This window comes from Streptosporangium sp. NPDC002607 (genome assembly GCF_053592655.1).
Map to the genome: position 1 here is coordinate 1 of NZ_JBSFWD010000017.1, position 57,671 is coordinate 57,671.

Here is a 57,671-nt window from a genome sequence, read left to right on the forward strand (position 1 = left end):
CCTCCTCCCAACCCCCGCCCCCCCCCCCCCCTTCTCCCCTCCGCCCACCCCCCGCGGGGGGGGGCGTTGCCCCGCCCCCACACCCCCCCCCACCGGCGGGGCTACGGGGACGCTCTCAGTGCCGGTGGTTGTGACCGGCGTGGTCGTGGCCCGCGTGGTCGTCCTCGTCCTCGTCCTCATCCGAGGGGCCGTCGGAGGGCTCGACGCCCAGCACGGCCTCGCGGGGCTCGATCTGCTCGACGTGCTCGATCAATCCCAGGACGTGGTCCGGCTCGATCAGCCACTGCAGCGCCGTGGCGCCGGTCTCGTCGGCCGAGACCAGTTCGGCCTGCTCCTTGCGCTCGTCGTCGTCCAGGTCGGCGTCAGGGTGGTTGATCTCCTTCAACGCGGCGGCCTGCAGGGAGGCGATGTCCTGCACCTCCACAGTCAGCTCAACAGTCAGACGCAGATAGCGTTCGGTGCCCGATTCATCACTCATGGTGGAAATCCTAGTGCCTGGTGAGGGTCGGACAGGGCCTGGGACCTGCCCGTTGGATCTTTTGCCCGCTGCTCCGCGCCGTAAGATCCGCGGGACGCGGCTAGGGGAGCTTCCACTCCACGGGGGTCGCGCCCTGCTGCTGGAGAAGCTCGTTCGTCTTGCTGAACGGGCGGGAGCCGAAGAAGCCGCTGCGGGCCGACAGGGGGCTGGGGTGGGCCGACTCGATGGCCGGGATGTTGCCGAGCATCGGGCGCAGGTTGCGGGCGTCGCGCCCCCACAGGATCGCCACCATCGGCTGCTCGCGTGCGACGAGGGCCTTGATGGCCTGCTCGGTGACCTCCTCCCAGCCCTTGCCCCGGTGCGAGGCGGGCTTGCCCGGCATGACGGTGAGCACCCGGTTGAGCAGCAGCACGCCCTGCTCGGTCCATGGGGTCAGGTCGCCGTTGCTCGGCATCGGCAGCCCGAGATCCTCGGTGAGCTCCTTGTAGATGTTGCGCAGGCTGGCCGGGATCGGGCGTACGTCTGCGGCGACGGAGAAGCTCAGACCGATGGGGTGACCCGGCGTGGGATACGGATCCTGCCCCACGATCAGCACCTTGACCTGGTCAAAGGGCTGCTGGAAGGCGCGGAGCACGTTGGCCCCGGACGGAAGGTACTGCCTGCCCTCCGCCACTTCCCTCCGGAGGAACTCGCCCATCTCGGCGATCTTCTCGGCAGCCGGTTCCAGGGCCTTGGCCCACCCGGCTTCCACGACTTCATTCAAGGGACGTGCGGCCATGTGCAGGACCCTATCGATGTTTTAGGCCCGGTACGGCGTGTGCCGGAAATCAGCGCGCGCCGCACCGGGCCTGCCCCTGGCTCTACTTCACCGAGCCGGCCATCATCCCTTGGACGAAATACCTCTGGAAGGCGAAAAAGAGGATCAATGGGATGATCAGCGACAGGAAAGCACCTGGCGCAAGAATGTCCACGTTGGTCCCGAATTGCCGCATCTGGGATTGCAGGGCCTTGGTCATCGGCTGGTTCTCGGTGTTGGCGAAGACCAGGGCGACGAGCAGGTCGTTCCAGACCCAGAGGAACTGGAAGATGCCGAGCGAGGCGACCGCGGGCTTGGCCAGCGGGAACACCACGGTCGAGAAGATCTTCCACTCGCCGGCACCGTCCATGCGCGCCGCCTCGAGCAGCGAGCGGGGGATGCCCGCGAAGAAGTTGCGGAGCAGGAAGATGGCGAACGGAAGCCCGAAGGCGACGTGGAAGAGGACCACGCCCGCGATGGAGCCGAAGATGCCGACCGTGCCGTAGAGCTTCGCGATCGGGATCAGCGCGATCTGGATCGGCACCACCAGCAGGCCGACCACCACGAGGAAGAGCACGTCCCTGCCGGGGAACTCCATCCAGGCGAACGCGTACGCCGCCATGGCCGCGATGCCGATCACCAGGAGCGTCGCGGGCACCGTGATGAACACGGTGTTCCAGAACGACGCGGTGAACCCGCTCGCCAGCAGGTCGGAGTAGCTCTTGAGGGTGAACTCGGCGGGTTTGACAAGGGCGGTCCACCAGCCGGTGGAGTTGTTGGCCGTCTCCTCGCGGAGCGAGACCACGAACAGCCCGAGGGTCGGGACCAGCCAGAAGATGCCGATCAGCACCAGCACCGCCTGGACCAGGCCGCCGCCGATCCGGTCGACGACGCGGCCCGCCGCGCTGCGCGGTGGAGCGCCGAGGGTGGAGGTGGTCACTGGTTGTCCCTCCTGAACCGGCGGATGTTGAGAATCATGAAGGGCAGCACGAGGATCAGCAGGAAGATGGAGAGCGCGCTGCCCAGCCCCTGGTTGCCTCCGCCGCCGAAGGAGACGCGCCACATCTCCAGCGCGATCACGTTGGCCTGCGGCTGCACCGATCCCGGCGCGATGACGAAGACCAGGTCGAAGACCTTCAACGTGTTGATGATCATCGTGACGAACACGACGAGCAGCACCGGGGCGAGCAGCGGGACGGTGATCCTGCGGAACACCTGCCACTCGGTGGCGCCGTCGATGCGGGCCGCCTCGAGCGCGTCGCGCGGGATGGCCGACAGGCCCGCCGCGATCAGCACCATGGAGAACCCGGCCCACACCCAGACGAACGCCCCGATGATCGCCGGGGTGATCAGGGTCGGTCCCAGCCAGGAGATCCCGTTGAAGGCCGCCTGGAAGTTCGACTGCGGCAGCCGCACCTGGTAGTCGCCGGGAGCGAGGCCGGTGAAGCGGAAGGTGCCGTCGGCCTCGGTGCGGGCGGTGGCCTTGACGGCGCCGTCCCGCACCGCCTCCACGGTCACCCCGACCAGCCCCTTCTCCGTCGGATCCACCTGGTTGACCGCTCCGCCGCCGCCCTGGGCGAAGTCCACCCACACCGTCCCGGCCAGCTCGCCGGGACCCGGCTGGGCCGCCTTCGCCGGTGCGGCCGAGGCGAGGGAGTCCGGCTTCACGCCGACCAGCGGGACGAGCACCGCCTGCCCGGGGGCGGCGGGCCCCCTGCTCACCACCGCGCCCTGCTGGGCGATGACCGGTGCCTGGTCGTTCTCCCTGGGACGGGCGTCGGGATAGCCCTGGTCGGAGCCGAAGAGGCCGGTCACCGAGGTGATCACGGCGTTGGCCACGCCCCGGTCGGGGTCCTGCTCGTACACCAGGCGGAAGATGACGCCGGAGGCCATCAGGGAGACGGCCATCGGCATGAACACGATCAGTTTGAAAGCCGTGGCCCAGCGGATCCGCTCGGTGAGCACCGCGAAGATCAAGCCCATCACGGTGACCAGGAGCGGGGCCACCACCACCCAGATCAGGTTGTTCCTGATCGTGACCAGGGTGGCGGAGTCGCTGAAGATCGTGGCGTAGTTCTCCGCGCCGACGAAACCGTCGCCGTTGGCGTCATAGAGGCTGCGGAAGATCGAGTAGATGATCGGGTAGATCACCATCACGCCGAGCAGGAGCGCCCCCGGCAGCAGGAACCAGATCGCCATGCTCGGCGGCGGTCCCAGCCGGGTGGCCCTCTTCGCCTCCATCGGCGCGGTGCCCCCGGCGGGGGCGGCGGCTGGGGAGGTGCGGACCTCGGTGCCGGCGTCGGGCGCCGGTCGCCGGGTGTCGTCAGGTCCGGGGGAGGACCCGCCGGCGGTGTCGCCGTGCGGGCCCTGCGGGCCGTCTAACCGGTCGGTCACGGCCTGTCTCCCTTACTTCCAGGCTTTCTTGGCCTCGGCCTCGAGCTTGGCCTGGATGCCCTTGACGTCCGAGGGGTCGCGGACGAAGTCCTGCAGGAGCTTCCACTGGCCCTTGCCGTCCGTGCCGCCGAAGGCGCTCGGCGCCAGGTCGGACATGTCGTAGCGGACCGCGTCGCCGGCGGAGATGATCGTCTGGGCGAGCTGCTTGGTCAGCTCGGCGGGGTAGTTGTCGGGCGAGACGTTGCGGTTGGGGGAGAGGTAGCCGGGGAGCTTCGCCCAGATCTCGCCGCCCTCGACGGAGGCGAGGAACTCCAGCAGGGCCATCGCGCCCTCGGAGTCCTTCATCACCACCGCGATGTCGCCGCCCAGCACGACCGGCTCGGTGTCACCGGCCTTCGGGAACGGGAAGTACTTGGCCTCCTCGCCCAGCTTGGCGCCCGACTCCTCGGCGGTGGTGCCCACGAAGTCGGCCTCGATGACCATGGCGGACTTGTCCTGGCCGTAGACCTGGGTCACGCAGGTCGGGAAGTCGGTCTGCAGGGCGCCGGAGGAGCCGCCGAGCAGGAACTCCTTCTTGCCGACGAGCTGCCCGATCTTCTCCAGCGCGCCGGTCACGCTGGGGTCGGTCCACGGGATCTCGTGGTTGGAGAGCTTGGTGTAGTTCTCCGGGCCCGCGCTGGACAGGTAGACGTTCTCGAACAGGTCGGTCAGCGTCCAGCCGGAGGCGCCGCAGAGGGAGAACGGCGGGGTGCCGGAGTCGGCGATCGTCTGGGCGGTCTTGATCAGATCGTCCCAGGTGGCCGGAGGCTGCGCCCCCGCGTCCTGGAACGCCTGGTCGCGGTACCAGATGAGCGACTTGTGGGCCGCCTTCACCAGCACGCCGTAGGACTGGCCGCCCGCGGAGCCGAGCTCCTTCCAGTACGGGGTGTAGTTGTCGTCGATCTGCTTCAGGACCCCGGCGGTGAGCGGCTTGAGCGCCTTCTGGTCCGCGTACTGCTTGACCAGGCCCGGCTGGGGCAGGATCGCGACGTCCGGCGGGTTGCCGCCCTGGATGCGGGGACCGAGGTAGGCGCCGGTGTCCTCGCCGGTGGAGGCATAGATGACCTTGGCGCCGGTCTTCGCCTCGAACGCCTTGAGCACTTGCTCGAAGTTGGCCTGTTCGGGGCCGGTCCACTTGGCGGCGACCTCGATGGACACCCCGTCGAGGGTCTTGGCGGCGGGCGCGGACGAGCCACCGCTCCCGGCCGGTGCCGGAGTGGCCGACCCGCCGCCGCACGCGGCGAGTGCCAGGGCGAGTCCCGCCGTGGTCACCGCTGCAATGGTTCTGCGCATGCTGAACAGACCTCCTGAGATGTCAAGGTTTTGGAACAGGGGGATGTGAGGACGTACAAGCAGCCGAGATGGGGATGACGGCTCCCGCCAGGGGGTACCCCGGCGTCAACGAGCCCGAATGATCTCGTCGAGCTGGTCTCTCATGGAGGCGACAACGTCGTCGCCGGCCTCCTCGAAGGGTGGGGTGAGCGCATTGGAGACCGCGCTGGCGATCACCAGGCTCACCTGGTTGTAGTTGGCACCCGCCGGTCTGGGCCGGGCGGAGAGGATGCTCTGCTTGAGGACCGGCAGGTAGGGGAAACGCTTGATCAGGGCGGGGTCGTCGTACAGTTCGGCCCACACGGGCGGGAACGAGCCGTTGGTGAGCACCTTTCGCTGGTTCTCCAGGCCGGTGAAGTAGCGGATGAAGTCGGTGGCCGACTTCTGCCGCTTGGAGAAGGCGCTCACCGCGAGGTTGTAGCCGCCGAGCGAGCCGGTGCCGGGGCCGTCGAGGCCGGGCAGCCGGGTCACCCCGAACTTGCCGGCGACCGCCGAGGTGGTGGCCGGTCCGTAGGCGTGCGGCCAGTTGCGGGCGAAGGCCAGCCGGCCCTCCTCGAAGGCGAGCTGTGCCTCGTCCTCCTTGAAGGAGAGCGACTCCTGCGGGATCCAGCCCTCCCGGAACCCGTCCACCAGGAAGTTCAGGCCGGCCTTCGCCCTGGCCACGTCCATGGTCACCTTGGTGCCGTCCTGGCTGAGGATCTGCCCGCCCGCCGACTGCACGGCCTCGGTGAAGTTGACGGTCAGGCCCTCGTAGGCCAGGAACTGGCCGGCGTAGCCGCCGATGCCGTACCTCTCGTGCAGAGTGCGTGCCTGCGTGCGGAGTTCCTCCCAGGTCTTCGGCGGTTTGAAACCCTGCTTGGCCAGCAGGTCCTTGCGGTAGTAGAGCAGCCCGGCGTTGCTGGTGTACGGCACGGCCCAGAGCTTGTCCCGGTAGACCGCCGTGTCGACGACCGGTGGCAGGAACCGGTCGAGCGGGAACATCGAGCGCTCCAGCGGCAGGATCCAGCCGGCGTCGGCGAACTCCGCGGTCCAGATCACGTCCAGCCCGATCACGTCGTATCGGTCGCTTTTGGCCTGGAGGTTGGCGACCATCTGCGCCCGCTGCTCGTCGGCCGCCTCGGGGAGTTCGAGCAGGGTCGCCCGCTCCTCGGGGTGGGTCTGGTTCCAGCGATCGAGCAGCGGCTGCAGGTAGGCGGTCGCGGGGCGCCCGATCACCAGGGTGAACGGGCCGGTCCCGCCGAACCGTTCGCCCTCCCGCTCTCCGGCCGCCGAGCAGCCGGCGACGAGAAGCACGATGAGCACGACGGGGATGAGTCGACGCACCGTGGCCTCCCGGTTTCCGGCTGATTACATACATGTTAGGTAGATGCATGTTATGCATGGCGATAACATCGTCGTCAACGGATAAACCCGTAACGCTCACGTAACGAGCTCTCCGAGGAGGTGGGGCGTGCGGCTGATGCTGCTGGCGCTCCTCGCGAAGGAACCTGCCCACGGCTACGAGCTCAAACAGGCGCTTGAGCAGATCTTCGGGAGCGCCTACCCCTCACCGAACATCGGGCAGATCTACGTCACGCTCGGCCGCCTGGAGAAGGACGGTCTGGTGCGCGCGGTGGACGTCGCGCAGTCCAACCGGCCGAACAAGAAGGTCTACCACCTGACGGCCGCGGGCCGCGACATCCTCGACACCTGGGTGGACGAGCCCACCGAGGGGCCCAGGGTCAGGGACGAGTTCTTCATGAAGCTCGTGCTGGCCCCGATGACCGGCATCGCCGACAGGATGGCGATGATCAACCGCCAGCGCCGGCACTACCTCGGGCTCATGCGCGACCTCAACGAACTCGTGGAGCGGACCGATCCGGGCAATCGTGTCGCGCTCCTGCTGGTCGAGGGGGCCATGCTGCACCTCCAGGCCGACCTTGAGTGGCTCGAACGCTGCCAGGAGGAGTTGAGTTGACGTCCCCCGTGGTCGACACAGTCAATCTTGTCAAGATCTACCAGGACGGCGGGGTGCCGGTGCCCGCCGTGCGGGGGGTCGACCTGCGGGTGAACGCGGGGGAGTTCGTGGCGGTCATGGGGCCGTCGGGGTCGGGCAAGTCCACGCTGGTCCACATGATCGGTGGTCTGGAGGCCAGGACCAGCGGCGAGATCTGGCTCGACGGGCAGCGGGCCGACACGCTGAACGAGAGCGCCTGGGCGCTGCTCCGCCGCCGGAAGATCGGCTTCGTCTTCCAGTTCTTCAATCTCGTCGCCAACATGACCGTGGCCGACAACGTCGAGCTGCCCGCGCTGCTGGCCGGGGTCGGCGCGCGCGAGGCCCGCCTGCGCCGCGAGTACCTGCTCGGCGAGCTCGGCTTGACCGCGCGTGCCGACGCCGCGCCCGCCCAGCTGGCCGGGGGCGAGCAGCAGCGGGTCGCGCTGGCCCGCGCGCTGGCCAACAAGCCGAGCCTGCTGCTCGCGGACGAGCCCACCGGCAATCTCGACAGCCGCAACACCCGCGACGTCCTGCGCCTGCTCGGCGAGGTCCACCGCGAGGGCCAGACCGTCATCATGGTCACCCACGACGCCCGGGTGGCGAGCCTGGCCGACCGGGTGGTCTCCCTGCTGGACGGTCAGATCGTCGACGACGGCGGCGCCGGCCTGGTCCGCCGCCGTCCCAGGGGCAGCGCGGGCGACGTCGTCGAGCTGAGAGGCTGACCGATGCCCCTGCCGCCGGGGACCTTTCGACCCGTGCTCCCGAACGCCGCCGGGTGGGCCGTGCGGACCCGGATCCGGGGGGCGTCGCGGTGAGCACCGCCCGAGCCTCCTTCAGATGGATCCGGGCCGACCTCAGGGCACGCAGAGGGCAGGCGCTGCTGACGGTGCTGGCCGTGGCGGGGATCGTCACGGCGCTGATCACCTCCGCGACCCTGCTTGAGGACGGCACCAACCCGTGGCGCGGCCTGTTCGCCGAGTCCAGGGGCGCGCACGTGTGGATACACACCAGGGACGCCCCCGAGGTGGCCGCACTGTCGAGGCTCCCCGGCGTGGTCCAGGTGGCCGGTCCCTACCGGTCGGCCCCGGTCACGCTCACCCTGGACGGGAAGAAGTCGCCGGTGGCGCTGCGCGAGATGTCCGCGACGCCGCCGAAGGTCGCCGTCCCGCTGATCCGCGAGGGGCGCCCGCTCCGCCCCGGCGACACCGACGGCGTGGTCGTCGAGCGCTCCTTCGCCAGGGCGCTCGGCCTGAGGGTGGGCGGCCCCTTCCTGGTGACCGGGCTCAACGGCGCCACCCACCCGCTCATCGTGGTCGGCCTGGCGGACAGCGCCGACCAGGGCTTCTATCCCGAGTGGACGCCCGGCCTGGCCTGGACGCTCGCGCCGGTCCTGGCCAGGGTCGAGCCCGCGCTGGGCCGCAGCGAGTCGGTCACCGGGCTGCGCCTGGCCGACGGCGAGGCCACGCTGCCCGCCGTCCACGGTGCCGTCACCCTCCTGGAGGGGCAGGTCCAGCGGATGTCCACCTGGCGCGAGGTCCGCGCCTCGATGGAGCTGGACAACCGGCTGCTCGGCCTGCTGCTCGCGCTGTTCGGCATCACCGGGCTGGTCGCCGCCGCGCTCGCCATCGCCAACGCGGTGGGCGGCCGGGTGCTGACCCAGACCCGGGACATCGCCACCCTCAAGTCCCTCGGCTACACCCGGGGCCAGGTCTTCGGCGTGCTGATGGCCGAGCACGGTGCGCTCGGGTCGCTCGGCATCGTCATCGGGCTCCTCTGCGGTCAGGTCGCCGCCTCGTTCGTCCTGGACGGGGCGCCGATCCTGCCGCTCTCGCCGGGCCCGCTGCTCGCCATCGCCGGCGGCACCGCCGCGGTGGTCTGCGTGGCGGTGGCCCTGCCGGCCTGGCGTGGCGGGCGCACCCCTCCGATCCCCGCGGCCCCCGCGGCGCCGCTCCGGGGGCACCTGTCGCACCTGGCGCGGCTGGCGCTGCTGCTGCGGCTGCCGCCCGCCCTGGTCCTGGGCACCCGTGACGCCTTCACCCGGCGGGTCCCGGCGTTCCTGAGCATCTTCGGTGTCGCGATCCCGATGATGATGATCACCATCGGGCTCGGCTGCTGGGCCACCCTGGACGACTTCCTCCGTCACCCCGAGCAGGTGGGCCAGGCGGCGGCGCTCACGGTACGCCCGGACGAGCTCCCCGCGGACGAGGCCCTCAGGATCGCCAGGGCCGACCCCGGGGTGCTGGCCGCCTATCCCGGCGCCGAGGTGCTCGCCCTGGAGCCCGAGCAGACCAGGAGCGTGCTGACCCGCGCCGCGGGCACCTCGGCCGAGCCGTACCCGTTCTCGGTGGTCGAGGGCCGGATGTACGCCGCCAGGGGAGAGGCGGTCGCCGGGCAGGGGCTGTTCGACCTGCTGGGGGTGCGGATCGGCGATCGGGTCCGGCTGACCGTGGGCGGCACCCCGCTGATCGTGCACCTGGTGGGCCGGGTGGTGGAGCCGGACCAGGACGGGGAGGTGCTCTCCTTCGGCATCGACAGCCTCGCGGCCAAGGACGCGGTACCGCCGCAGTTCTACAGCCTGGTGCTCAGGCCGGGCGCGGACCCGGTCGAGGTCCGGGCGCGGCTGCTGGCCGCCTCGGGAGAGGCCCTTGAGGTGCACCGGGTGGTCAACCCGGCGGAGCGGCTCGCGATCATCCGGTTGGTGATCGTGGCGCTGATCGGCGTGCTCGCCCTGCTGGGCCTGGCCAACCTCCTGACGGCCGGTGCCCTGGGCCTGCGCGACCACGCCTTCGACCTCGCGGTGCTCAAGGCCATGGGCCTCACGCCCAGACAGGTGGCCGCCACCCTGGTCACCGGGACCGGCCTGCTGATCGTGCTGGGCGTGGTCGCGGGCACCGCGGCCGGGGCCTCGCTGGTCAGCGGGCTGATCGACCTGCAGGGCCACACCAGCGGCGTCGGCGCCGGCATCGGCCGTACGCCCTCGGCCCTGACGCTCGCCGTCGCGGTGCTCGTCGCGGTCGGCTCCGCCCTGCTGGTGACGCTGATCCCGGCGGCCCGCGCGGCCCGCGCCCAGGTCCCGGTAGCGGCCAGATAGCCCCGGGACACGCGTCCCGGGGCTATCTCGAAAGCCGTCCTCAGGGCTTGAGCGAGAACCAGTAGAAACCGTGACCCGGCAGGGTCAGCAGGTACGGCAGGGCGCCCACCGCGGGGAAGTGCACCCCGCCCCTGGCCTCGACGGGGGTCATCCCCGCGAAGCGGCGCAGGTCGAGCTCGACCGGCTGCGGATACTTCGACAGGTTGTTGACGCAGAGCATCAGGTCGTCCCCGTCCTCACGGACGAAGCTGAGCACCGCCGGGTTGCTGGACCACAGCTCGTTGTAGACGCCGGTGCCGAAGACCGGGTGTTCACGGCGGATCGCCAGCATGTTCCTGGTGAAGTGGAGCAGCGAGGCGGGGTTCCGCTGCTGCGCCTCCACGTTGACCGCCTGGTAGCCGTAGATCGGGTCCATCACGGCGGGCAGGTAGAGACGTCCGGGATCGGCCGTGGAGAAGCCCGCGTTGCGGTCCGGGCTCCACTGCATCGGGGTGCGGACCGCGTCGCGGTCCTCCAGCCAGATGTTGTCACCCATGCCGATCTCGTCGCCGTAGTACATGACCGGGGAGCCGGGCAGCGAGAGCAGCAGCGCGGTGAACAGCTCGATCTGGTCGCGGTCGTTCTCCAGCAGCGGGGCGAGGCGGCGCCGGATGCCGAGGTAGGCCCGCATGCGCGGGTCCTTGGCGTACTCGGAGTGCATGTAGTCGCGCTCCTCCTCGGTGACCGTCTCAAGCGTCAGCTCGTCGTGGTTACGGAGGAAGATGCCCCACTGGGCGCTCTCGGGGAGCTTCGGGGTCCGCGACATGATCTCGGAGATCGGCTCGCGGCTGCCCCGCCGCACGCCCATGAAGATGCGCGGCATGAGCGGGAAGTGGAAGGCCATGTGGCACTCGTCGCCGCCGACCGCGGGGTCACCAAAGTACTCGACCACGTCCTCGGGCCAGCCGTTGGCCTCGGCCAGCAGCACCCGGTCGGGGTAGAGGCGGTCGACCTCGGCGCGGACCTTCTTCAGGTAGGCGTGGGTCTCCGGCAGGCCGGAGCAGTCGGTGCCCTCGCGCTCGAAGAGGTAGGGCACCGCGTCGAGGCGGAAGCCGTCGATGCCCAGGTCCAGCCAGAAGCGCAGGACCTCCAGCATGGCCTCCTGGACCGCCGGGTTCTCGTAGTTCAGGTCCGGCTGGTGGTGGAAGAAGCGGTGCCAGTAGTACTGCTTGCGGACCGGGTCGTAGGTCCAGTTGGACTCCTCGGCGCCGATGAAGATGATCGGCGCGTCGGGGTAGCCGGTCGGGCTGTCCGACCAGACGTAGAAGTCGCCGTACGGGCCCTCGGGGTCGTGCCGGGACGCCTGGAACCAGGGGTGCTTGTCGCTGGTGTGGTTCATCACCAGGTCGGTGATGATGCGCAGGCCCCGCCGGTGCGCCGACTCGATCAGCTCCACGAAGTCTCCGAGATCGCCGAAGTCCGGAAGGATCTTCATGTAGTCGGAGATGTCGTAACCGCCGTCACGCAGGGGGGACTCGTACAGCGGGAGCAGCCACAGGCAGTCGACGCCGAGCCACTGGACGTAGTCCAGCTTCTCGATGAGGCCGCGCAGATCACCCGTGCCGTCGCCGTTGGAGTCCTTGAACCCGCGGACCAGCACCTCGTAGAAGACCGCGCGCTTGTACCACTGGGGGTCGGCCGAGACGAAGTCCTCGGCGACGGACTCCGGGGAGGGGGAGGGGAGGGGGGATGGATTCATCGTGTTCTCGCTCACGGTGATAAAGGGCAGGACGAAGTCACCGGATGCTCCGGCTGATGATGTTTGGTGACCGCGCCGGCGGGAGCCGTCATCCCCACGAGCTCCATGGCCACGGACGGGCCGAATTTGTGATTCGGGGCCATCCGTTGTGGCGCTTTCTGGGCCGAACACTACCAGCCGAGTGAACCCCTCGAAGCCCCCTTGGCGTGGTACGTCGCCCCCGCCCCACGGAATCGCGGCGCGCATCGCGCCATGCCCGCGTAATCGCCGCGTCGCTTACTGTTTTCCTGCCTGAAACACGACACGCCCCAACGTGGTGACCTCGGCTTATGCCCGCGGACCCGGTCGGGGCGCGCGCGGTGCGGCGGGGACGCGCTCCGGCGTTCTCGAAGGGGTGGCCGGGCCCGATTCCGGGGGCGCGCGAAAACTCCGCGGGGCCGTGTGGTAGGGCCCGGCGGGGGGAGGGCGTCAGGAGGTCAGTTCCAGGGCGGGCTGAGGTCGGGGAGGCGGTCCTGGTAGTCGCCGAGCCAGGCGCCGAACAGCACCAGGCCGCGCACCCAGAAACGGTCGTTCCAGCCGTTGAACCGCGTCAGGCCGTCGGGGCCCTCGGCGATCACGGTGTGCAACTGCTCGGAGAGCAGCGAGGGCACGGCGTCGGCGACGAGGGTGAGCATCCGGTGGCCGTACTCCCTGGCGGGCGCGGCGGCCGAGCGGAGCGGGACCCGCGCCAGTGGCTGCTTGACCACGTTGGTGGAGGGCAGCGCGGCCACGCGCGGGTTGGCCGCGTACAGCAGCTCGCGGTAGAAGCGCCCCTGGTCCTTGCGGTTCACCCCGACGGAGAGCGCCGCGTCGAAGAAGTCGGGGTGCATGAACGGCGCCGTGAACGAGACCTCGGGGCCGACCAGGTTGACCGGGGAGCGGGCGATGCCCCGCGCCGTCCTGGTGTGCAGGACCGACAGCGGCAGCTCCGCCCGGTGGCCGTTGAGCATGGAGGTCGACTGGGTGAAGGCGTGCCCGACGCTGTCGGTGATCCACTCTTGCGCCCGCTCCGACAGGAAGGGCGTGGAGGGGGAGCCCAGCGCCAGCGAGCCGAGCAGCGCGGCCTTGCGCTCGGCCTGGTTGGCGGCCTCCAGCGCGGCCCCGCTGACCATGAAGTTCTTCAGCAGCGGCCCCCCGGCCAGCCCGTCGACCAGGGTCCGCCCGGCCCGGTGCACCTCGCGGGCGAAAGGGGTGTACCAGGCGTGGTGCGGGGTGAGGAACTCCAGCCGCCGCGCCGCGGCCAGCGCGTCGTCGGGATAGGCGGCGGCGTCCTGAGGGATCACCCGGTGGCGCACGCCCAGCTCGTGGGTTATCGCCTTGGCGAAGACGATGTCGGTGTCGGTGCCGTCGTCGGGGCTGGTCGTCCACGACTCCACGTCGGCGCCGCGGGCCACCGCCACCGAGCAGAGCAGCCGCGAGTCGTAGCCGCCGCTGACCGGTACGAGCAGCGGGCGCCCGTCGAGTTCCTTGTAGACCTCGTGCAGGATCTCCAGGATCTCCCCGGCGGTCCTTCCCGCCTCGTACGGTTCCTCGCGCAGCCACCGGGGCAGCATCCGCTCGACGGAGATCCGGCCCGACGCCCGGTCGAAGACCAGCGCGCTCGCCCCGGCCAGCCGCTTCACCTGCGTGTACGGGGTGTCGTCGCGCAACGGGAAGGTGAGCTGGATGATCGAGGCCCAGGCGTCCCAGTTGATCTCGTACGGGGTACGCGCCAGGGAGAGCAGCGGTTCGAGCAGCGAGGAGAAGTAGAGCGCCCCGCCGCGGAACAGGTAGTAGACGTCCACGAGGCCGAGGCCGCCGGCGTGCAGGGTGATCCGCTCGCCGTCGTCGATCAGGCCGGGCGTCTCGTAGGTCTCGGCCACGGTGATCCATTGTGCGTTCCACGGTGCCGCCCCGCCGGGCTTGCGCTCCCCCCAGGCGAAGGCCCAGCCGCGCTCGTCCCGCCGGTAGGGCGGCAGCGGGGAGGAGCTGAACAGGGCCGCGTTCTGGCTCTGGACGGCGGGTCTGACCCGCGGTCCCGCCCCGCGCAGCGTCTCCAGGACCGCCTCGTCGAGGTGCCCGATGCCGCCGCAGACGTACGGCCTCACATTGAACGTCGGCCACTGCACCGTGCTGACTCCTCTATGTCGCGATTGAGCAAAGGGTATCCTTTCGCCCGGCTGAGGAAACGGAGGACGGCGTGACGGGCGACCAACTCGAAAGCACACGGCAGGCGTTACGGGAGGCGGTGGCGCACGCGGAAAGGGCTTCCGAGCTGGCCCGTCTGCTTGACGCGGCACAGGCCAAGATCGCTGACGCGGAGCGGGTGGCCGAAGAACTGCGTGGGGTGCGAGAACTTCTCAGCGAGACCGAGGAGCGGCTGGAGGCGGCGAACGCGGCCGAGGAGAAGCTCCGCAAGGACCTGGCGGAGCAGCGTTACCAGGCCGAGGTGGCCAGGTGGAAGCTCTCCTCGGTGCAGGTGGCCCGCTGGTCCAGGCTCGGTGACGCGATCAAGACGGGCAAGAGCAACCCGGTGCGGCTGGCGCGTGGCCTGCGCGGGGCGGCCAAGCCCGCCAAACGCCCGACCGCTCCCAAGCGCCAGCCGGTGCCGCGCAAGAGCGGCGACAAGACGGTGGTGCCCGGCGCGTCCTTCCAGGCCACCAGCTCCGTCAGAACCGTCGGCGGCAGGTCGGTCAAGCTCAAGCCGTTCCGCGTCCCGACCGGGCCGAACACCCGCCCGCACCTGACCGCCGCTGTGATCGCCTCACCGCACGGCGAGGCACTGCTGCGCTACGAGTGGCGCCAGAGCACCGGCTTCACGCCCAAGGACTTCGCCCGGGTGCTGGCGGCGGAGGTCCCGCACCTGCTGCTGGTCGAGTCGGTGACCGAGGGGCCGTGGGCACAGGAGCTGTGCCGGCCGGGCCAGGGGCTGCGCGCCCTGCTGTCCTGGTGCGCGGAGCGGGGCATCCGCACGGTCTTCTGGCACACCGGGGGCGAGGCCGCCGGATTCGTCGCCGCGGCCAGGCTGTTCGAGCACGTGGTGACCGCGCTGCCCAAGTCCGTGGGGGCCTGGGGCGCCGCGCTGGCGGCCCAGGAGCCCGAGCCGGGCCGCCGGGCGCCCTCGCTGGGAATCCTGCCCTTCGCCATCCAGCCGCGCGTGCACAACCCGCTGCCGCTGGCCGGGGACCGGTTCGAGCGGGTGCTCTCGCTGGAGGAACTGCTCCCCGGGCACCTGTCGTATCCGGACGTGCTCACCTCCTACCGCTGGCCCGTCGCGGTCGACTGCCCGCCGGGCACCGAGCCCTGGCGGATGGCCGAGCTGGCCGCCTGTGGAACCTCCATCGGCACCGAGCCCGACCCGCGCCGGGCCCACCTGGCGCTCCGCCAGGCGTACGCCTCGGGCACGATGACCAACAAGGTCGACGATCTGCTGGACGCGATCGGCCTGCCCAGCGGCCGGGCCACCCTGAACATCTCGGTGATCATGATCGACCGGGGCGACCTGGACCACACGCTGGCCCAGGTCGCGCCACAGAAGGGCGTCGTCCAGCTGGTGCTGCTCTCGGACGTCCCGGACGCCGCCGCGCGGGCCCGCGCCGCGCTGCCCGACCAGGTGCACGTCACGGTACGCCGCCCCGACCCCGGCCTCACCACGGGCGGCATGCTCAACCGCGCCCTCGACCTGTGCCAGGGGGACCTGGTGGCGGTCATGGACGCCCGTGACCGGTACGGAGAGCACTACCTGACCGATCTCAGCCGGGCGTTCCTGTTCGCGAGCGCCGACATCGTCGGCAAGGCGGCCTACTACGCCCACCTGCGCGACGTCGCGGCGACGGTGCTGCGCCAGCCCTCGGCGGAGTACTCCTACCTCCCCGACGTCGCGGGGGCCACCCTGCTGGCCCGCCGTACGGTGCTGCGCGGCATCGGCTTCGCCGACGTCTCGGAGAACTGGGCCGACGTGCTGATGCGCCAGTGCCGCGCGGACGGGATCAAGGTCTTCTCCGCGGACCGCTTCGGCTACGTCTGCCTCCGTGACCGCGACCGCTGGCTGCTCGGCTCGGCCCAGCTCGTCGACTACGGCCCGGCCGACCCGCACGCGCTGATCTGAGCGCGTACGTCCGGAGTCTAGGCTGACCAGATGAGGCCAGGCGCGCTCGGTGAGGTCCTCGGCCTGCCGCCGATCCCCAAGGGGACGTGGGCCGAGGAGGCGATCTACGTCTCCCCGGCCGCGCTGCGCCGGGGAGAGGATCCGGAGCGGACGGCCGACCGGCTTCGCGCGCTGCCGGGCATCGCGGCCGTCCGGGTGCCGGCCGGCGGTTTTCTGGAGATCGTGGTGTCCGTGCCCGGCGAGCTCGTCACGGAGATCGGCGGGCCCGTTCCCCCCGTCACGGGCACGTCCCCGTGGGACGACCTCCCCAGGACGTGGGCCAACCCCGGGTTCGTCGTCAGGTACGCGCACGCACGGGCGGTCGCCGTGCAGCGCTGGGCGGTGGAGCTGGGCGTCGGCGGGGCCTTCAGGCCCGAACTGCTCGACGACCGCAGGGACAGGGCGGTGCTCAGGTCGCTGGCCGAGGTGCATGGCAGGCGGGTGAGCCGGGATCCCGGGTGGGCCGCCTACGCCGAGCACCTGGCCCTGGCCTACCACGACGCCTTCGAGGGGGCCGCCGCGCTCCCCGCCGGTGACGAGGAGCCGTCGGAGCTGCACACCGCCCGCGTACGCCTGGCGCGGGCGGTACGGGACGTGCTGGCCGAGGCGCTGGCGGCGCTTGGCGAGACGGCCCCCGACAGGTTGTGATAGACCCTCTCAAAGAAGATCAAAAGGATCAGGAGAGCGGCGAATGGGCGGTCCCCGCGACTGGGAGGCGTACGAGCCACGCCGCCCCGGGATGATCCGACGGGTGCTGCCGATGCTGCTCGCCTTCGCGGTGATCCTCGGCGGGCTCGCCTATCTGGGAGGCGACCTGCGCGAACTCCTCGGAACCGCGCCGGGCTCGCCCCGCTCGGCCGCGGCGACGCACCGCCTGTACGAGGAGACGGGGCCGATCGACGCCCGCTGCGGCACGCTCCCGGGAAACCTCGACGCCGACGCCCGCGCGTCGCTGAAGGCCCTCGCCGGATGCCTGGACCGGATGTGGGCGGACACCCTGGCGAGGGTGGGCATCGACTACGCGCCGCCGGAGGAGGTGCGGCTGATCGCCGTCCCCGAGGCGGCCGCGTGCGGGATCGACGACTACGACTGGGCCGGGATCTACTGTCCCGACTCCCGCGTCGTCAACGTGCTGGTCGAGGACGAACCGGCCTTCCCGATGATGTTCACGCTCGCCCACGAGTACGCCCATCACGTTCAGGAGGTCAGCGGGATCGCCGACCAGAGAGGTTCCGAGGCCTTCGACGAGGCGTGGTCGCGGCGGCTCGAACTCCAGGCGGACTGCCTGGCGGCGGTGACGCTGCGCATCGCCACGCCGCGCCGGCTGGAGAACCTGCGCGGCTTCGCCGGGCACGATTCCGGCGCCGAGGACGGCGCGGAGGCGGGCTACCGGCAGTCGCACGGCTCGGGCGCCAGCAGCGCCGAGTGGATGCGGCGCGGCCAGGAGGGCGGCACGGTGGCGTCCTGCAACACCTGGGGCGCTCCCGCCGAACGGGTCTCCTGAGGATCCTGTCGCGACGCGACATTAAAATATGTCGCCAAAGTGGTCGATAACGTAAAAAGTTCGCGCGTTCGAGGGCGATCGCGTCTCGATAGGTGGGCAATCGTCTCAGGGGGATCACCGGGTCCGATAGCCTCGATCGGGTGAGTCGATTCGCCCATCCCGCCGGTGACCGGCATGCCGAAGTGCTGCCCGAGGAGCGCCCTCCGCACGCACCCGCCGACCTGAACACGCTTGACCCGACCATCTGGCCGCGAACGTCGGAGCGAGCCGACGGCTCGATCACGATCGGCGGCGTGGACGTCAGGGACCTGGTCGCCGAGCACGGCACCCCGCTCTACGTGGTGGACGAGGAGGATTTCCGATCCCGCTGCCGCGACTACGCCGGCGCGTTCTCCGGGGGCGAGGTCCACTACGCGGGCAAGGCGTTCCTGTGCCGTGAGGTCGCCCGCTGGATCATGCAGGAGGGCCTCGGCCTCGACGTGTGCAGCGCCGGTGAGCTCGCCGTCGCGCTCAGCGTCGGCTTCCCGCCCGAGCGGATCACCATGCACGGCAACAACAAGTCGTACGCCGAGCTGGAGAGGGCCGTCGAGGCCGGTGTCGGGCACATCGTGGCCGACTCCTTCGAGGAGATCGCCCGTCTGGGCTTCCTCGCCGACAAGCACGGCAGGCGCCCCCGGGTGATGATCCGGGTCACCGTGGGCGTCGAGGCCCACACCCACGAGTTCATCGCGACCGCCCACGACGACCAGAAGTTCGGCTTCTCGCTGAGCTCCGGCGCGGCGGCGGAGGCGGCCAGGCGGATCCTCGCCCTGCCCCAGCTGGAACTCGTCGGCCTGCACTCCCACATCGGTTCCCAGATCACCGACACCGCGGGCTTCGAGGTGGCCGCGGGCCGCCTGGCCAAGCTCCTGGTGCAGATCAAGGACGAGCACGACGTCGTGCTGCCCGAGCTCGACCTCGGCGGCGGCTACGGCATCCCCTATGTCGACGGTGACATCGCGCTCGACGTCAAGGAGATCGCCGACAGTCTGCGGGAGATCGTCAGCAAGGTGGCCAGGACCGCCGGGCTGCCGGTGCCCAAGCTCACCGTCGAACCCGGCAGGGGCATCGCCGGGCTCGCCGGGGTGACGCTCTACGAGGTCGGCACGATCAAGGACGTCGAGGGGCTGCGCACCTACGTCAGCGTCGACGGCGGCATGAGCGACAACCTCCGCACCGCCCTCTACGGGGCCGAGTACACCGCGCGCCTGGCCTCCCGGGAGAGCGCCGCGGAGCCGATGCTCTCCCGGATGGTCGGCAAGCACTGCGAGAGCGGCGACATCGTCGTGCGCGACCTGTGGCTCCCCGGAGACCTGGCCCCCGGCGATCTGATCGCCGTCGCGGGCACCGGCGCCTACTGCCGCTCGCTCGCCAACAACTACAACTACCTCCCCAAGCCCGCCGTGGTCGCGGTCAAGGACGGGGTGTCCCGCGTGATCGTCCGCAGGGAGACCGAGGACGACCTGCTGAGAGGACAGCTGTGAAACGACCAGGAGCGGACGAGAAACCCGTGCGTGGCATGGGCGAGAGGGGGGCGTGATCGTATGGCGCTGAAAGTCGCACTTCTGGGCTGCGGGGTCGTCGGCTCCCAGGTGGTCAGGCTCCTGCGCGAGCAGGCCGACGACCTCACCGCACGCATCGGGGCACCGCTGGAGCTCGCCGGGGTCGCCGTGCGGCGCCTGGGCCGCAGACGGGACGCCGACGTGGACCCCGCCCTGCTCACCACCGACGCCGAGGCCCTGGTCACCCGGGACGACATCGACATCGTCATCGAGGTGATCGGCGGAATCGAGCCGGCCAGGGCGCTCATCCTGGCCGCACTGAACGGCGGCAAGTCCGTCGTCACGGCCAACAAGGCGCTGCTCGCCGAGGACGGCGCGACGGTCCACGCCGCGGCCAGGGCCGGCAACGCCGACCTCTACTTCGAGGCCGCCGTCGCGGGCGCGATCCCGCTGGTCCGCCCGTTGCGCGAGTCGCTCGCCGGGGATCACGTCCACCGCGTGCTCGGCATCGTCAACGGCACCACCAACTACATCCTCGACAAGATGGACTCCACCGGGGCCTCGTTCTCCGACGCGCTGGGGGAGGCCCAGGCACTGGGCTACGCCGAGGCGGACCCCACCGCCGACGTGGAGGGCTTCGACGCCGCGGCCAAGGCCGCGATCCTCGCCGGGATCGCCTTCCACAGCCGGGTGACGGCCGCCGACGTGCACCGCGAGGGCATCACCGAGATCACGGCGACGGACGTGGCCAGCGCCAAGGCCATGGGCTACGTCATCAAGCTGCTGGCGATCTGTGCCCGCTCGGAGGACGGCAGGTCGTTCGGCGTACGGGTGCATCCGGCGATGATCCCCAGGACGCATCCGCTGGCGGGGGTCCGCGAGGCGTACAACGCCGTGTTCGTCGAGGCGCAGTCCGCCGGCCAGCTCATGTTCTACGGCGCGGGCGCCGGCGGCGCACCGACCGCGAGCGCGGTGCTGGGCGACATCGTGGCCGTGGCCCGCAACGTGCTGGCGAGCACCCGGGGCTCGGAGGAGTCCACCTACGCGGACCTGACCGTGCACCCGATGGGCGAGACCGTCACGCGCTACCACGTCTCGCTGGACGTCGCCGACAAGCCCGGCGTGCTCGCCAGGGTCGCCGACATGTTCGCCAAGCAGGACGTCTCCATCCAGACCGTCCGTCAGGAGGGCCACGGCGCGGACGCCCAGCTCGTGCTGGTCACCCACCGGGCCAGCGACGCCGCGCTCTCGGCCACCATCGAGGGCCTGCGCGAGCTGGACATCGTCCGCGACGTGGTGAGCGTCATGCGCGTCGAGGGTGAGGACACCCCGTAGCGCTCCATTCCTTTTCGAGCGGTCAGATGAGACGTACCGTCAGGGCCCGGCGGGGCAGTGCCATGGTCTCCGTCCGGGCGGACGCCGCACGAAACGGTTGAGGAACACGAGATCCGCAGACCGGCCGGTGTACGACATGCCCCGGCCGGCTGGATCCGCAGAGCCCAGATCATCGCGCTGAGCTGGAAGCGGCTGTGGGTGCCCTAGGAAACGGCTCCCGGCTCGGCGGTTCGACAAAGACGTGCCAGTTCGCGAACACGGCGTATCCGACGGAGGAGAGGCCGGGCCGCAGCCGGTCACCGTTCCCGCCTCGCCCGCGATCCGTGCCGTCTCGAAGTTCGTCGGCGGGTGGCGCGCCCCCAGTACCGACTGGACGCCTCGTGCCCTCATACGACATGTGCCGAGTGGGTCTCGGCCCTTTCTCCGACCAAGATCGTGAACCCCGGCGCGACACGGATCCGTACATGCCCCCTGGTTTTTTCGCCGTGTCCAGGGAGATCGGGGCGATTGGCAGAGCGTTTGGTGCCAGATCGTTGAGTTGCAAGTCAGCCACAAGTAGCTGTTCGTAATGTCGTGATCGTTAATGATCATAATGGTCTGATCATGGATTGAGAGGTCAAGCACCGACTGGAGGCGCGGCGGGGCACGGCGGCCCGGATAGGCCACACCCACCCGAAGTTCGGGACGGGGGGTTTGAGTGAGTGCTCGCCCGGACCGGACGTCCGGCCCCACTGAAAGGGACGAACACGCCGGCCGGTCCCCAAGCCGTGACCGATCGGCTTTGAAAAGGCCATGGAATTTCTGTGAATCGGCTACGAATTCACTCGGAGGTGTTCGGTGACCGGAAACAGCGGTGAGATTCAAGCGTGCTGGCTGAATTGGAACGACTACAGCGAGAGGATTCTCGGGCTCCGGCGGCAGGTGTTCGCGACCGAACAAGGCTGGGGAGAGGAGATGGTGAACCACGAGAGGGACCCGGAGGGCCTTCACCTGGGCGCCATGCTCAACGGAGAGATCATCGCCGTGATATCGGCTTATCTTTATGAGCCGGGGGCGCCCGAACTGTCCACCCTGGAACTGCAGAAAGTGGACGGGCTGACGGTTCAGATCGGCAAGCGAGTGGAACTCGCCGAGCATCGAGGGCGTCATATCAGTGAACGCATAGGTACCTCGATGCTGCGCCAGATCTGCGAGTCGCTGCGACCGGACCGCTTTTTCCTCCTCGTCAGGGGGCAGCACCGTAACCTTATCGACCGGTACACCAGGCGGAATTTCGTCAGGCACGCCGACATCGGTTCCGCTGACGATGTGCGCACAGTGATGACGGTGGAAGGAGAAGAGGCCGTAGAGGAGTTCTATTTCAAAAACCGGGCCCTGGACAAGGAGCCGGCGCCCGGGGGCAGCCTGATCTCCGTCCCTTCACTCGTCCGGTTTCTGGTGGAGAGCGGGCGCGGCGACGTGCTGGCGGCCGAACGCCTCGGGGCCGAGAACCACTATCTGGAGCCGCTGTCCATTGAGGCCGAGATGCCGCGCCTGACCGCGCAGGGCCGGCTGATGGCCACCGAGCAGCGGTCGCGTCTGGCGTCGACGCCGTTCCCGCCCGCGCCCGCCTCGTTGCTCGACATCGGCACCGGGCCCGGGGAATACCTGGCGGCGGTCGCGCGGGAGGAGTCGCTCGCCGGGTACCGCGTGCGGGGGGTGGAGCCCTCACCTCAACTGCTCGCCAGGGCCCGGTCGAGCTTTCCGGAGATCACGTTCCGCGAGGGGACCGCTTACGCCACGGGTGAAGCCGACTCGTCACACGACGTGATAACGGCGAATTTCGTGTTCGTTCACCTTCGCAGTCCGGACCTGGCCCTGCTTGAGATGCGGCGGGTGCTGCGCCCGGGCGGACTCCTGTACGTGGTCGATGTCAACGATGACAGCTTCCGTGGTCCCGACGTGATCCGTCGGATGATCGAGACGCACAACCGCAACTACGCCGGTGATCGCACGTTCCTGACCGACCTGCCGGGGCGTGCCGAGCAGTTCGGCTTCGAGCCTGTCCGCCGTTTCTCGACGACGGTGCGCAACACAGGAGGCTCGCGACCGGCCTTCGGCCCGGACGAGATCCGTATCGGGCGGGCGGACGCCTGGGGACTCCTGTCCTTTGTGCGTACGCAGAGAGGTGTTGAGGAGGTCTTCAAGGAGGCGCAGGACTTCTACTTCGGCGCGGAATGCGAGATGAGCCTGGACATCGAGACCCAGGTCTATCGCAGCCGTCCTTCCCCGGAGAACGGGCGCTGACCTCGACGCCCCCCGGCAGGGTCCTCGTCTGCCCGATTCCGAACCGATGATCTGGCTGGCGGACTCGGCAGGCGTTCGGAGGAGGGCCGGGCCATGCCGGGTCGGCATCGGCTTCCCGGGGGTTTGCCGGTAGATCATTTAGTCAGCCCTATGGGCTTATATAGTGATCTCCTATGTACTTCGTTACCGAATGACTTCGCTGTCCTCGCGTGATCGTCCGCGCCTGCACGACTCCCAGCCTCCTGGGGCGCCCGCGCCTCCCGGAAGGAGAGTTCACCGTGAAGATCGTTCGCCGGATGGTGGCGCCGGTGGTGGCGCTGGCTATCGCGACGGTGCCGGGACAGGCCGGTCAGGCGAAGACCGCGAAACCCGCGAAGAAGGTGGAGACCGTCGTCTCGCTCACCTTCGACGACGGTGACTCCACGCACCTGGCCGTGGCCCGCATGCTGGAGAAACGCGGCATGCGTGGAACGTTCTACATCAACACCGACACCATCGGCGGCGAGCTCAAGCTGACCCGTCGCCACCTCGCCGCGATAGCCGGGAAGGGCCACGAGATCGGCGGTCACACGCTGACCCACGTCCGCCTCACCGAGCTCACCCAGAGCGAGCAGGAGGGGCAGATCTGCGACGACCGCAGGAGGCTGGTGGCGTGGGGGTACCGGCCGGCCACCCTCGCCTACCCGTTCGGCGCGGTCGACTCCGACGCCAAGGCGGTGGCGAGGCGGTGCGGCTACGACGCGGCCCGCTCGGTCGGCGGGCTCAGGGAGTGGAAGTGCCCCGGCTGCCCGGCGAGCGAGGCCACGCGCCCAGCAGACCGCTACGAGATCCGCACGCCAAGCTCCATCCGCGAGGACACCCTGCTGCGACACATGAAACAGCAGGTACTCAACGCGGAGAAGAGCGGTGGCGGCCTGGTTCCGCTGGTGTTCCACCAGGTCTGCGACCGCTGCGGACTCTACTCGGTGGCTCCCGAGCGCCTGAACCCCTTCCTCGACTGGCTGGCGGCGCGCAAGTCCCGCGGCACCGTCGTGAAGACGCTGCAGAGTGCCGTCGGTGCCCGCTACCGCCCCGTGCCCGGCTGAGGAACGGCCCCTTCGGGGCCTCTCCGCGACCCCCGCGGGTCCGGTCCAGGGCCTGGGGCACCGGATGTGGGTGAAGGCCGTCAGGAGCCCTCGGTGAGCCTGCGGAGGCCGCGGGCGGCGCGGCCGAGCAGGGAGCGTTGCCGGGCCTGGCGCAGGGCGACGGCCTCCAGGCGGCGCTGTTCGGCCTTCTCCTTCCACCTGACGGTGTCGCGGCGGCCCTTGGCGGCCGCCGCGCGCAACTCCTTGAGCTCGGCCTTGAGCGCGGCGATCTGCCGCTGGGCCCGCTCGGCCTCCCGCGCCCGCGACTCGGCCGCCGCGCGCCAGCGCACGGCCTCCCGGTTGCGGTTCGTGGCCCAGTAGGGGTAGGCGTGCGCCGCCGGCCGCAGCCGCCAGGACTCCGCGTCCAGCCAGGTCGCGCCGTGCAGTTCGGCGATCACGTCGTCGAGCGACTCGCCCTCGCGGGCCACCCGCCTCGCCCTCGCCACGGCGGAGGTCCGCTCCAGGCGGGCGGCCAGAACGCCTGACTCGTCCTCGTCCAGCGCCACGAGCAGCAGGCCCTCGTCGTCCTGCTCCGCCCGCTCGACCAGCATGGCCAGCGACTCCGCCCCGGGCACCCACCCGGCCGGGCAGACGAGCCGGAACGGTGCGGGAGCCGAGGTCGGCGGGACCCGCTCGACGAAGGAGACGCGGCCGTCGTGGGCGTACTGGCCGCGCAGCAGCCGCAGGTCGAGCAACGGGTCGTCCAGCGGCCCGCCCACCGGTTCATGGCGCTCGCCCGCAGGCGACGCCCACGGCCCGGCCAGGGTGACGTGCACGTCGGGCAGGCTGCTGGCCAGTGCCCCGTCGACGCTCGCCCTGACGTCCTCGAAGGAGGCGCCTCGGGCGTCCACCACGACGTCGACGTAGGGGACCAGCCACTGCCGGCCCGCGTCGGTGCGCAGGTGGCGCCGGTAGGGGACCCGGTCGGCGATGAACGGGTCGTTGTGCCGCCTGACGTCCGCGGGCCTGCGCATGGCGGTCGTCGTGCCCAGATGCCAGCTCAGCGCCTCGGTGTCGGGGACGAACACCGCGCCCGTCTGGGTGAGCCGGTAGCCCAGCTCGGTGTCCTCGCCGAGCCGCAGGGAGGTGTCCAGCCCTCCGGTCTCCTTCAGCAGGGCGGCCGGCAGTGAGACCGACGCGCCCACGTGGACGCGGTGCAGCAGCGAGCTGGGCGCGTCGCGGAAGCCGCGGTGCGCGGCGACGAGCCCGACGATCCAGTCGTGCCCGTGCTCGGGGTCCTCGGTGAAGAGGGAGTCCGCCTTGTCCTTGGCGACGGCGATCTGGACCTCGGCGGGGGTGGGCGGGGTGCCCGTCATGGCGGTGAAGCGCAGCGTCCCCAGCACCACCAGGTAGCCGGCCAGGTGGTGCCAGCGCATGTGCGCCTCGACGTGCTCCCGGTAGGAGACGATGTCGGCGTCCATCCGGTGGATCACCTCGCCGTCCGCGACGGCGGTGCCGGTCTCCAGGGCCCAGGCGATGCCCCGGCGGCCGGGGGCGCCGGGGACGATCCGGGTGCGTTCGGGGGCGATCTCGGGGAGCCGGAGCGGGGGCGCGCTGCCGTCGTCGACGACGATCACCTCAAGGAGGTGCGCGGGGTAGGTCTGCGCGGCGAGCGCGGCCAGGGTGAGATCGAGCCTGTCCTGCCCTCCCCGGGCGGGGATCACCACGCTCACCGGCAGGCGCGGCTCCCATGCGCCGAGGACGGGCGCCGGCAGCACCCCGTAGTCGTTGCCGGGAATCCGCGGCGCGGCGGCATGGACGGCCGGAACCGGCGGTGCGTACGGCGCGTCCGGTGCGTCAACGGGCTCCCCGACCGGGACCTGCGGTGTGCGCGGCGCGTTCACGGTGCCTCCGGGGGGAGTTCCATGAGCGCGCTGGGCCGGAAGCCGCGCCACTGGCGCTTGTTCCGGCGCAGGAACGTGCCGATCGGCTCGCGCCAGGTGTGGCTGGCGACGTTGCCGCGCCGCAGGATGTAGCCCAGGCCCTGGGTGCGGTAGATCTGCCCGCCCGCGGCCTGTACGGCGTGCTGGAACTGGGCGTCGATCGTGCCGGGCAGGGGACGGAAGCCGCCCACGGCCTCGAAGGCGGAGCGTTCGGCGAAGATGGTCCCTCCGGCGATGAAGTTGGTGATCTGCTCGGTGACCTGCTCGCGGTGGACGGTCACCCCGATCGAGGCGAGGTAGACGAACTCCGGGACCATGCCCACCACCTGGGCCCCCGAGTAGGAGTGGGCCAGCAGCAGGTCGGAGATGAAGTCGGGCCCGTACCAGTCGTCGTCGTCCATCTTCAGCAGGAACGATCCCGACGCCCTGGCCGCGGCCTCGTTCAGCACGGCCCCGAACACGCTCTCCTCGTTCGCCTCGAACACGGTGACCGGCCGCTCGAAGGAGGCCAGCGCCCCGGCCACGCCGGGATGCGTCGCCGGGATGCCGTGCAGGGCGAGGATCACCTCGAACTCGGCGCCGCGCTGCCTGGCCAGCTGCTCCAGTGCGAAGCCCACCATCTCCGGGCGGCGGGTGGCGAGCAGCACCGAGACCGGCGGCGAGGGCCTCGCGGGGGCGCCGAGCTGTTCCCAGCGGGCGCGGACGCCGTGGCCGCGCAGCGCCTCGCGGCGCAGCCGGATGCTGTGCTCCTCGCGCTCCAGGTCGTCCTTGAGCGCGGGCTCGTCGACCGAGGTGATCAGTCTTGCCAGCTCGGGGCCGAGGGCGCCGGCCCAGCGCGGCACGGCCTCGGAGACCAGCGGCACCCCGGCCGCCGCCAGCCCGGTGACGACGCGGAGCGCGGCCACCGGGCCGCTGTGGCCGCGCCGCCAGTCCACCCGTACCCCTCTGACCTGCCTGATCCGGTTGACGTCCACGTCCGTGACGGCGCCGGAGGCCGCGAAGGCGGTGAGGATCCGGCCACCGCAGGTGATCGCCCAGCGGCCGGACTCCACGGACAGATCGGCGGTGCCGAGGGACGGCACGGTGACGAAGCCCATGGGGTTGACCGAGCGGTCGTCGACCGGTGGGACGGTCCGGGGTTCTGACAGGTCGCCGAGGCCGGCCTGGAGGATCCTGCCGCCGCCGGGGCGGCCGAGCCGCTCCCAGCTCATCAGCTCGGCGACCGGGCGGTCCACCGGGCTCTCGTCGCCGGACCAGGGCGGCGGCTCCTCGCCGGCCGCGCGCACGACCAGGTCGGCGCCGCGGGCACCGAACCTGTCGGGGACCGGCCCCTCCGGTGAGGACGGGGCCGCGTTCGGGTCACCGGGCCGCCAGTGGGCCGCTCCGGGGCCGGCCAGACCGGCGACGGGCGCGGCGACGGCGTCCATCCGGTGTCCCGCGAACGCCCTGGCGGTCGCGGCGAGCGTCCGCCCGGCGGGTGCCGGTTTGGAGAACCGCGCCTCGATCACCCAGGCGGGCGCCTCCGGCTGGTGGACCCGGAGTTCGACGAGCGACCGCCAGCGGTGGGCGGGAGTGGGCGAGGGCACCGGCGCGGTGTACCAGTGCGGTGTCTCCTCCACGGCGACGACCACCCGGGTGGCCATGGCCAGCAGTGACTGCAGGCTCGCGGCCCTGCGGAGGTCCGTCGGGGTGCGGGCGAGCACCAGGATCTCCGCGGCGCCCTCCTCCGCGCGCGGGATGCCGTCGAGGTCGCCGTCGAGGTCCATCGCCCCGTACGACTCCAGCTCGCCGAGTGTCTCGAAGCCCGCGCAGTAGACGAGGACGCGCCGCTTGCCGTTCCGCTCCCCGGCGGTGCGGACGAGATCGATCAGAAGAGACATCAGCCGCTCTTCCCCCGCCGCGGAGCCGCCTGCCGCCTGGCCGCCGGGATGATCCCCCCCAGGGGGCCACGCCGCCGCTCGTCCCGTGGGTGCCCGGCCTCCGCCCGCAGGCGCTCGGTCTCGGCGCGCAGGCTCTCCACCTCGCCCCGCAGCCGTTCCGCCTCGCGTTTCCACCGGGTGCTCTCGGCCCGCCACTTCGCGGGGTCCCCGGCGACGGGCTCCGCCTCCCCGGCGGTCGTCATGCCGAACTCGGCGGCACTCACCCACAGGGAGCCGAAAAGCTCGTGGACGGCACCGTCGGTGTCACCGTCGGTGTCACCGTCCGGGGTGCCTCCGGTCACCAGCGCCGCCCTGGCGAAGGCGGCGGTGCGCTCCAACCTGGCCGCCCTGACCCCGGTGGCCCCCTCGTCGAGCACCGCGCTCAGCAGCCCGTACCCCTCGCTCTCGGCGAGTCTCACCAGCTCGGCCAGGCTGTCGGCGCCGAGTGCCCACCCGGCGGGGAAGGAGAGGCGGAACGGTGCGGGTGCCGAGCCGGAGGGCGCCTCCTCGGCGAAGAGGACCCGTGGCTCATGGGCGTACAGGTTGCGCACCAGACGCAGATCGAGCAGCGGCTCGTCGAGGGAGGGATGGCGCCCGGCGGGGAGCCGAGCCCAGGGCCCGACCACGGTGACGGCGACGTCGATGAGGGTGCCCGCGAGCGCGCTGTCCACGCTCGCCCGCACGTCCTCGTAGCGGGCGCCGCCGACGTCGACGACGACGTGCACGTACGGCACCGGCCAGGTCCTGCGCGGGTGGGTGCGCAGCCAGCGCAGATCGGGGATGAGGTCGGGCAGCACCGACCAGTTGTGCCGGTGCACCTCCTTCTCCCTGAGCATGACCGTGGACGGGCCGAGGTGCCAGCCGCGGGCCTGCGGGTCGGGGATGAAGACCGCGCCCGCCTGCGCGAGGCGGAAGCCGAGATCGGTGTCCTCGCCCATGTTCAACGCGGTGTTCACGCCGCCGGCCGAGCGGAGCAGTGCCACCGGGACCGATGTGCTGGCCCCCGAGTGGAGCCGGTAGGCCCCGGCGCCCGCGTCCCGCAGCCACCGGGTCTCCTTGAGCACGCCCGCCCGCCACTCGTGTGGCGCGGACCCGTCGAACAGTCTCTCCGCGTCCCCGGCCTGCACGGCCGAGAGGACCTCCCCGGCGCGGGGCCAGGTCCCGTCTGGGGTGAAGCGGACGTCGCCCATCACGACGGCGTAGGGGAGGAGGTGGTGCCAGCGCAGGTGCGCCTCGACGTGCTCCCGGTCGAGGATCATGTCGGAGTCGACCCAGTGCAGGATGTCGCCGGTCGCCGCCTCGGCGCCGGTCTGGCGGGCCCAGCCCCGCCCCCAGCGGCCTTCCGGTACCCGGACGAGGCGGGTGCCCGCCGGGGTGATCTCGGGAACGCGCAGCGGCGGGTCGCTGCCGTCGTCGACCACGACCACCTCCAGCAGATGCGCGGGGTAGGTCTGCGCGGCAAGGGAGGCGAGCGTGCGCTCCAGGGCGTCCTGGCAGTCGTAGGCCGGGATCACCACGCTCACCCTGAGCCGGGGCTCCCACCGGCCCAGGTCGGGCGGGAGCAGCGGCCCGTAGTCGTTCTGCCTGACCCTGGCGCGCGGGACACCGGTCCGGCCGGCCAGGTCGTCGCCCCCGGCCCCGCTCACGCCTTTCCCTCCGGGGTGGCCTGTTCGGTCCGCGCCTCCACGGCGGCCAGTCGCGGCAGCAGGTCGTTGACCATCTCCGCCATCTCCTGGCGCTGCGGTATGGAGACCAGCCGATCCTCGCCCAGCGAGACCAGGATCGTCTGCAGGTCCTCGTCCCGCTTCCGCTCGTGCTCCCTGAGCAGTTCGACGATCTCGTCCAGCCGCCGGTCCAGCCGCTCGGTGGCGGCCTTGACCGTGGCCAGCTCCGCTTCGTAGCGCTTGATACGGGTGTCGATCCGCAGGGCCTTGCCGTCGACCCTGCGCACCGTCGCGATCGCCAGCATCTGGACGGCGAACACCGTCGCGATCGCGCCGAGCACGACGGCCGCCGTGGCCGAGATGACATCGGTGCCCGCGAGCAGCGTCAGCGTGATCAGTACCACCGGACCGATGGTCGCCGCCAGAAGCGTCAGTTTTCGGGGCGTGGGCATCCGCGCTTACCTTCCATGCCGCTCTGTCATTACCTGTTCATTGATGGGGAGATAAATGAGGCTATCCGCTCTTCAAGTGCAAATATGGCTGGAAATGGGAAATTCCAAGGTTCCTGTGACCTGTGTGACAGCTGTGAGTGATTAATGGTGATCACACGGGTCAAGTGGGAAGTGTGGTGAGAAGGGATCTTCCTGCCTCGCTATCCTTCGGTCGTGCCCGCGCAGCCGATCTCCCTTCCCCCGTCCCTTCTCGCCACACCGGCGGGCTTCCTGCGGTCGGCGGCCGGGGAGACGGCCGAGCTGTCCTGGACCGGCGAGGGCTGGCTGGCGGCCGGTTCGCCGCTCGGCGACCGGCCGGACGCCGAGGAGGCGGCCCGCCTGCGCCCGCTGCGGGGACTGGTCGTCCGGTGGCCCACCTCCGAGGTTCCGGTCGGCGCGGTCACCGGTCTGGCCGCGGCCGGGGTGCCGCTGCACGCCGCCGTCTCGCCGGACTGGGTGGATCCCGAACTGGCCCGCCTGCTCGCGGCCTGGGCGCCCGAGGAGGACGACGGCTCAGGTCTCCGGTCGGTGACCGCCCTGCGCAGGGAGGAGCACAGCGTGCGACTACGCCGTCACGGGCTCCGCGACCGGATGGGGACAGGCCGGGCGGAGACGCCGCCCACGGTCAGCGTCGTGATGTCCAGCATGCGGCCGCACCTGCTGGGCGCCGCGCTCGGCCAGATCGCCGGGCAGCGCCGGGTACGGGTCGAGGTCCTGCTCGGCCTGCACGGCGTCCCCGCCGCGCACGAGGAGGTCAGGCGGGCGCTGCGCGGGTGCGCCCTGCCCGTCACGGTGGTCGAGGCCGAAGGGGAGACCCCCTTCGGGGAGGTGCTCAACCTGGCCGCCTCCAGGGCGGAGGGCGACTATCTGGCCAAGTGGGACGACGATGACTGGTACGGCCCCGAGCATCTGGCCGACCTGCTGCTCGCCCGCGCCTACTCCGGGGCGGACATCGTCGGCACCGCGGCCGAGTTCTTCTACCTGGAGCCGCTGAACGCCACGGTCCGCCGTACCGACTACACCAGCGAGGTCTGGTCCGAGCACGTCGCCGGGGGCACGATCCTGCTCCCCGCCGACACCTTCAGGGACGCGGGCGGCTTCCCCCCGCTGCCCCGGGGCGTCGACGCCGGGCTGCTGAAGGCCGCGCACGCCGCGGGGGCGCGCATCTACCGCACCCACGGCCTGGGCTACGTGCTGCGACGTTCGGTCGGTGCCGAGCACACCTGGCGGCTCTCCCTGGCCCACTTCCTGCGCGTCGCGTCGAACCAGTGGCGCGGTTTCCGCCCGAGTCTGATCCTGGAAGCGCGATGACAGCACGGATCGCCGGTAACGACTACCGGAGCCTCACGCCGCCCGCCCTGGGGGCCTGGACGCCCTCGCTCCGGGTGAGCGTCGTCATTCCCGCCTACGGTGACCAGGAGAAACTCGACCTGGCACTCGCCGGGCTGGCCGTGCAGACCTACCCGGCCGCGCTGACCGAGGTCATCGTGGTCGACAACGGCAGCAGCCCGCCGCTGCGCCTGCCCGAACTCCGCCCGGAGGGCACCAGCCTGATCGGCTGCCCGATCCCCGGCCGGGCCCACGCCCGCAACGCCGGGCTGTCGGCCGCCACCGGTGACGTGATCCACTGGCTCGACTCCGACGTGGTTCTCGACCGCAGGTCGGTCGAGGCGCACATGCGCTGGCACCATGCCGCCCCGTACCTGGCGGTCACCGGTTACCTGCGCTTCACTCCGGCCCGGTTGCCCGCTCCCGAGGTGGTGGCCGCCGCCGACGACCTGGCCAAGCTCTTCGAGCCCGCCGAGCCGCATGCCTGGCTGGTCGATCTCGTCGAGCGCACCGACGGCCTCACCGCCAACCCGCACCGCGCGTTCAGCCTGCACGTCGGCGGCGCGACCTCGGTCAACGCCGCGCTGCTCGCCGCCGCCGGGCCGATGGACACCGACCTGATCCTCGGCCAGGACACCGAGATGGGCTACCGGCTCGCCCAGGCGGGTGCCGTCTTCGTTCCCGAGCCGCTGTCGCGCGCCTTCCATCTGGGCCCGACCATGCGCATGCGCGGCAAGGCCCCGATCGACCGGGTCAGCCACGCGTTCGTGGCCGACCGGATCCCTTCCTACCGCTGGCTCCGCTCCCATCCGAGCAGGCAGTGGAAGGTGCCGTACCTGGAGGTGGTCGTCGAGCCCGAGGGGAGGACGGGGCGGGAAGGTCCCGGATACTCCTACGACGAGGTCCGCGCCACGGTCGACGCCGTCCTCGCGGGTACCCTGCCTGACGTCGCGGTCACCCTCACCGGCCCGTGGGACCGCATCGGCACGGAGGGGCGCGCCCCGCTGAAGGATCCGGACCTGGACCTGGTGCTGATCCGCGGCCACTACGCCCACGAGGCCAGGGTCCGCTTCGTCGACGAGGCCTCCGTCACCTCCGCTGTCACCTCCGTCGTCACCTCCGCCCCGTCCGAGGCCTCCCGGCAGCCCCGCGCCGGTGGCACCGCCGCCCCCTACCGGCTCAGGCTGCCCGCCGGGTGGGTGCCCGGTGACGACACCCTGGCCCGCCTGGTCGACCTGGCCGGGAACGACGGCTACGGCCTGGTCTCGGTGCTGCTGGCCGAGGGGGGACAGGACGGTGACGGCGGTGTGGCCGGCGGGCCCGGAGCGGGCTCGGAGCGGATGATCGTCGCGGCGCGGCTGGAGCGCACCGCCGCGTTCGGGCGTGCCGCGTTCGTGCTGGAGGAGGGAGAGGACCTCGACGACGCCGTGGAGGACACCTTCGGCGTGGTCTGGGTGGACGGTGAGACCTACGGGTTCGCGTCCGAGGCCCGCCCCATCGTCGGCCGCCGGGGTGCCCACCGGGCCAGGATCGAGGCCGAGGCTCAGGTGGCCCGTCTCACCAGGGAGAACGAGCGGCTCCGCGGTCAGGTGACCAAATGGCGTGACGAGGCGGGCCGCTGGCGAAAAAGCGCGGTCGAGCTGCGGCGCGAGGTCGGCACCCTGCGCAAGGAGCTGGCCGCCGCCAGGAAGGTCGTCCAGTACGGGCTGCTCTCCTCGGTCAAACGGGCCATCACCCGCCGCCGCTGACCTTCCCGCACCGGTTTTTGCCGCGCTGGTCTCTCCCGCGCGGACGCCCGCCCGCGCGGCGCCGGTCAGCGTTCGTTCCCGACGGTGCCGACGCCGCCCAGGAAGTAGGAGCCGATGTTCCGGTACGGCACGGTGGTGCCGGGTTCCGGGCGCCACTCGGGCAGGTTGACGATGCCGGGCTCGACCACGTCGAAACCCTCGAACAGACGGATGATCTCTTTGCCGGTACGGGCGACGAAGGGTGAGGAGGCCCCGTCGTAGACCTGGGTGACCCCCTCCGCCGCTTCCGGGCGCGCGTCGATCGCGACATGGGACAGGACGAGGTGGCTGCCGGGGGCCATGGCCCGGCGCAGGGTGGCGATGATGCCGAGGGGATCCTCCTGGTCGGGAACGAAATGCATGATCGCCAGCAGGAGTATCCCCACCGGCTGGTCGAAGTCGATGGCCGCGCGCACGTCCGGGTGTTCCAGAATCTCCTCCGGCCGGCGTACGTCGCCCTCGACTATGGTCACATTCTCGTTCTTGCCGAGAATCGCCCGGCCGTGAACCAGAACCGTCGGATCGTTGTCGACATAGACGACCCGCGCGCCGGGCGCGACCTGGTGCACATTGTTCTGGGTGGGCAGGCCGGCACCGATGTCGAGAAACTGGCGGATGCCCAGTCCGGCGAGGAAGCCGACGGTCCTGCCGAGGAAAGCGCGGTTGGAACGGGCGCTGTTCCGGACCTCGGGGATGACCTCCAGAACTTTCTCCGCAGCCTCCCGGTCTGCAGGAAAGTGGTCTTTACCCCCTAAATAGTAGTCGTACATACGTGCGACGTTAGGAATGTGGGTTTGAACACCCTTGGGTATCTGGTCGGTCACACCCTGCTCCCTTATGGGGGTATTTCTTGAATTGTATGGATCATAGTCATTCGGACCATTGGAGAAGCTCTACCGGAACTGGCAGGATCGCGCCATGGCCGTCACCCCCCGCGCCGCGTCCTTGGTCTCCAGCTCGCCGAACTCGCCGCCCCGTTGTTCGGCTGGCTGGGCGATCGCATGCGGCGCCAGGACGTGGTCATCCTCGCCCAGACCGTCGCGGCGTTGTCCTATCTGTCGACGTTGCTGATCAGTGACCCGCTCGGCTCCGGGATGATGCTGGTGGCCGTGCTCATCGGGCTGGGGGAGATCGCCGGGATAACCACCGCGGGACCGCTGCTGGCCCAGCAGGCACCCGCCGGGGTGCGCGGCTCCGCCTACGGGGTGCAGACCCTCTGCGGCGCCCGGGGCATCCTCACCGTCTCCGCCCTGGGCGGTCTCCTCTACGACGCCTGGCGCCCGGCCGCGCCGTTCGTGGTGTCGGGCACGCTCGGCCTGCTCGTCGTCGCCTTCGGGCTGGCCGTACGGCGCCGGGTCACGCCCCTGCCGGAAAGCCGCGAGAGCGTGGGCGTCCCGGTCTGATCCGCCCCGACCGGCGACGGTACGGCTCAGTTCCTGAGGGAGGTGCGGAGCCTGCCGAGGAGTGTGCTCCACCCGCCCCGGGCCTGGTGCCGCCGGACCTGCCCGGCGCCCTGTCTCGCCGCCTGCGGCGCGCTCTTCCGCTCGGGGGCCGGAGCCTGGGGGCGGGGCGCGGGCGGGGCGGGGGGCGCCGTCTCGGCGGGCCAGAACTCCGGCCGTGCCCCGCGCCGCACACCGTGGGTGGCCCTGACCGAGGCGGCGACGGCGGCGACGTCGTCCGCGCCGAGCAGCCTCGCCCGGCCCAGCGCCTCGGTCCGCTCCAGCGTCGCCTCGCCGTCGGCGCCGAGATCGACGACGAGCATGCCGGAACGGTCGTCCTGCATCGCGGCGATCATCCGTTCCAGTGAGTCACGCCCCAGCGGGACCGAGGTCGGACCGGTATAGCGGAACGGGATCGGGGTGGGGGTTTCGGAGACCTCGTCGGCGAATCGCACCCGCTCGTCGTGGGCGAAGTGCTCACGCAGCAACCGCAGGTCGAACAGAGGGTCGTCCAGCACCGGCCGGCGGTCCGCGGACAGCTTCGACCAGGGGGCGACCAGGGTGACGACCACGTCGCCGAGCGACCCGTCGAGTGCCGCGCTCACCGCCTCGCGCACCTGTTCCCCAGGCCCCTCGGCACCGAGCACCACCTCCACGTACGGGACCAGCCAGTGGCGGCCACGGTCCTTGCGCAGGTCGCGGCGGAGCGGCACCCGGTGGGCCAGGTAGGGGGCGACGACCTGTACCGCCCGCTGCCGGTTGCGGCGCTGGGCGGGGAGTCCCAGGTGCACGGCCTGGGCCTTCATGTCGGGGATGAAGACCACGCCGTGCGCGGCCAGCCGGTAGGCGAACTCGGTGTCCTCGCCCCGCAACACCTCCGCGTCCACCCCGCCCACGGCGCGGAAGATCTCGCGCCGCATGGAAACCGTCGGCCCCGTGCACACGTGGTAGGGGTTGCGGCTGGCCCGCAGGCCGTTGGTGCGGGAGATCGTCTGCTCGGTGGAGCTGGGCAGGGCGTCCGCCAGGTCGAAGACGGACTCCAGCCGGCCCGCACGCACACCGTCGTGTACCTGGGCGGCCGTCAGCGACGGCTCCTCGACGAACTTCTTCGCGCCGATCGTGACCAGGTAACCGGCCAGATGGTGCCATCGGGCCAGCGCCTCGATGTGCTCGCGGCAGATGACCATGTCGGCGTCGAGGCGCTGGATGATCCGCCCGTCGGCGAGGGCGGCGCCGGTGTTCACCGCGTGGGCGATGCCCCAGCCCGAGGAGTCGGTGGTCACGAGCCTGGTGCCCCGCGGGACGATCTCCGGCAGCCGCAGTGCAGGCTCGCTGCCGTCGTCGACCACGATCACCTCCATGAGGTGATCCGGGTAGGTCTGCGCCGCCAGGGAGGCGAGGGTCAGATCGAGCCTGTGCTGTCCGCCACGGGCCGGGATGATCACACTGACCGAGAGTTCCGGATCCCACGCGCCGAGCGCGGGCGGGTCCAGGGGGGAGTAGTCGTTGTGCCGGATCGGTGGCAGGTCCGCCGCCGCGCCGCCCGTCATGATGTGGCACCCCTTGTCTGGTTCGTAGCCCGTCAAGTGTTCGGCCCATCGCTTGTCAAGGCCTGTCAAGCTCCGCAGACCCTACCGGCCCATTCTTAGGGTTTCCTGTAGGCAGGACGCCCCGGGTGTCCATTCGGTGGACAGCGCATCCCAAGGCTGAACAGGTTGCCCGTAGACTCTTTTTCCAACACCGCAGGTAGCACGCGCACGGATTGGCCGCGCGCGGGAGGAGCAATCATGACCAGGGCGTGGCGTGGCCTCATCGAGGAGTACCGTGACCGACTTCCGGTGACCACGGCGACGCCCGTCGTCACGCTCCTGGAGGGCGGCACCCCGCTCGTCCCGGCGAACCGGGTGTCGGCGCTGACCGGCTGCGAGGTCTACCTGAAGGTCGAGGGCCTCAACCCGACGGGAAGTTTCAAGGACCGTGGCATGACCATGGCCATCAGCAAGGCCGTCGAGGACGGGGCGAAGGCGGTCATCTGCGCCTCCACCGGCAACACCAGCGCCTCCGCCGCCGCCTACGCGGTCCGCGCGGGCCTGACCTGCGCCGTGCTGGTGCCCCGGGGCAAGATCGCGATGGGCAAGCTGGCCCAGGCGCTGGTCCACGGGGCCCGGCTGCTCCAGGTCGAGGGATCCTTCGACGACTGCCTGGAGATGACCAGGAAGCTCTCCGAGAACTACCCGATCGCGCTGGTCAACTCGGTGAACCCGTTCCGGCTCCAGGGCCAGAAGACCGCCGCCTTCGAGATCGTCGACACGCTCGGGGACGCTCCCGACATCCACTGCATCCCGGTCGGCAACGCGGGCAACATCTCGGCGTACTGGATGGGTTACACCGAGTACGCGGGTGACGGCATCGCGACGAGGACGCCCCGCATGTTCGGCTTCCAGGCCAGCGGTTCCGCGCCGATCGTCAACGGTGCGCCGGTGACCCACCCGCACACGATCGCCACCGCGATCCGCATCGGCAACCCCGCCTCGTGGCGGCTCGCCGAGGCCGCCCGCGACGAGTCCGGCGGCGTCATCCAGGCCGTCACCGACCGCCAGATCGCCGCCGCGTACAAGCTGCTCGCCCAGGAGGAGGGCGTCTTCGTCGAGCTCGCCTCCGCCGCCAGCGTGGCGGGCCTCCTCCAGGCCCACAGCCAGGGCCTGGTCGAGCCGGGGCAGCGCGTCGTGTGCACGGTGACCGGAAACGGCCTCAAGGACCCCGACTGGGCCATCTCGGGCGCCCCCGCCCCGGTGACGATCCCGATCGACGCGCACGCCGCGGCCGTCGCCCTCGAACTCGCCTAGGTCCTGTGCCACGGATCCTGTCGTGGCGAGGGCCGGTCGGGCGGTGCCCCGCGGGACGGCGGAGGGAGCCGTGGCGTTCCGCGGTGACCGGCGGCAACGTGGCGAGGCACCGCCCGGCCACGATGGGCGGAAGATCCAAGGGGCGGGGCCCAGTGAACCCGGCACGCCGCGACCGCCCCGGTATCGCACCTGAAAATCCCACAGAACCGGGCAGATAGGAGAAGCCACTTGTCCGCCATGGCCACGCCATCGAGCCGTGCCCCGGGAGATCTATGATCAGCGGCAAGGTGACCGTCCAGGTCCCCGCGACCTCGGCGAACCTCGGCCCGGGATTCGACACGCTGGGTCTGGCACTCGACCTCCACGACGAGGTCGAGGTCGAGCTGTTCGAGCCCTCGGGGGGCTCCGGCTCCCGGAGCGCCGTCATCGAGGTCGAGGGAGAGGGCGCCGGCGAGCTTGACGGGGGTGAGGGGCACCTCATCGTCACCACGATGCGCACGACCTTCGACCGGATGGGGCTCGGGCAGCCGCTCGGGATCAGGCTGCGCTGTCTCAATCGCATCCCGCACGCCCGCGGCCTCGGGTCGTCCTCCGCCGCGATCTGCGCCGGGATCATCGCCGCCCGCGCGCTGGCCACCACCCCGTATCAGGACGGCTCCGCCCCCGCTCACCGGCCGGGGGCGCGGCCCGAGTTCACCGACGACGAGGTCTTCGCGCTGGCCACCGAGATCGAGGGCCATCCCGACAACGTGGCGCCGTGCCTGGCGGGCGGGCTCACCGTCGCATGGACGGACGGAACGGGCACGCCGCACCTGGTGCGGCTGCTCCCGCACTCCGACGTCAGGCCCGTGGTCCTCATCCCCGGGTACCGGCTGTCCACCGAGGTCGCCCGGGGGCTGCTGCCCAAGGCGGTGCCGCACGCCGACGCCGCCGCGAACGCGGGGCGGGCCGCGCTGCTGGTCGCGGCGTTGACGGCCAGGCCGGAACCGGAACTCCTGCTGGCCGCCACCGAGGACCGCCTCCATCAGGACTACCGCGCGCCCGCGATGCCGCTCACCGCCGACCTGGTACGGCGGCTGCGCGGGGCGGGCGTCGCCGCGGTCGTTTCGGGAGCGGGGCCCACGGTTCTTGCGTTTTCGACCGTGAATACGCAGGATTTGATCGCAGCAGAAGTGGGTAATGACTGGCACATCCGGCCACTGGATGTCGAAACCCGGGGTGCCCGCGTTGTTTCTCCTGAGACACGCTGACATCTCTCGACCTTCAGGGAATAGCTGTGTGCGCTGGTGATGTTAGGCTGATAGCCGCACCAGGTGCCCCGCGTTGGGTGCGTGCTTGTCAGCCACACATCGCTGCATCATGTCTCACTCTGTGAGGCGTGATCGCCGCAGTGGCCTCCCCGAATCCGTCGCCTCCGAATGCTCCACATTCGGCTGGGGCAACGAAGAGGCGGCGTTTTAGGGGACATGCGCGTTCGATCTACCTCGACATCTGGTTGCCGGTAGCAATCCGGGGGGGTGTCCTCCAAGTCCCACCGTCGGCGATTCTCGATGGTGACGGCCTGGATCAACCCTTCTCCGACAGTGGCGGCGGCTCTCCATGGGCCGTCGAGGATCGCAACGTGCAACCCGACCCGGTCTGTCCCACCGGGTCGATCGCACCACCGGGACGATTGGCTGATCATGGCCACGCCCGACCCCTGGGAAGGACCCATTAGTGAGCGACACCACCGAACTCCTCTCCGACGTCACCGGCACGGCGCCGGCGTCCGGCGACACCCCCACCCGCCCCGCGGCCAAGCCGCGCCGTCGCTCCGGCACCGGCCTGTCCGCCATGGTGCTGCCCGAACTGCAGGCCATGGCCTCCGGTCTCGGCATCAGCGGGACAGGGCGGATGCGCAAGAGCCAGCTCATCGCGGCCATCCAGGAGAAGCAGGGCGTCTCCGCCGAGAGTGCCCAGGCTCCCGTCACCGCCAAGGAGACTCCGGCCGTAGCCGTCCCCGCAGCCGCGGCCGAGCCGGTCGTCGAGCGTCCGGCACGCACCCGCAGGGAACGTTCCCGCCCCGTCGTGGCCGCCGAGCCCGTTGTGGAGCAGGCGCCGCCCGCTCCCGATCCCGTGGCCGCCGTCGTCGCTCCCGAGCCTGTCGTGGAGCAGCAGACCATCGACGCCGTCCCGGCCGAGGGCCGCGGCGAGCGTGGCGAGAGCCGCCGCGAGCGCGGTGAGCGTCGTGGCCGTGGCGGCGAGCGTGGCGAGCGCGGCGAGCGCGTCAGCGACCGCCGCGAGCGTGGCGACAACCGCGGCGAGCGTGGCGACAACCGCGACAACCGCGGCGAACAGCGCGGCGACAACCGCGGCGAACAGCGCACCGACTCCCGCGCCGCCGACGCCGGCCAGAACCGTGGCGAGCGGGTCAACGACCGCGGTGAGCGCGGCGACCGCGGTGAGCGCGGCGACCGTGGAGACCGCGGCGACCGTGGCCCGCAGAACCGGGGGCCGCAGGACCGCAGCGACCAGCACGGCGTGGGCGACGACGACGACCGTCGCGGCCGTCGCGGCCGGTTCCGCGAGCGCAACCGCCGTGGCCGCGACCGCTTCGACAGCAACGAGCCCGTGGTGGGCGACGACGACGTGCTGATCCCGATCGCCGGAATCCTCGACATCCTCGACAACTACGCGTTCGTCAGGACCAGCGGTTACCTGCCGGGTTCCAACGACGTCTACGTCTCGCTGGCCCAGATCCGCCGCAACGGCCTGCGCAAGGGCGACGTCGTCACCGGAGCCGTCCGCCAGCCCCGCGACGGCGAGCGCCGTGAGAAGTTCAACGCGCTCGTCCGCCTGGACACGGTCAACGGCATGGACCCGGAGCAGGCGCGGCAGCGCCCTGACTTCAATAAGCTCGTCCCGCTCTACCCGCAGGAGCGCCTGCGCCTGGAGACCGAGCCGAACATCCTGACCACCCGGATCATCGACATGGTGGCGCCGATCGGCAAGGGCCAGCGTGGTCTCATCGTCTCCCCGCCCAAGGCGGGCAAGACGATGGTGCTTCAGGCGATCGCCAACGCGATCACCCACAACAACCCCGAGTGCCACCTGATGGTCGTCCTGGTGGACGAGCGTCCGGAAGAGGTCACCGACATGCAGCGGTCGGTGAAGGGCGAGGTCATCCACTCGACCTTCGACCGCCCGGCCGAGGACCACACCACGGTCGCGGAGCTCGCCATCGAGCGCGCCAAGCGCCTGGTGGAGCTGGGCCACGACGTGGTCGTGCTGCTCGACTCGATCACCCGTCTGGGCCGCGCCTACAACCTGGCGGCCCCGGCCTCCGGCCGCATCCTGTCCGGTGGTGTCGACTCCACCGCGCTCTACCCGCCGAAGCGCTTCTTCGGTGCCGCCCGCAACATCGAGAACGGCGGCTCGCTGACGATCCTCGCCACCGCGCTGGTCGAGACCGGCTCCAAGATGGACGAGGTCATCTTCGAGGAGTTCAAGGGCACGGGCAACCTGGAGCTCAAGCTCAACCGGCAGCTTGCCGACAAGCGGATCTTCCCCGCGGTGGACGTCGACGCGTCCGGCACCCGCAAGGAGGAGATCCTCATGGGCAAGGACGAGCTCCAGATCATCTGGAAGCTCCGCCGCGTGCTGCACGCCCTTGACATGCAGCAGGCTCTCGAGCTTCTCCTGGAGAAGATGAGGGAGACCAAGTCCAACGCGGAGTTCCTGCTCCAGGTGCAGAAGACGACCGTCAGCTCCGAGCGCGACTGACCGCTCACCGCACGTTGAACGCCCCGGCCCCTCAGGCCGGGGCGTTCGGCGTTTCCAAAGCGCTTGTCTGACCCGGGTCTTCGGGATATCCCTACTTCAGGACGCATTTTCGCGGACGACAGGGGGGCGCGTGACTGCCGAGACAGTGGTGAGCACGCCCGTGGTCAGGACGCCGCTCCGGCGGCGCGTGCCCTTCGGGCCGAACGGTCCCCTCGGCATGTTCGTCGACCCGATGACCTGGCGGGCCGTTCCCTACCTGCTGGTGAGCCTGTTCCACGGCCTCGCCTGGTTCGCGTTCCTCGCCTCGGTGATCCCGCTCTCCCTGGCGCTGGTGATCGTGTGGATCGGGCTGCCGCTCCTCGCCCTGACCATGCTGGCCTGGCGGGGGGTGGCGATGCTGGAGCGCCGGTTCCTCCGGCTGGCCTTCGGCGTCGACATCCCCAGCCCCTACCGGCCATCGGAGGGCGACAACCTGTTCCTGCGCTGGAAGGACATGTTCGTCGACCCCGCCACCTGGAAGGATCTGCTCTACCTGCTGTTGCTGCTGCCGATCGGGATCGGGGAGTTCACGGTCTCGGCGGTCCTGTGGACGCTCGGGCTCGGCCTGACCGTGGCGCCACTGCCTCTGCTGCTGGTGGGGGAGCCGATGACCCCCATCGGCGAGCTGCCGATCGACAGCGGGCCGAAGGCGCTGCTGTGCATGCTGATCGGGATCGGGTTCCTGCTCGCGGCCCTGTACGCGACCCGGGGGATGGCCTGGCTGCACGGCCTGCTCGGCGCCGCCCTGCTGGGCACGGGGGAGAAGAACCGGCTGGCGGCCCGCGCCGCGCACCTGCGGGCCAGCCGGGCCCGCGGGGTGGACGCGGCCGAGGCCGAGCGGCGCCGGATCGAGCGTGACCTGCACGACGGCGCACAGCAGCGGCTGCTGTCGGTGGCCATGGACCTGGGCCGGGCCCAGGCCAAGCTGGACTCCGACCCGACCGCGGCCCGGGAGCTCCTCGACCAGGCGCACAGGGGCACCAAGGCCGCCATCGCCGAGCTGCGTGACCTCGCCAGGGGCATCCATCCGGCGATCCTCACCGACAGGGGGCTGAACGCCGCCCTGTCGTCGCTCGCCGCGCGCGCGCCCGTACGGGTGGATCTGGCGGTGGAGGTCTCGCACCGGCCCCCGCCGGCGGTGGAGAGCATCGCGTACTTCGTCGTGGCCGAGTGCCTGACCAACCTGGCCAAGCACTCCGAGGCCACCGAGGCGTCCATCCGGGTCAGCCGGCAGGAGCAGCGGGTGATCGTCGAGGTCTACGACAACGGGGTCGGCGCCGCGGTGCCGCGGCCCGGAGGCGGTCTCGCCGGGCTGGCCGACCGGGCGGCGACCATCGACGGCACCCTGAGCGTCGACAGCCCGCTCGGCGGCCCCACGATGATCAGGGCCGAGCTGCCCTGCGAATGGTGAGGGCCTGAACACATGCGGGTGGTGATCGCCGAAGACTCGGTGCTGTTGCGCGAGGGGCTGGCCAGGCTGCTGGCCGACGGGGGCATCGAGACCGTCGGGGTCGTGGGCGACGGCCCGGGGCTGGTGGCCGCGGTCGTCGAGTACGATCCGGACCTGGCGATCGTCGACGTCAGGATGCCGCCGACGCACACCGACGAGGGACTGCGCGCGGCTCTGGAGGCCAGGAGCCGGCGGCCGAGGCTGCCGATCCTCGTGCTGTCGCAGTACGTCGAGGAGCAGTACGCCACGGAGTTGATCGGCGGTGGCGCCGCGGCGGTCGGCTACCTGCTCAAGGAGCGGATAGCGGACGTGGCCGAGTTCCTCGACGCGGTGCGCCGGGTGGCCGCCGGGGGAACGGTCATCGATCCGGAGGTGATCGGGCAGCTGCTGGGCCGCCAGCGCAGGGGAGATCCCCTGGAGTCGCTGACCGCGAAGGAGCGAGAGGTGCTGGCCCTGATGGCGGAGGGCCGTTCCAACGCCGCGGTCGCCGGGCGCATGCTCGTCACCGAGGGCGCCGTGGAGAAACACATCTCCGGCATCTTCGGCAAGCTCGGCCTGGAGCCCGCCACCGACGACCATCGCCGGGTTCTCGCCGTGCTCGCGTATCTGGGCAGGTGAACGCCCGCAGCCCCGGTCTCTCCAGGGCGGGGAATGTCTTGTGGCCTGGGATGGTTGCAGGATCTGGCACACTGGTAGCCGAACCGCAGCGGTTCCGGTTCCCGCCCGCGCGCACCTCGGTGTGCCAGCGCGCAAGCCTCATCGGCGAGAGACAGTGGCGACCCGGCGACCGCGTTTTGGAGAGGAAAAGACGACATGAAGCCCGACATCCACCCGGAGTACGTCGCCACTCAGGTGACGTGCACCTGTGGTAACTCCTTCACCACCCGCAGCACCGCCAAGAACGGCGTGATCCACGCCGACGTGTGCTCCGCCTGCCACCCCTTCTACACGGGCAAGCAGAAGATCCTGGACACCGGCGGCCGGGTGGCGCGCTTCGAGAAGCGCTTCGGCAAGAAGTCCACGGGCCAGTAGCCCCCATCCCGACGCCGGCTCGGAACAACCCTCCCGCGAAAGGGGGGTGCCCGAGTCGGCGTTCGTGGTGATGAGGCAGGCTTAGAAGGGCTTTCAAGGAAGGACGCACGGTGAACCTCGACGAGCTGCTCAGTGAGTACGCCGAGCTGGAACTCAAGCTCGCCGACCCCTCCGTGCACGCCGACCAGAAGCAGGCGCGCACCTTCGGCAGGCGCTACGCCGAGCTGACCCCGATCATCAACACCTACCGCGAGCTCGAGGGCGTCCAGGCGGACCTCGGGACGGCGAGGGAGCTGGCATCGGAGGACGAGGCGTTCGCGGAGGAGGCCAAGGAGCTCGAAGCGCGGGTTCCCGGGCTGGAGGAGAAGCTCAGGCACCTGCTCGTCCCGCGTGATCCCAACGATGACAAGGACATCATCATGGAGATCAAGGCGGGCGAGGGCGGCGAGGAGTCCGCGCTGTTCGCCGGGGACCTCCTGCGGATGTATCTGCGGTTTGCCGAGCGGATCGGCTGGAAGACCGAGCTCATCGACGCCACCCACTCCGACCTCGGCGGTTACAAGGACGTCACGATCGCCCTGAAGGCCAGGGGCGACGAGGGCGTCTGGTCGAGGCTCAAGTTCGAGGGCGGCGTGCACCGCGTCCAGCGGGTGCCGGTCACCGAGTCCCAGGGGCGCATCCACACCAGCGCCGCCGGGGTGCTGGTCTACCCGGAGGCCGAGGACGTCGACGTCCAGATCGACCCGAACGACCTCCGCATCGACGTCTACCGCTCCAGCGGTCCCGGTGGTCAGAGCGTCAACACCACCGACTCGGCCGTGCGGATCACGCACCTCCCGACCGGGGTGGTCGCCTCCTGCCAGAACGAGAAGAGCCAGCTCCAGAACAAGGAGTCGGCCATGCGCATTCTGCGGGCCCGCCTGCAGGCGATCGCCGAGGAGGAGGCCAACGCCGCCGCCATGGCCGAGCGCAAGTCCCAGATCCGCACCGTCGACCGCTCCGAGCGCATCCGCACCTACAACTTTCCCGAGAACCGCATCTCCGATCACCGCGTCGGTTTCAAGGCGTACAACCTCGACCAGGTGCTCGACGGGGATCTCACGGCCGTCATCCAGTCCCTGCTCAACGCTGAGATGGCGGAGAAGCTCGCCAACCATTCATAGAACGCGCCCATGACCTTTCTGCTGGACGAGATCGCCCTCGCCACCGCCCGGCTCGCCGAGGCAGGTGTGCCGTCGCCGCGCACCGACGCCGAGGAGATCGCCGCATGTGTGCACGGTGTACGGCGCAGTGAGCTGCACACCGTGAAGGACTCCGACTTCGACGCCCTGTTCTGGGAGGGCGTCGCCCGCAGGGAGTCCCGCGAGCCGCTCCAGCACATCACCGGGCGGGCCTACTTCCGCTACCTGTCCCTGGAGGTCGGGCCGGGGGTGTTCGTGCCGCGCCCGGAGACCGAGATCGTGGTGGGCTGGGCGATCGACAGGCTGCGGGAGATGGACGTCGCCTCGCCCGTGGTCGTGGATCTCGGCACCGGGTCCGGTGCCATCGCGCTGTCCATCGCCCAGGAGGTCGCGCTGGCCACCGTGCACGCGGTCGAGGTCGACCCGGACGCCTACGGCTGGGCCAAGCGCAACATCATCGAGCACGGTCAGGGCCGCGTCCACCTGCACCCGGAGGATCTGGCCGACGCCCTCTCCGAGCTGGACCACCAGGTCGACCTGGTGGTCTCCAACCCGCCGTACATCCCGCCCGGCGCGATCCCCCGTGACCCCGAGGTCCGCGACTACGACCCGCACCGAGCGCTGTACGGGTCGGGCAGCGACGGCCTCGACGAGGTCAGGGCCGTCGAAAGGACCGCCAGGCGCCTGCTGCGCCCCGGTGGCTTCGTCGCCGTGGAACACGCCGATCAGCAGGGCACCCCGGTCTATCTGATCTTCTCTGAGGAGAACGGCTGGCGCGACGTCCGCAGCCGCCAGGACCTGACGCGCAGGGACCGCTTCGTCACCGCCCGCTTCGGCCAGGAATAGGATGCACGCCGTGAGCGAGGGGATCCTGGCCGTCGGTGACGTGCCGGTGGACGAGGAGGTACGCGAATGCGCGTAGCGAGCGATCCTGAGGAGGCACAGTGAGCCGACGTTTTGACTGCATCGATGCCGAGCAGCGCGCCGCGGGCCTGGTAGAGGCCGCGTCCGCCCTGCGGCGGGGGGAGCTCGTGGTGCTGCCGACCGACACCGTCTACGGTATCGGCGCAGACGCCTTCGCACCCGCCGCGGTCACCGCCCTGCTGGAGGCCAAGGGCCGCGGCCGTGACATGCCGGTGCCCGTGCTGGTCGGGACCGTCCGGGCGGCCAACGCCCTGGTGGAGAACCTCGGTCCGTACGGCCAGGATCTCGTCGACGCCTTCTGGCCGGGGCCGCTCACGTTGATCTGCCGCGCGAACCGGTCGCTCTCCTGGGACCTGGGGGACGCCAAGGGCACCGTCGCCATCCGGATGCCGCTGCACGCGGTCGCCCTCGACCTGCTCAAGGAGACCGGCCCGATGGCCGTCTCCAGCGCCAACCGCTCCGGTGCCCCCGCCGCGACCAGCGCCGCCGACGCGGAGAAGCAGCTCGGCGACTCGGTGTCGGTCTATCTCGACGCCGGGCCGTGTGAGAGCGACACCCCTTCGACGATCCTGGACCTGACCACTGCGGTGCCCAGGTTGCTGCGGCGCGGGGCGGTCGCGGTGGAGAGACTGCGCGGCGTGATCGGCTACGTCGCCACCGACGCTGGTCCCGAGCCTGACGGTGGCACAGAGTCCGGCGGGTGAACGTGGACCCGAGCGTTCCCGTCCTTCTCGTCAAGATCGGGCACTACCCGCTTCACCACGGTGCGGTCGGCGTCGTGCGGACGCTGGGACGGCTCGGGGTCGCTGTTCACGTCATCGCCGAGGGTCGCCTGACCGCGGCGGCGCTCTCCCGTTACCGGGCCGGCCAGATCGTCTGGCCGACCACCGGGGCCGAGCCCGCTGAGCATCTTGTGCGGGGGCTGCGGGAGATCGCCGCGTCGCTGCCGGGAAGGGCGGTGGCCGTGGCGACGGACGACGAGGCGGCGATCCTGCTCGCCGAGCACGCGGAGATCCTGTCCGAGCACCTTCTGCTACCGCCGGTCCCGCGTGACCTGCCGCGCCTGCTGGCCAGCAAGCACGACATGTTCCGGCTGTGCCGGCGCCACGGCATACCGGTTCCGGAGTCACGGCTGATCACCTCGCTCGACCAGATCGACGAGATCGCCGGGGAGCTCACCTTTCCCGTCGTGCTCAAGAACTCCGAACCGTGGCTCCGGCTGGCCGCGCCGGCGGTCAGCCGTTCCACGGTGGTGGAGACGCCGGTGGAGCTGCGCGAGCTGGCCGCGACGTGGCCGGCCACGCCGTACACGCTCGTCCAGGAGTACCTGCCGCGCTCGGAGTCGACGGACTGGATCGCCCACGTCTGCTGTGACGCGCAGGGGAACGCGGTGGTCACCTTCACCGGGGTGAAGGTACGGTCGTGGCCGCCGCACGTGGGGGTGACGACGTACGCCTACTCGGTGGCGAACCCGGAGCTGGTGAGCCTGACCACCAGGCTCTGCAAGGAGACCGGCTACGCGGGCGTCGCCGATCTCGACTGGCGGCTCGACCACCGTGACGGAAAGTACAAGCTTCTTGATTTCAACCCTCGGGTGGGAGCGCAGTTCCGGCTTTTCGAAACCGACGCGGGGATCGACGTGATCCGGGCCCATTACCTGACGCTGACCGGCCAGGCGGTCCCGCCGGGAACACAGGTGGAAGGGCGCAGGATCATCGTCGAGAACCTGGACGTTCCTGCCCGGATCGCCTATCGACGCGCGACGCGCGCCTACCAGATCCCCGAGGGGGGCGGGAGGGAGTTCGCCTGGCTCGCCGCCGACGATCCCCTCCCGGGACTGGCCACGGCCGTCCGCAGCGCCCGTCCGATCGCGCGGCGGGTGATCGCGCGGCTCTCCGGCCGGAAACCGTCATTCATGTGAAGAAAATAATCACCTGTTGCTGATAGGAATCCTGGTCCGTATGTGACCCTGATGGCCCTGTCATCCGTCATCTACCGGGTGTTCGGCGCGGTGAGAGGACGACAGCGGAATGGTTACCCGACCGAGTGGGCCGCCGCGGGCGGCCGTCGTCCATCTGATCAGGCGGAACGCGTTCTTCGCCGGTGCCCTGGTGGCCGGGACGGTGGTCCGCGCGGGCATCACGGTGACCCAGCTTCCCGTGCTGGCCAAGAACGACAGTTACGCCTATATCGCGCTGGCCCTGCAGCCCCAGCCGCATGTGGTGCGGCCCAGCGGTTACCCGCTGTTCCTCTGGCTGCTCAAGCCGTTTCACAGCTTCACGCTGGTGGTCACGGTCCAGCACCTGCTGGCCCTGGTCTCGGTCACCGGTGTCTACGCGCTGCTGCGGCGGAGAACCTCGCTCCCCGGCTGGGGGGCGACACTTGTCGTCCTTCCCGTGATGTTCGGCGCGTGGCAGCTCAAGATGGAGAGCGCCATCATGAGCGAGGCGCTTTTCGTTCCGCTGACCATCGGGGCCGTGGTGGTGGTGCTCTGGTGGCGCTCGCCCCCCGCCTGGGCCGTCGCGCTCTCGGGGGTGCTCCTCGCCCTCGCCACGCTGGCCCGCGCGGCAGGGTTGCCGCTGATCCTGCTGGTGGTGGGATACCTGGTCGTCCGGCGCGTCGGCCCGCGCCCGGTCATCGCCTTCACGGTCGCGGCCGTCCTGCCGCTGGCCGGCTACGGGCTGTGGTTCCGGGCGTGGCACGGCAGCGTCGCGTTCACCCGGAGCAACGGGATCTTCCTCTACGGGAGGGTCATGGACTTCGCGGACTGCGAGAGGATGGCCCCTCCGATTCCCGAGCGGGGACTCTGCACGCAGGCACCGCCGGGAACCCGCCCGAAGTCGGACACCTACATCTGGTATCCGGGCACCCCCCTGCAGAGCATGGGCGTCGACGTCTTCAGCGAGGACGTCAACAACCTGGCGTCGAGCTTCTCCTGGCGGGCGATCCGTGAGCAGCCCCTCGACTTCGCCGCGACGGTCGCCAGGGACACCGGCGCCTTCTTCGCCGAACCCTGGATACCGATGCCGCCGACGGCCGAGGAACTGGGGTACGACTCCGGGGTCAACGCGACCTACGTGCCGGGAGCCGATCCGGTGCGGGACGTTCGCGCGTACGAGGGAGGGGATCTCCTGGTCGCCACGGCCCTGGGCCACGACGCGGTGGAGCCGCCCGCGCCCAGGGCGGCGGGTCTTTTGAAGGTGGAGGGATACGCGACGGGCCTGCTCCTCGGCGTGCTGCTGATGGCGGGCGCGGCCGGAGCGGTCAGGTGGAGGCGGCCCGAGATCGCCCTCCCCTGGGCCTTCGCGGTGGCGCTGCTGCTGATACCCGCGGCGACCTCGGTGTTCGATCGGCGCTACGCCCTTCCGGCCATCCCGCAGGCGCTGCTGGCCGTGGCCCTCCTCTGGAGGAGGGAGAAGGATTCGGAGCGGTCGCGTATTCCCAGGTGACAGGCCAGAGAACCAAGCTTGATGTGATTTTTGTTGTTTTTGGTGGACAGGTAAACGCATGATGCGGATCGCACGTCCTTCTTGTGCTTGTCCAGCAAGAAGGTGAGAGCGTATGAGTGCGACGTCGACCGAGCGCAGAGCGGAGCGCCCTCCGGCTGCCCCGCTCGTTCCGGGGAACGGGCGGAAGCGGTCGATCACACGCGTGCTCGTCGCGGGTGACCTCTGCTGTGCCCTGGTGGCCTATGCCGTGGTGCTGGGAGCCAGATGGTGGTGGGGCGGCTACGTCCCCTGGTTCGAGATGGTGTTCTCGGCGGGGCTGGTGATCGCCTGGCCGGTGGCGATGTCGTTCGTAGGGGCGTACCGAGGGCGGGTCCAGGCGGGTGGCCTGGAGGAGGTCCGCCTGGTGTTCAACGGTGGCCTGGGGCTGGCCGCGGTCGTCGCGATCGGTGCCTACATCACCAAGCTCATGATCGCCAGGAGCATCGTCATCGCCATGCTGCCCATGGCGATCCTGCTCACCCTCGCCTTCCGCCGCGCCCTGCGCCGGCACCTGCACAGGATGGACCCCCACGAGGCGGTCACGCGGGTCGTCGCGGTCGGGCACCAGGTGGCGGTGATGGACCTGGTGATGCAACTGCGTCATCAGCCCGGTTACGGCATGAGCGTGGTCGCCGCCTGCCTGCCCGAGGGGGCGGAGCTCGGATGCGTCCCCGACGTCGACGGGGTTCCGATCCTCGGCGACTTCACCAACGTGGCCGAGGTGGTGGCCAGGACGTCGGCGAACGCGGTGGCGGTCCTGGCCTGTCCTGAGCTGGACGGCGTGGCTCTGCGCAGGCTGGCCTGGAGCCTGGAGGTCACCGACACCGATCTGTTCGTCGCCCCGTCCCTGATGGACGTCGCCGGACCGCGGGTCAGCGTCCGCCCGGTCGCCGGCATGACACTGCTCCACGTGGACCACCCCTCTTTCGGAGGGATCAACCAGATCGTGAAGAACGTGTTCGACAGGGTGGTGGCCGCCGGGGTGCTGGCCGTTCTCGCGATCCCGATGTTGGCGATCTTCGTCGCGGTCCGGGCCACGAGCGACGGGCCGGCGCTGTTCAGGCAGACCCGGGTGGGGAAGGGCGGGCGCGAGTTCCAGATCCTCAAGTTCCGGACGATGGTGACCGGCGCCGACCGGCTGGGCGGCCTCGACATCGAGGCGGCGCTGCTCAAGATGCGGGACGACCCGCGCGTCACCCGGGTGGGAACGTTCCTGCGCCGGTACTCCCTCGACGAGTTCCCGCAGCTCGTCAACGTGGTCCGCGGGGAGATGTCGCTGGTCGGGCCACGCCCGCTGGTGCCCGCGGAGTTCGCCCTGTACGGCGCGGACATCCACCGCAGGCTGGTGGTCCGGCCGGGGATGACCGGCCTGTGGCAGGTCAGCGGACGCTCGGACCTCTCCTGGGAGGAGCGGATGCGGATGGATCTCCGCTACGTCGAGAACTGGTCACTGATCCTGGACCTGCAGCTGCTCTGGAAGACCTGGGGGGCCGTCGCGCGTGCCCGGGGAGCCTACTGACACCAACGGGCACTCAACGGATCTCGTCGACGGCGTTGGCACTGTCGCTCTCCCGGATGTAGTCGTCGACGCGGTCGTCCTGGATCGCCTGGCTGAGGGCCCGCACCTTCCGTGTGTCCAGGTACACGACGCTCTGCGAGCCCTCCATGCCGCTGCCCCGCACCGGCATGGTGGTGTACTGGAACCCGTCGGCGCCGGCCAGATCGAACAGCCGCGACCTGATGATCCCCGGGGTGACCCCCGAGTCGACGCTGATCGCCTTGGTCAGGGCGCGCAGCAGGTTGTTGACCTTCACGGGGTTGGCGAGGGTCTCGGCGCTGAGCACCTTGCCGGCGATGGAGTGCAGCAGCGCCTGCTGACGCTTGATCCGGTCGAGGTCCCCGCCGGGGAGGTTGACGCGCTGGCGGACGAACTGCAGGGCCTTCTCGCCGTCGAGGTGCTGGCGGCCGGCCTTCCAGGTGACGCCGCTGAGCGGGTCCCGGACGGTCTCCGTCACCTCGACGTCGACCCCGCCTATCGCGTCGGTGGCCGCGGAGAACCCCTGGAAGTCGATCGCGGCGTAGTGGTCGACGCGGACACCGGTGAGCTTCTCGACCGTCTTGATCAGCAGGGCGGGGCCGCCCCAGGAGAAGGCGGCATTGATCTTGGCTCTGCCCTTCCCGGGAATGGCGACCCACGAGTCCCGCGGGATCGAGATCACGCTGATCCGGTTCCCGGCGTCGGCGAGGTGGATCAGCATGATCGTGTCGGTGCGCTGCTCGCCGGGGCGCCACAGCCGGGTCCTCGCGTCCTTGCCGGTGGTCGTCCTCTCCGAACGCGTGTCGGTCCCGACGAGCAGCCAGTTCTCACCCACCCCCAGCTCGGCGGGGGGCCGATCGGCCTCAGCGGTGGGGATGGCGTCGGGAATGCGCACGATGTCGCTGTCGAGGCTGCTCTGGAAGACGTAGAGCGTTCCAGCGGTACAGGCACCCATCAGGATTCCGGCGGTTCCGGTGATCAGCAGGAGGCGGAGGGCGCGATGCATCGGGGGTGCCCCTATCGAGTCAGACATACCAAAAGAAGTGCCATGCAACCTGCGATACCTTATGTCGCGCTGGTGGCAGTTAGCACGGTCAACTCGTTCATCACTCGCGTCACGGAGGTCTTGGTGGGGCTTGACGCCGTGAAGCGGCCCGCGCCCGGCGGCACCCGCCCCGGGCAGGCGGTGCGGGTGCTCCATGTGACCGAGTGCTGGGGCAGCGGGGTGGCCAGCGCCGTCCACGCCTACGTCGAGGCCACACCGGACCACGAGCACTGGCTGCTGATGGCGCACGACGCGGCCGACCCCCTGCTGGGCGAGGATCGCCTGCTCAAGGGGGTCAGGGTCTTCTCCGACGGACACCTGGCGAGGATCCGCGACGTGGCCGCCGCCTACCGGGAGATCCGTCCCGACATCGTGCACGCCCACTCCTCCTACGCGGGCTTCTACGTCCGCTCCTGCCCGCCGGTTCCCACCGGGCGGATCGTCTACAGCCCGCACTGCTACGCCTTCGAGCGGACCGATGTCGCGCTTCCCGTCCGGTACGGCTTCCGCCTGGCCGAGACGCTGCTCGCCTCGCGTACCGGCGTCGTGGCGGCGGTGAGCCCGAGGGAGGCCGAGCTCGCGGCCCGGCTCCGCGGCGGCCAGCGCGTGGTCTACGTCCCCAACGTCGTCCCCGAGACCCCGGCGGCGGTGGAACCGCGGGAGCCCGGGGACCGGCCGGGCCTTGTCGCGGTCTCGGTCGGCCGCGTCTGCGCGCAGAAGGACCCCGCCTTCTTCGCCGCCGCCGCCCGCGCGAGCGACGAGTCCATCAGGTGGGTCTGGATCGGCGACGGAGACCCCGCCCTGCGCCGTGTCCTTCAGGACGCCGGGGTCGTCGTGACGGGCTGGCTCGCCCGCGAGGAGGCGCTGGCCCTGCTCGGCACCGCGGACGTCTACGTCCACACGGCGAGCTGGGAGGGCGCCCCGATCTCCGTGCTGGAGGCGGTCGGAGCCGGCCTGCCCGTGGTGGCGAGGGACATCCCGGCGCTGCGCAGCCTGGGCGTACCCGACCTGGTGACGACACCGGCCGGGTGCGCGCGGGCGGTGGCCGACCTCGGGGACCGCCCGCGGCGCGAGGAGGCGGTACGGAGGCTCGCCGGCGCGCTGGCGGGGCAGCACACCTCCGGGCTCCAGGCGGACCGGCTCGCCCACGCCTACACGCTCGTCACGGGGGCGGCGTGAGGGTCGGGGTGAGCGGTAAGGTGCTACGCCGGAACGTGGGAGGAAACACCTCCTACACGCGGACCCTCTACACCGCGCTGGCACCTTTCGGGATCGAGTGCGAGGCCCTCGTCCCGCCGGGCGACGGGTTCGGAGGAGCGGTCAGGCAGCTCGCCTACGCCGCCGCCGACGGCCTGCTGTGGCCGGCCCGCCCGGGAGGGGCCGACCTGCTGCACTTCCCGGCCGACACCGGGGCGCTGATCGGCTCCCGGGTACCGATCGCGGCCACGGTGCACGGCGTCGAGGACGCTCCCGTCCCCGGGCTGGCCCGCGCGCTCTGGAAGCGCACCTGGCTGGCCAGGGTCGGCAGGCTCACCGAGGTCGCCGGCGCGGTCATCACCGTCTCGCGCCATTCGGCCGGCGAGATCGGCAGGGTCTTCCGCGTCCCCGCGGCCCGCGTCCACGTGATCCCGCACGGGCTGGACGCCGGTCGTTTCCACCCCCGGGAGGCCGGCGACGACGCCCTCCTCGAACCCCTGCGGCTGCCCGGCAGGTTCGTGCTGTACCTGGGGAACCTGGACCCCCGCAAGAACGTCACGGCCCTGGTCGAGGCGACCGCGCGCCTGGGCGTCCCCCTGGTGGTCGCCGGAGGCGGGTTCCTCGGGTCGGGCCAGGTCGAGCGGGCACTGGCCGGGGCGCCGCACGCCCGCTACCTCGGCCAGGTACCGCACGAGTTGGTGGCGCCCCTGATGAGGGCGGCCACGGTGTTCGCCTTCCCCTCAGGTCACGAGGGTTTCGGGATGCCGGTGCTGGAGGCCATGGCCTGCGGCACCCCGGTGGTGACCTCCGACCGGGCGGCGCTGCCCGAGGTCGCGGGTGACGCCGCCGTACTCGTATCCGATCTTGACGCGCGCGGCATCGCGGCGGGTCTGGAGACCGTCCTGTCCGACGACCGCGCCGCGGCGGATTTGCGGGCCCGGGGGATCGCCCGGGCCGCTCTGTTCTCCTGGGAGGAGTCCGCGCGGCGCCACGCCGAGGTGTTCACGGCCCTGGTCGAGAGCGGAGGTACCCGGGCGTGAGCACCTCGCGGTTGCCGCTGCGCGAGGGCGCCTGGTGGCTCCACCCGGCCTGGACGGCGATGCTCGCCACCATCCCCGGGCTGCTGGCCGTCTGGCTGATCGGGGACGACAGCTTCCGGGAGTGGTGGCGGACGCCGAAGATCTTCGACGACGGCAAGGTGCTCACCGTCGTGGTGTTCATCGGCGTCTTCGTCGTGGGCTGCATGCTGCCGTCGCTGTCCAGGCCGGTTCGGGCCACCGACATACCGGTCAACGCGCGCCAGCGCCGGGTCCTGCTCCTGGCCGGCCGGGCGGCAGCCGCGCTCACCGTGGTGGGATACGCGGCCTGGCTGGCCTCGGCGGTCTCGAGCGGGCTCAGCCTCGCCGACCTCGTGAAGGTCTTCTCGCTGAGCCCGGGCTCCGCGGACGCGGTCAAGGACGAACTCGCCACCATCGGCGGGGTGACCACGCTGACCCAGCTGGGACCGCTGGCCATGGTCTGCCTGCTGCTTGAGCGGAGGCTCGGCGGTGGCTCGCACACCGCGATGTTCGTGATGCTCACCGGGTTGACGCTGGCGCGGGTGGTGCTCAACTCCGAGCGGCTCGCCCTGATGGAGATCGCGCTCCCGGTCCTCGCGCTGATCTCGACGCTGCGGCCCGGCGACGGGCGGCGCCACCACCGCTGGCTGTGGGCAGGGCTGCCGCTGCTCGCCCCGTTCGCCCTGGTGACGCTCTTCGGCACCTTCGAGTACGTGCGCAGCTGGTCCCACTACTCCGCGATCGTCCAGATCGACTACTCCGAGTTCGTGCTGCGCAGGCTGACCGGCTACTACGCCACGGCGTACAACAACTCCGCCATCGTGGTCGACCGCATCGGCCCCGGCCTCGTCTGGCCGTACTACACGGTGGGGTTCCTGTGGAACTTCCCCGGCCTGTCGGCGCTGCTGACCCCGGAGTCCGTGCTGGGTTTCCACCCCGCCCGGGTCTGGCCCGGCCTGCTGTGGCAGTTCGGCAACCCCGAGTACAACAACACGGGCGGCATGCTCGCCCCCCTCGCCGACTACGGGCTGGCGGGCGGCATGCTCTTCTGGGCCGGGACGGGGCTGGCGGTCGGCCTCTGCTACCGCTGGATGCGCTCGGGGGAGATCCGGGGCCTGATCCTCTACCCGCTGCTGTACGTGGGCCTGGTCGACCTGGCCAGATACTTCTACTGGGGTGAGGGCCGGGCCTTTCCCACGCTGCTCGGCGCCGTCGTGCTGGCCATGTTGCTGCACCGCCGCCGGGACCCCGGGGAGGAGAGGTGACCGCGGCGCGCCGGGGGCTGTGGACCCTCGCCGACCATGTGATCTGCAGCGGGAGCAACTTCGCCCTCATGATCCTGGTCGCCGGCAACGTCCCGGTCGTCACCCTGGGAGAGTTCGCACTCCTCTACGGCTTCTACGTGGTGGTCGTGGAGCTGTCGCGGGCGGCGGTCAGCGAGCCGCTCCTGGTCAGGCGGCCCGAGGGAGACGCCGCGGTGCGCCGGGCGCTGGCGGACAGCTCAGGCTCCGCGGCCGTGTTCGGTGCCCTCGCCGGGGTGCTGCTGCTCGCCCTGTCCCCCTTCCTGATCGGCGCGCACTGGCGCTCGGCCGTGGTGCTCGCCGTGCTGCTGCCGGCGCTGCTGATCTGGGACGCGCTCAGGCTGGCGTTCATCGCGATCGGATGGCAGCGTCGCGCGGTGCTGGTGGACGTGGTGGGCGGGGTGGTTCAGGTCTCGGCGGCGTTCGCCGCGCTCACCGTGGAGGTGAGCCTGAGCTGGCTGGTCGCCGGCTGGGGGTTCGGCGGCCTGGTCGCCGCGTGTCTGGCGGCCGCCCAGGCCAGGACGCTGCCCCGGCTCGGAGCGCCGCGCCGCTGGTTGAGGGAGTACGGCACGCTGGTCCGGCCCTACTTCGTGGAGACCGGGGCGCTCTCCCTGGCGGGCTATGCCGTACTGATCGTCCTCGGGCACATCGCGGGGCCGGCGGCGGTGGGGGCCTGGCGGGCCGCGCTGACGCTGTTCGGCCCGGCGAACGTGGTGATGGCGGCCGGTCGGGTCGCGGCCGTCAGCGAGCTTTCCCGGCTCAGGACCGCGGGCCCCGGCCGGATGCTCCGCTCGGCGGCCGTGGTCGGGCTGCTGTGCGGGGTCGTGGGCGCCGTGGCCGGTGCCATCGCCGCCTTCCTGCCGGACTCCGTCGGCCATGCCCTGCTCGGCGAGTCCTGGGCGGACGTGGGGCCGCTCGTCCCCGCCTTCACCGCCCTGCTCGTGATCGAGGGGATCGGTCTCGGACCCTACGGTGTGCTGCGCGCCATGGAACGGGTCCGGACGCTGTTCGTCCTGAGGGTTTCCGTGGCGGCGGGACGCGTGCTCGCGGTCAGCGCGGGGGCGGCACTGGCCGGCGCCGCCGGCGCGGCCACGGCGAGCTCGCTGATCGAGGCCACCGGGTTCCTGGTCGCCATGGCTCTTCTCGCGGCGGTCCTCACCACCGCGCCTTTCCGAACGTCGCACGTGACCCCCCAACAGTCGAGAGAGCACCCGTGAACGCCAGAGAGCTGATCGCCGGAGCCCGCAGGAACCTGCTGCTCGTCATCCTGCTCGCCGTCCTCGGCACGGGGACCGGACTCGGGATCGGCCTGCTGCAGCCGAAGGAGTACAGGACCACGACGACACTGTTCGTCTCCATCGCGCAGGGCGGCCAGTCCAGCATCGACCAGAGGTACCAGGGCACCCTGTTCACCCAGGAGAGGGTGCGCTCCTACGCCGCGCTGGTCACCACCCCGGTGGTGACCAGGTCGGTGGTCAGGACCCTCGGGCTGTCACTGAAGCCCGAGGAACTGGCACAGAGGCTGGAGGTGGACGTCCCGGTCGACACCGTCCTGCTCAACATCACCGCCAGGTACGGCGACGCCGAAGCCGTGGCGAGGATCGCCAACGCGGTGACCACCCGGCTCGTCGCGGTGGTCGCGGACCTGGAGACACCTGATCTGGACCAGGGCTCGGCGATCCGCGTCAAGGTGGTCAGGGACGCGGCGGTGCCGGAGCGGCCGAGCAGCCCCAGGATCGTCCTGGACGTGGTGCTGGGATTCGCGCTGGGACTCGTCGGGGGCGTCGGCGCGGGCGCCCTGCGCGAGGCGCTCGACACCCGGATCCACAGCGAGGCCGATCTCGCGAGGCTGAGCGACCAGCCCCTGCTGGCCATGGTTCCCAAGGATCCCGACGCCCAGGCCGCCCCGCTCGTCGGCGATCGTTTCAGCTCACGCGCCGAGGCGTACCGCAAGCTGCGCACCACCCTGCGCTTCGTCGGCGTCGACCAGCCCGCCAAGGTCTTCCTGATCACCAGCCCGCTCCCCGGCGACGGGAAGTCGACGACCGCGGTCAACCTGGCGGCGGCCCTGGCGGCCGAGGGTGCCCAGGTGGCCCTGGTCGAGGTCGACCTGCGCAGGCCGAAACTCGCCGACATGCTCGGGCTCGTCGGCGAGGCGGGTCTGACCAGCGTCCTGACCGGGAGGGCCGAGCTGGCCGATGTCGCCCAGTCGACGGCGGGACCGCACCGGATCACCGTGCTCACCAGCGGCCCGCTGCCGCCCAACCCCAGCGAGCTGCTGGGCACCCAGCGCATGCGGGACCTGCTGCGGCGGCTCGCACAGGGCTTCGACTACGTCATCCTGGACGCCCCGCCGCTGCTGCCCGTCACCGACGCGGCGGTGCTCGCGCCGGAGGCGGACGGGACCATCCTGGTGACGCGGGCCAAGAAGACCAGGCGCGACGATCTGCGTGAGGCACTGACGGCGCTGGAGGGGGCCAGGGGCCGCGTCGTGGGACTGG

The 57,671-nt window shown here is 70.9% G+C and carries 45 protein-coding genes (1 of these 45 running past the window's edge); 30 read left to right on the top strand and 15 right to left on the bottom strand.

Annotation, left to right across the window (positions count from 1 at the left end; translation table 11 throughout):
* Window positions 1-115: 115 nt before the first annotated feature.
* From ACWD3H_RS20240 to ACWD3H_RS20265, 6 genes are all read right to left on the bottom strand, one after another.
* The gene (locus ACWD3H_RS20240) at window positions 116-478 is read right to left on the bottom strand and encodes a hypothetical protein (RefSeq protein WP_350924586.1); all 363 of its coding nucleotides are present in this window, start codon (window positions 476-478) and stop codon (window positions 116-118) included.
* Between the two features lie 100 nt (window positions 479-578).
* A complete protein-coding gene (locus tag ACWD3H_RS20245) occupies window positions 579-1,256 on the bottom strand; it encodes a uracil-DNA glycosylase (RefSeq protein ID WP_451956063.1) in 678 nt (225 codons plus the stop codon).
* 82 nt (window positions 1,257-1,338) lie between these two features.
* Window positions 1,339-2,214, bottom strand: a complete 876-nt coding sequence (locus ACWD3H_RS20250) for a carbohydrate ABC transporter permease (RefSeq protein WP_451956064.1) — start codon at window positions 2,212-2,214, stop codon at window positions 1,339-1,341.
* Window positions 2,211-3,668, bottom strand: coding sequence for an ABC transporter permease subunit (locus ACWD3H_RS20255; RefSeq protein ID WP_451956065.1), 1,458 nt, complete (start codon window positions 3,666-3,668; stop codon window positions 2,211-2,213). Before ACWD3H_RS20255 ends, ACWD3H_RS20250 begins: the two co-directional genes overlap by 4 nt.
* A gap of 12 nt (window positions 3,669-3,680) precedes the next feature.
* The gene (locus tag ACWD3H_RS20260) at window positions 3,681-5,000 is read right to left on the bottom strand and encodes an ABC transporter substrate-binding protein (protein ID WP_451956066.1); all 1,320 of its coding nucleotides are present in this window, start codon (window positions 4,998-5,000) and stop codon (window positions 3,681-3,683) included.
* A gap of 105 nt (window positions 5,001-5,105) precedes the next feature.
* A complete protein-coding gene (locus tag ACWD3H_RS20265) occupies window positions 5,106-6,362 on the bottom strand; it encodes an ABC transporter substrate-binding protein (protein WP_355549810.1) in 1,257 nt (418 codons plus the stop codon).
* 136 nt (window positions 6,363-6,498) lie between these two features.
* Between ACWD3H_RS20265 and ACWD3H_RS20270 the strand changes: the two genes are divergently transcribed.
* The 3 genes from ACWD3H_RS20270 to ACWD3H_RS20280 all read left to right on the top strand — a co-directional run bounded on the left by ACWD3H_RS20270 (window position 6,499) and on the right by ACWD3H_RS20280 (window position 10,105).
* Complete coding sequence (locus tag ACWD3H_RS20270) at window positions 6,499-6,996, top strand: PadR family transcriptional regulator (RefSeq protein ID WP_355549962.1); 498 nt, start codon at window positions 6,499-6,501, stop codon at window positions 6,994-6,996.
* On the top strand, window positions 6,993-7,736 hold the full coding sequence (locus ACWD3H_RS20275; protein ID WP_355549812.1) for an ABC transporter ATP-binding protein: 744 nt from the start codon (window positions 6,993-6,995) through the stop codon (window positions 7,734-7,736). Before ACWD3H_RS20270 ends, ACWD3H_RS20275 begins: the two co-directional genes overlap by 4 nt.
* 89 nt (window positions 7,737-7,825) lie before the next feature.
* Window positions 7,826-10,105 (top strand): ABC transporter permease, encoded by a 2,280-nt coding sequence (locus ACWD3H_RS20280; RefSeq protein WP_451956067.1) that lies wholly within the window; start codon window positions 7,826-7,828, stop codon window positions 10,103-10,105.
* 40 nt (window positions 10,106-10,145) lie between these two features.
* Here the strand turns inward: ACWD3H_RS20280 and treS are convergent, their stop codons facing one another.
* A complete protein-coding gene (gene treS / locus ACWD3H_RS20285) occupies window positions 10,146-11,843 on the bottom strand; it encodes a maltose alpha-D-glucosyltransferase (protein ID WP_355549816.1) in 1,698 nt (565 codons plus the stop codon).
* A 476-nt stretch (window positions 11,844-12,319) separates the two neighbouring features.
* Window positions 12,320-13,990, bottom strand: a complete 1,671-nt coding sequence (locus tag ACWD3H_RS20290; RefSeq protein ID WP_451956068.1) for an asparagine synthetase B family protein — start codon at window positions 13,988-13,990, stop codon at window positions 12,320-12,322.
* 71 nt (window positions 13,991-14,061) lie between these two features.
* Here ACWD3H_RS20290 and ACWD3H_RS20295 point away from each other — a divergent pair, with 71 nt between their 5' ends.
* The 7 genes from ACWD3H_RS20295 to ACWD3H_RS20325 all read left to right on the top strand — a co-directional run bounded on the left by ACWD3H_RS20295 (window position 14,062) and on the right by ACWD3H_RS20325 (window position 23,759).
* Entirely contained in the window at window positions 14,062-15,969 is a 1,908-nt protein-coding gene (locus ACWD3H_RS20295; protein ID WP_451956069.1) for a hypothetical protein, read from the top strand.
* A gap of 30 nt (window positions 15,970-15,999) precedes the next feature.
* Complete coding sequence (locus ACWD3H_RS20300) at window positions 16,000-16,656, top strand: DALR anticodon-binding domain-containing protein (protein ID WP_355549822.1); 657 nt, start codon at window positions 16,000-16,002, stop codon at window positions 16,654-16,656.
* 43 nt (window positions 16,657-16,699) lie between these two features.
* Window positions 16,700-17,512 (top strand): neutral zinc metallopeptidase, encoded by an 813-nt coding sequence (locus ACWD3H_RS20305; RefSeq protein ID WP_451956070.1) that lies wholly within the window; start codon window positions 16,700-16,702, stop codon window positions 17,510-17,512.
* A 140-nt stretch (window positions 17,513-17,652) separates the two neighbouring features.
* Window positions 17,653-19,035 carry a diaminopimelate decarboxylase gene (lysA, locus tag ACWD3H_RS20310; protein WP_355549826.1) on the top strand — a complete coding sequence of 461 codons (1,383 nt, stop codon included), beginning with the start codon at window positions 17,653-17,655 and terminating at the stop codon, window positions 19,033-19,035.
* Between the two features lie 60 nt (window positions 19,036-19,095).
* Complete coding sequence (locus tag ACWD3H_RS20315) at window positions 19,096-20,388, top strand: homoserine dehydrogenase (protein ID WP_451956071.1); 1,293 nt, start codon at window positions 19,096-19,098, stop codon at window positions 20,386-20,388.
* Between the two features lie 837 nt (window positions 20,389-21,225).
* Window positions 21,226-22,674 carry a methyltransferase domain-containing protein gene (locus ACWD3H_RS20320; protein ID WP_355549829.1) on the top strand — a complete coding sequence of 483 codons (1,449 nt, stop codon included), beginning with the start codon at window positions 21,226-21,228 and terminating at the stop codon, window positions 22,672-22,674.
* A gap of 278 nt (window positions 22,675-22,952) precedes the next feature.
* Entirely contained in the window at window positions 22,953-23,759 is an 807-nt protein-coding gene (locus ACWD3H_RS20325; RefSeq protein ID WP_451956072.1) for a polysaccharide deacetylase family protein, read from the top strand.
* Between the two features lie 80 nt (window positions 23,760-23,839).
* On the opposite strand, the gene ACWD3H_RS20330 is transcribed toward ACWD3H_RS20325, so the two are convergent.
* The 4 genes from ACWD3H_RS20330 to ACWD3H_RS20345 are packed head-to-tail and all read right to left on the bottom strand — an operon-like array spanning window position 23,840 to window position 29,716.
* Window positions 23,840-25,642 (bottom strand): glycosyltransferase, encoded by a 1,803-nt coding sequence (locus ACWD3H_RS20330; protein ID WP_451956073.1) that lies wholly within the window; start codon window positions 25,640-25,642, stop codon window positions 23,840-23,842.
* The gene (locus ACWD3H_RS20335) at window positions 25,639-27,561 is read right to left on the bottom strand and encodes a glycosyltransferase (RefSeq protein ID WP_451956074.1); all 1,923 of its coding nucleotides are present in this window, start codon (window positions 27,559-27,561) and stop codon (window positions 25,639-25,641) included. The genes ACWD3H_RS20330 and ACWD3H_RS20335 overlap by 4 nt, the downstream gene beginning before the upstream one ends.
* Window positions 27,561-29,246: a glycosyltransferase family 2 protein gene (locus ACWD3H_RS20340; protein ID WP_451956075.1), complete on the bottom strand. Its 1,686-nt coding sequence runs from the start codon at window positions 29,244-29,246 to the stop codon at window positions 27,561-27,563. The genes ACWD3H_RS20335 and ACWD3H_RS20340 overlap by 1 nt, the downstream gene beginning before the upstream one ends.
* On the bottom strand, window positions 29,243-29,716 hold the full coding sequence (locus ACWD3H_RS20345; RefSeq protein ID WP_355549839.1) for a hypothetical protein: 474 nt from the start codon (window positions 29,714-29,716) through the stop codon (window positions 29,243-29,245). Before ACWD3H_RS20345 ends, ACWD3H_RS20340 begins: the two co-directional genes overlap by 4 nt.
* A 213-nt stretch (window positions 29,717-29,929) precedes the next feature.
* Between ACWD3H_RS20345 and ACWD3H_RS20350 the strand changes: the two genes are divergently transcribed.
* Window positions 29,930-31,066: a glycosyltransferase gene (locus ACWD3H_RS20350; protein ID WP_355549841.1), complete on the top strand. Its 1,137-nt coding sequence runs from the start codon at window positions 29,930-29,932 to the stop codon at window positions 31,064-31,066.
* Window positions 31,063-32,832 (top strand): glycosyltransferase, encoded by a 1,770-nt coding sequence (locus tag ACWD3H_RS20355; RefSeq protein ID WP_451956076.1) that lies wholly within the window; start codon window positions 31,063-31,065, stop codon window positions 32,830-32,832. Before ACWD3H_RS20350 ends, ACWD3H_RS20355 begins: the two co-directional genes overlap by 4 nt.
* A gap of 65 nt (window positions 32,833-32,897) precedes the next feature.
* On the opposite strand, the gene ACWD3H_RS20360 is transcribed toward ACWD3H_RS20355, so the two are convergent.
* Window positions 32,898-33,695, bottom strand: a complete 798-nt coding sequence (locus tag ACWD3H_RS20360) for an SAM-dependent methyltransferase (protein ID WP_451956077.1) — start codon at window positions 33,693-33,695, stop codon at window positions 32,898-32,900.
* A 177-nt stretch (window positions 33,696-33,872) separates the two neighbouring features.
* Between ACWD3H_RS20360 and ACWD3H_RS20365 the strand changes: the two genes are divergently transcribed.
* Complete coding sequence (locus ACWD3H_RS20365) at window positions 33,873-34,274, top strand: MFS transporter (RefSeq protein WP_451956078.1); 402 nt, start codon at window positions 33,873-33,875, stop codon at window positions 34,272-34,274.
* 26 nt (window positions 34,275-34,300) lie between these two features.
* Here the strand turns inward: ACWD3H_RS20365 and ACWD3H_RS20370 are convergent, their stop codons facing one another.
* On the bottom strand, window positions 34,301-35,860 hold the full coding sequence (locus ACWD3H_RS20370; RefSeq protein WP_451956079.1) for a glycosyltransferase: 1,560 nt from the start codon (window positions 35,858-35,860) through the stop codon (window positions 34,301-34,303).
* A gap of 237 nt (window positions 35,861-36,097) precedes the next feature.
* Here ACWD3H_RS20370 and thrC point away from each other — a divergent pair, with 237 nt between their 5' ends.
* From thrC to ACWD3H_RS20430, 12 genes are all read left to right on the top strand, one after another.
* Window positions 36,098-37,156: a threonine synthase gene (gene thrC, locus ACWD3H_RS20375; RefSeq protein ID WP_355549850.1), complete on the top strand. Its 1,059-nt coding sequence runs from the start codon at window positions 36,098-36,100 to the stop codon at window positions 37,154-37,156.
* Between the two features lie 272 nt (window positions 37,157-37,428).
* On the top strand, window positions 37,429-38,406 hold the full coding sequence (gene thrB, locus ACWD3H_RS20380) for a homoserine kinase (protein WP_451956080.1): 978 nt from the start codon (window positions 37,429-37,431) through the stop codon (window positions 38,404-38,406).
* Between the two features lie 466 nt (window positions 38,407-38,872).
* The gene (gene rho, locus ACWD3H_RS20385) at window positions 38,873-40,918 is read left to right on the top strand and encodes a transcription termination factor Rho (protein WP_451956081.1); all 2,046 of its coding nucleotides are present in this window, start codon (window positions 38,873-38,875) and stop codon (window positions 40,916-40,918) included.
* 130 nt (window positions 40,919-41,048) lie between these two features.
* Window positions 41,049-42,368: a sensor histidine kinase gene (locus ACWD3H_RS20390; protein ID WP_350924641.1), complete on the top strand. Its 1,320-nt coding sequence runs from the start codon at window positions 41,049-41,051 to the stop codon at window positions 42,366-42,368.
* A 12-nt stretch (window positions 42,369-42,380) separates the two neighbouring features.
* The gene (locus ACWD3H_RS20395; protein WP_451956082.1) at window positions 42,381-43,025 is read left to right on the top strand and encodes a response regulator transcription factor; all 645 of its coding nucleotides are present in this window, start codon (window positions 42,381-42,383) and stop codon (window positions 43,023-43,025) included.
* Between the two features lie 195 nt (window positions 43,026-43,220).
* Window positions 43,221-43,439, top strand: coding sequence for a 50S ribosomal protein L31 (gene rpmE, locus ACWD3H_RS20400; protein ID WP_343975689.1), 219 nt, complete (start codon window positions 43,221-43,223; stop codon window positions 43,437-43,439).
* A gap of 110 nt (window positions 43,440-43,549) precedes the next feature.
* On the top strand, window positions 43,550-44,602 hold the full coding sequence (gene prfA / locus ACWD3H_RS20405) for a peptide chain release factor 1 (RefSeq protein WP_451956083.1): 1,053 nt from the start codon (window positions 43,550-43,552) through the stop codon (window positions 44,600-44,602).
* 9 nt (window positions 44,603-44,611) lie between these two features.
* Complete coding sequence (gene prmC / locus ACWD3H_RS20410; protein ID WP_355549863.1) at window positions 44,612-45,466, top strand: peptide chain release factor N(5)-glutamine methyltransferase; 855 nt, start codon at window positions 44,612-44,614, stop codon at window positions 45,464-45,466.
* Between the two features lie 98 nt (window positions 45,467-45,564).
* A complete protein-coding gene (locus ACWD3H_RS20415) occupies window positions 45,565-46,248 on the top strand; it encodes an L-threonylcarbamoyladenylate synthase (RefSeq protein WP_355549865.1) in 684 nt (227 codons plus the stop codon).
* Window positions 46,245-47,465 carry a carboxylate--amine ligase gene (locus ACWD3H_RS20420; protein ID WP_451956084.1) on the top strand — a complete coding sequence of 407 codons (1,221 nt, stop codon included), beginning with the start codon at window positions 46,245-46,247 and terminating at the stop codon, window positions 47,463-47,465. The genes ACWD3H_RS20415 and ACWD3H_RS20420 overlap by 4 nt, the downstream gene beginning before the upstream one ends.
* A 109-nt stretch (window positions 47,466-47,574) precedes the next feature.
* Window positions 47,575-48,993 (top strand): hypothetical protein, encoded by a 1,419-nt coding sequence (locus ACWD3H_RS20425; RefSeq protein ID WP_451956085.1) that lies wholly within the window; start codon window positions 47,575-47,577, stop codon window positions 48,991-48,993.
* Window positions 48,994-49,105: 112 nt separating this feature from the next.
* Window positions 49,106-50,551, top strand: a complete 1,446-nt coding sequence (locus ACWD3H_RS20430; RefSeq protein ID WP_355549871.1) for a sugar transferase — start codon at window positions 49,106-49,108, stop codon at window positions 50,549-50,551.
* Between the two features lie 13 nt (window positions 50,552-50,564).
* On the opposite strand, the gene ACWD3H_RS20435 is transcribed toward ACWD3H_RS20430, so the two are convergent.
* On the bottom strand, window positions 50,565-51,575 hold the full coding sequence (locus tag ACWD3H_RS20435) for an LCP family protein (protein WP_355549873.1): 1,011 nt from the start codon (window positions 51,573-51,575) through the stop codon (window positions 50,565-50,567).
* 123 nt (window positions 51,576-51,698) lie between these two features.
* On the opposite strand from ACWD3H_RS20435, the gene ACWD3H_RS20440 reads away from it, so the two are divergent.
* The 5 genes in view from ACWD3H_RS20440 to ACWD3H_RS20460 are tightly spaced (at most 35 nt apart) and all read left to right on the top strand, a layout consistent with a single transcriptional unit that may run on beyond the window.
* Window positions 51,699-52,793, top strand: a complete 1,095-nt coding sequence (locus ACWD3H_RS20440; protein WP_451956086.1) for a glycosyltransferase family 4 protein — start codon at window positions 51,699-51,701, stop codon at window positions 52,791-52,793.
* A 35-nt stretch (window positions 52,794-52,828) separates the two neighbouring features.
* On the top strand, window positions 52,829-53,851 hold the full coding sequence (locus tag ACWD3H_RS20445; protein ID WP_451956087.1) for a glycosyltransferase family 4 protein: 1,023 nt from the start codon (window positions 52,829-52,831) through the stop codon (window positions 53,849-53,851).
* Window positions 53,848-55,134 (top strand): O-antigen polymerase, encoded by a 1,287-nt coding sequence (locus tag ACWD3H_RS20450; RefSeq protein ID WP_451956088.1) that lies wholly within the window; start codon window positions 53,848-53,850, stop codon window positions 55,132-55,134. Before ACWD3H_RS20445 ends, ACWD3H_RS20450 begins: the two co-directional genes overlap by 4 nt.
* Entirely contained in the window at window positions 55,131-56,387 is a 1,257-nt protein-coding gene (locus tag ACWD3H_RS20455; protein WP_451956089.1) for a hypothetical protein, read from the top strand. The genes ACWD3H_RS20450 and ACWD3H_RS20455 overlap by 4 nt, the downstream gene beginning before the upstream one ends.
* Window positions 56,384-57,671, top strand: partial view of a polysaccharide biosynthesis tyrosine autokinase gene (locus tag ACWD3H_RS20460; RefSeq protein WP_451956090.1) — the 5' portion only. Its footprint extends 179 nt past the window's final position; 1,288 of the gene's 1,467 nt are visible here — the first part of the coding sequence; it begins with the start codon at window positions 56,384-56,386; its stop codon lies beyond the right edge, outside the window. The genes ACWD3H_RS20455 and ACWD3H_RS20460 overlap by 4 nt, the downstream gene beginning before the upstream one ends.

Excerpts from the sequence above, each read along its gene's own strand:
- ACWD3H_RS20395 (WP_451956082.1), top strand. The coding sequence starts at position 42,381 with ATGCGGGTGGTGATCGCCGAAGACTCGGTGCTGTTGCGCGAGGGGCTG.
- ACWD3H_RS20245 (WP_451956063.1), bottom strand. The coding sequence starts at position 1,256 with ATGGCCGCACGTCCCTTGAATGAAGTCGTGGAAGCCGGGTGGGCCAAG.
- ACWD3H_RS20435 (WP_355549873.1), bottom strand. The coding sequence starts at position 51,575 with ATGCATCGCGCCCTCCGCCTCCTGCTGATCACCGGAACCGCCGGAATC.
- ACWD3H_RS20365 (WP_451956078.1), top strand. The coding sequence starts at position 33,873 with ATGCGGCGCCAGGACGTGGTCATCCTCGCCCAGACCGTCGCGGCGTTG.
- ACWD3H_RS20335 (WP_451956074.1), bottom strand. The coding sequence starts at position 27,561 with ATGTCTCTTCTGATCGATCTCGTCCGCACCGCCGGGGAGCGGAACGGC.
- ACWD3H_RS20270 (WP_355549962.1), top strand. The coding sequence starts at position 6,499 with ATGCTGCTGGCGCTCCTCGCGAAGGAACCTGCCCACGGCTACGAGCTC.
- ACWD3H_RS20425 (WP_451956085.1), top strand. The coding sequence starts at position 47,575 with ATGGTTACCCGACCGAGTGGGCCGCCGCGGGCGGCCGTCGTCCATCTG.
- ACWD3H_RS20260 (WP_451956066.1), bottom strand. The coding sequence starts at position 5,000 with ATGCGCAGAACCATTGCAGCGGTGACCACGGCGGGACTCGCCCTGGCA.
- ACWD3H_RS20305 (WP_451956070.1), top strand. The coding sequence starts at position 16,700 with ATGGGCGGTCCCCGCGACTGGGAGGCGTACGAGCCACGCCGCCCCGGG.
- thrC (WP_355549850.1), top strand. The coding sequence starts at position 36,098 with ATGACCAGGGCGTGGCGTGGCCTCATCGAGGAGTACCGTGACCGACTT.
- ACWD3H_RS20370 (WP_451956079.1), bottom strand. The coding sequence starts at position 35,860 with ATGACGGGCGGCGCGGCGGCGGACCTGCCACCGATCCGGCACAACGAC.
- prmC (WP_355549863.1), top strand. The coding sequence starts at position 44,612 with ATGACCTTTCTGCTGGACGAGATCGCCCTCGCCACCGCCCGGCTCGCC.
- rpmE (WP_343975689.1), top strand. The coding sequence starts at position 43,221 with ATGAAGCCCGACATCCACCCGGAGTACGTCGCCACTCAGGTGACGTGC.
- treS (WP_355549816.1), bottom strand. The coding sequence starts at position 11,843 with ATGAATCCATCCCCCCTCCCCTCCCCCTCCCCGGAGTCCGTCGCCGAG.
- ACWD3H_RS20345 (WP_355549839.1), bottom strand. The coding sequence starts at position 29,716 with ATGCCCACGCCCCGAAAACTGACGCTTCTGGCGGCGACCATCGGTCCG.
- ACWD3H_RS20315 (WP_451956071.1), top strand. The coding sequence starts at position 19,096 with ATGGCGCTGAAAGTCGCACTTCTGGGCTGCGGGGTCGTCGGCTCCCAG.
- thrB (WP_451956080.1), top strand. The coding sequence starts at position 37,429 with ATGATCAGCGGCAAGGTGACCGTCCAGGTCCCCGCGACCTCGGCGAAC.
- ACWD3H_RS20240 (WP_350924586.1), bottom strand. The coding sequence starts at position 478 with ATGAGTGATGAATCGGGCACCGAACGCTATCTGCGTCTGACTGTTGAG.
- ACWD3H_RS20430 (WP_355549871.1), top strand. The coding sequence starts at position 49,106 with ATGAGTGCGACGTCGACCGAGCGCAGAGCGGAGCGCCCTCCGGCTGCC.
- ACWD3H_RS20355 (WP_451956076.1), top strand. The coding sequence starts at position 31,063 with ATGACAGCACGGATCGCCGGTAACGACTACCGGAGCCTCACGCCGCCC.
- ACWD3H_RS20300 (WP_355549822.1), top strand. The coding sequence starts at position 16,000 with ATGAGGCCAGGCGCGCTCGGTGAGGTCCTCGGCCTGCCGCCGATCCCC.